Annotated in this window: 49 protein-coding genes and 6 pseudogenes (1 of these 55 cut by a window edge); 22 read left to right on the top strand and 33 right to left on the bottom strand. The window is 56.8% G+C overall.

Features of this window, described 5'->3' with window-relative positions:
* On the top strand, positions 1-509 hold the 3' portion of the coding sequence (locus tag AXG89_RS30220) for an anti-sigma factor (RefSeq protein ID WP_062172785.1). The gene continues 238 nt to the left of window position 1, outside the view; 509 of the gene's 747 nt are visible here — the last part of the coding sequence; the start codon falls outside the window, past its left edge; its stop codon occupies positions 507-509.
* 246 nt (positions 510-755) lie between these two features.
* On the opposite strand, the gene AXG89_RS45005 is transcribed toward AXG89_RS30220, so the two are convergent.
* A complete protein-coding gene (locus AXG89_RS45005) occupies positions 756-878 on the bottom strand; it encodes a hypothetical protein (RefSeq protein ID WP_442861771.1) in 123 nt (40 codons plus the stop codon).
* Positions 879-1,018: 140 nt separating this feature from the next.
* Between AXG89_RS45005 and AXG89_RS42475 the strand changes: the two genes are divergently transcribed.
* Complete coding sequence (locus tag AXG89_RS42475) at positions 1,019-1,171, top strand: hypothetical protein (RefSeq protein WP_162916112.1); 153 nt, start codon at positions 1,019-1,021, stop codon at positions 1,169-1,171.
* Positions 1,172-1,981: 810 nt separating this feature from the next.
* Here AXG89_RS42475 and AXG89_RS30200 read toward each other — a convergent pair.
* A complete protein-coding gene (locus tag AXG89_RS30200) occupies positions 1,982-4,303 on the bottom strand; it encodes a PAS domain-containing hybrid sensor histidine kinase/response regulator (RefSeq protein ID WP_062172790.1) in 2,322 nt (773 codons plus the stop codon).
* 971 nt (positions 4,304-5,274) lie between these two features.
* Here AXG89_RS30200 and AXG89_RS30195 point away from each other — a divergent pair.
* A complete protein-coding gene (locus AXG89_RS30195) occupies positions 5,275-5,598 on the top strand; it encodes a flagellar transcriptional regulator FlhD (protein WP_062172791.1) in 324 nt (107 codons plus the stop codon).
* A 676-nt stretch (positions 5,599-6,274) separates the two neighbouring features.
* Here AXG89_RS30195 and AXG89_RS30190 read toward each other — a convergent pair.
* A complete protein-coding gene (locus AXG89_RS30190) occupies positions 6,275-6,556 on the bottom strand; it encodes a hypothetical protein (protein ID WP_062172792.1) in 282 nt (93 codons plus the stop codon).
* A 22-nt stretch (positions 6,557-6,578) separates the two neighbouring features.
* Entirely contained in the window at positions 6,579-6,725 is a 147-nt protein-coding gene (locus AXG89_RS42470; protein ID WP_162916113.1) for a hypothetical protein, read from the bottom strand.
* A 123-nt stretch (positions 6,726-6,848) separates the two neighbouring features.
* On the opposite strand from AXG89_RS42470, the gene AXG89_RS30180 reads away from it, so the two are divergent.
* A complete protein-coding gene (locus AXG89_RS30180) occupies positions 6,849-7,832 on the top strand; it encodes an IS5 family transposase (RefSeq protein ID WP_062172794.1) in 984 nt (327 codons plus the stop codon).
* Between the two features lie 226 nt (positions 7,833-8,058).
* A complete protein-coding gene (locus AXG89_RS30175) occupies positions 8,059-8,304 on the top strand; it encodes a hypothetical protein (RefSeq protein WP_062172795.1) in 246 nt (81 codons plus the stop codon).
* An 858-nt stretch (positions 8,305-9,162) separates the two neighbouring features.
* On the opposite strand, the gene AXG89_RS30170 is transcribed toward AXG89_RS30175, so the two are convergent.
* Positions 9,163-10,020, bottom strand: coding sequence for a DDE-type integrase/transposase/recombinase (locus tag AXG89_RS30170; protein WP_062172796.1), 858 nt, complete (start codon positions 10,018-10,020; stop codon positions 9,163-9,165).
* Between the two features lie 72 nt (positions 10,021-10,092).
* Between AXG89_RS30170 and AXG89_RS30165 the strand changes: the two genes are divergently transcribed.
* Positions 10,093-11,669, top strand: a protein-coding gene (locus tag AXG89_RS30165) for an IS3 family transposase (protein WP_236873502.1) whose coding sequence is annotated in 2 segments (ribosomal slippage) — positions 10,093-10,552 and positions 10,552-11,669 — 1,578 coding nt in all. Because the reading frame shifts where the segments join, the coding sequence is not laid out codon by codon here.
* A 75-nt stretch (positions 11,670-11,744) separates the two neighbouring features.
* Here AXG89_RS30165 and AXG89_RS30160 read toward each other — a convergent pair.
* A complete protein-coding gene (locus AXG89_RS30160) occupies positions 11,745-12,134 on the bottom strand; it encodes a transposase (protein ID WP_062172801.1) in 390 nt (129 codons plus the stop codon).
* A 302-nt stretch (positions 12,135-12,436) separates the two neighbouring features.
* On the opposite strand from AXG89_RS30160, the gene AXG89_RS30155 reads away from it, so the two are divergent.
* The gene (locus tag AXG89_RS30155; protein ID WP_062172803.1) at positions 12,437-14,779 is read left to right on the top strand and encodes a putative bifunctional diguanylate cyclase/phosphodiesterase; all 2,343 of its coding nucleotides are present in this window, start codon (positions 12,437-12,439) and stop codon (positions 14,777-14,779) included.
* A 620-nt stretch (positions 14,780-15,399) separates the two neighbouring features.
* On the opposite strand, the pseudogene AXG89_RS30145 reads toward AXG89_RS30155, so the two are convergent.
* Positions 15,400-16,412: pseudogene (locus AXG89_RS30145) on the bottom strand (IS110 family transposase).
* A gap of 265 nt (positions 16,413-16,677) precedes the next feature.
* Positions 16,678-17,199 (bottom strand): annotated as a pseudogene (locus AXG89_RS30140) (IS110 family transposase); the annotation flags it as partial.
* An 86-nt stretch (positions 17,200-17,285) separates the two neighbouring features.
* Between AXG89_RS30140 and AXG89_RS30135 the strand changes: the two are divergent.
* The 5 genes from AXG89_RS30135 to AXG89_RS30115 all read left to right on the top strand — a co-directional run bounded on the left by AXG89_RS30135 (position 17,286) and on the right by AXG89_RS30115 (position 22,560).
* Positions 17,286-17,744, top strand: coding sequence for a GGDEF domain-containing protein (locus AXG89_RS30135; protein WP_162916114.1), 459 nt, complete (start codon positions 17,286-17,288; stop codon positions 17,742-17,744).
* A gap of 446 nt (positions 17,745-18,190) precedes the next feature.
* The gene (locus AXG89_RS30130; RefSeq protein ID WP_062174186.1) at positions 18,191-19,066 is read left to right on the top strand and encodes a DUF3034 family protein; all 876 of its coding nucleotides are present in this window, start codon (positions 18,191-18,193) and stop codon (positions 19,064-19,066) included.
* The gene (locus AXG89_RS30125) at positions 19,066-19,503 is read left to right on the top strand and encodes a group I truncated hemoglobin (RefSeq protein ID WP_062172806.1); all 438 of its coding nucleotides are present in this window, start codon (positions 19,066-19,068) and stop codon (positions 19,501-19,503) included. The genes AXG89_RS30130 and AXG89_RS30125 overlap by 1 nt, the downstream gene beginning before the upstream one ends.
* Before the next feature lie 87 nt (positions 19,504-19,590).
* Entirely contained in the window at positions 19,591-20,190 is a 600-nt protein-coding gene (locus AXG89_RS30120) for a methylamine utilization protein (protein WP_062172808.1), read from the top strand.
* Positions 20,191-20,196: 6 nt separating this feature from the next.
* Positions 20,197-22,560, top strand: a complete 2,364-nt coding sequence (locus AXG89_RS30115) for a putative bifunctional diguanylate cyclase/phosphodiesterase (protein WP_082771577.1) — start codon at positions 20,197-20,199, stop codon at positions 22,558-22,560.
* Positions 22,561-23,254: 694 nt separating this feature from the next.
* On the opposite strand, the gene AXG89_RS30110 is transcribed toward AXG89_RS30115, so the two are convergent.
* The 10 genes and pseudogenes from AXG89_RS30110 to AXG89_RS30065 form a co-directional block, all read right to left on the bottom strand.
* A complete protein-coding gene (locus tag AXG89_RS30110) occupies positions 23,255-25,639 on the bottom strand; it encodes a PAS domain-containing protein (RefSeq protein ID WP_062172810.1) in 2,385 nt (794 codons plus the stop codon).
* A gap of 191 nt (positions 25,640-25,830) precedes the next feature.
* Positions 25,831-27,048: pseudogene (locus AXG89_RS30105) on the bottom strand (sensor histidine kinase).
* A 106-nt stretch (positions 27,049-27,154) separates the two neighbouring features.
* Positions 27,155-27,601, bottom strand: coding sequence for a response regulator (locus AXG89_RS30100; RefSeq protein ID WP_062172812.1), 447 nt, complete (start codon positions 27,599-27,601; stop codon positions 27,155-27,157).
* 265 nt (positions 27,602-27,866) lie between these two features.
* On the bottom strand, positions 27,867-28,118 hold the full coding sequence (locus AXG89_RS45000) for a BON domain-containing protein (RefSeq protein ID WP_442861770.1): 252 nt from the start codon (positions 28,116-28,118) through the stop codon (positions 27,867-27,869).
* 95 nt (positions 28,119-28,213) lie between these two features.
* The gene (locus tag AXG89_RS43655) at positions 28,214-28,390 is read right to left on the bottom strand and encodes a BON domain-containing protein (protein ID WP_236873534.1); all 177 of its coding nucleotides are present in this window, start codon (positions 28,388-28,390) and stop codon (positions 28,214-28,216) included.
* Between the two features lie 693 nt (positions 28,391-29,083).
* On the bottom strand, positions 29,084-29,824 hold the full coding sequence (locus AXG89_RS30085; protein WP_082771579.1) for a response regulator: 741 nt from the start codon (positions 29,822-29,824) through the stop codon (positions 29,084-29,086).
* 22 nt (positions 29,825-29,846) lie between these two features.
* On the bottom strand, positions 29,847-30,341 hold the full coding sequence (locus AXG89_RS30080) for a hypothetical protein (RefSeq protein ID WP_062172820.1): 495 nt from the start codon (positions 30,339-30,341) through the stop codon (positions 29,847-29,849).
* A gap of 593 nt (positions 30,342-30,934) precedes the next feature.
* Complete coding sequence (locus tag AXG89_RS30075) at positions 30,935-32,611, bottom strand: methyl-accepting chemotaxis protein (RefSeq protein ID WP_082771580.1); 1,677 nt, start codon at positions 32,609-32,611, stop codon at positions 30,935-30,937.
* 664 nt (positions 32,612-33,275) lie between these two features.
* On the bottom strand, positions 33,276-34,568 hold the full coding sequence (locus AXG89_RS30070; RefSeq protein WP_062172822.1) for an IS701 family transposase: 1,293 nt from the start codon (positions 34,566-34,568) through the stop codon (positions 33,276-33,278).
* Between the two features lie 216 nt (positions 34,569-34,784).
* Positions 34,785-35,885 carry an IS5 family transposase gene (locus AXG89_RS30065; protein WP_062174050.1) on the bottom strand — a complete coding sequence of 367 codons (1,101 nt, stop codon included), beginning with the start codon at positions 35,883-35,885 and terminating at the stop codon, positions 34,785-34,787.
* A gap of 188 nt (positions 35,886-36,073) precedes the next feature.
* Here AXG89_RS30065 and AXG89_RS30060 point away from each other — a divergent pair, with 188 nt between their 5' ends.
* A complete protein-coding gene (locus AXG89_RS30060; RefSeq protein WP_062172824.1) occupies positions 36,074-36,280 on the top strand; it encodes a hypothetical protein in 207 nt (68 codons plus the stop codon).
* A gap of 258 nt (positions 36,281-36,538) precedes the next feature.
* Positions 36,539-37,238 (top strand): annotated as a pseudogene (locus AXG89_RS30055) (IS6 family transposase).
* A gap of 415 nt (positions 37,239-37,653) precedes the next feature.
* Here the strand turns inward: AXG89_RS30055 and AXG89_RS30045 are convergent.
* The 7 genes and pseudogenes from AXG89_RS30045 to tnpA all read right to left on the bottom strand — a co-directional run bounded on the left by AXG89_RS30045 (position 37,654) and on the right by tnpA (position 42,008).
* The gene (locus AXG89_RS30045) at positions 37,654-37,899 is read right to left on the bottom strand and encodes a hypothetical protein (RefSeq protein WP_062172828.1); all 246 of its coding nucleotides are present in this window, start codon (positions 37,897-37,899) and stop codon (positions 37,654-37,656) included.
* Positions 37,900-38,200: 301 nt separating this feature from the next.
* The gene (locus AXG89_RS30040; protein ID WP_062172830.1) at positions 38,201-38,800 is read right to left on the bottom strand and encodes a LutC/YkgG family protein; all 600 of its coding nucleotides are present in this window, start codon (positions 38,798-38,800) and stop codon (positions 38,201-38,203) included.
* Positions 38,797-39,125 (bottom strand): annotated as a pseudogene (locus AXG89_RS30035) (lactate utilisation protein LutB domain-containing protein); the annotation flags it as partial. The pseudogene AXG89_RS30035 and the gene AXG89_RS30040, both read right to left, overlap by 4 nt.
* Before the next feature lie 39 nt (positions 39,126-39,164).
* Complete coding sequence (locus AXG89_RS30030; protein WP_062172834.1) at positions 39,165-39,656, bottom strand: hypothetical protein; 492 nt, start codon at positions 39,654-39,656, stop codon at positions 39,165-39,167.
* A 14-nt stretch (positions 39,657-39,670) separates the two neighbouring features.
* Positions 39,671-41,194: an IS66 family transposase gene (gene tnpC / locus AXG89_RS30025; protein ID WP_062172836.1), complete on the bottom strand. Its 1,524-nt coding sequence runs from the start codon at positions 41,192-41,194 to the stop codon at positions 39,671-39,673.
* Between the two features lie 50 nt (positions 41,195-41,244).
* Positions 41,245-41,592: an IS66 family insertion sequence element accessory protein TnpB gene (gene tnpB / locus AXG89_RS30020; protein ID WP_162916115.1), complete on the bottom strand. Its 348-nt coding sequence runs from the start codon at positions 41,590-41,592 to the stop codon at positions 41,245-41,247.
* Positions 41,586-42,008 carry an IS66 family insertion sequence element accessory protein TnpA gene (gene tnpA, locus AXG89_RS30015; protein WP_062172838.1) on the bottom strand — a complete coding sequence of 141 codons (423 nt, stop codon included), beginning with the start codon at positions 42,006-42,008 and terminating at the stop codon, positions 41,586-41,588. The genes tnpB and tnpA overlap by 7 nt, the downstream gene beginning before the upstream one ends.
* A gap of 391 nt (positions 42,009-42,399) precedes the next feature.
* On the opposite strand from tnpA, the gene AXG89_RS30005 reads away from it, so the two are divergent.
* Positions 42,400-42,615 (top strand): hypothetical protein, encoded by a 216-nt coding sequence (locus AXG89_RS30005; RefSeq protein ID WP_062172840.1) that lies wholly within the window; start codon positions 42,400-42,402, stop codon positions 42,613-42,615.
* A gap of 152 nt (positions 42,616-42,767) precedes the next feature.
* Here AXG89_RS30005 and AXG89_RS30000 read toward each other — a convergent pair whose 3' ends face one another.
* Positions 42,768-43,289, bottom strand: a complete 522-nt coding sequence (locus tag AXG89_RS30000; RefSeq protein WP_062172842.1) for an RES family NAD+ phosphorylase — start codon at positions 43,287-43,289, stop codon at positions 42,768-42,770.
* The gene (locus AXG89_RS29995) at positions 43,286-43,693 is read right to left on the bottom strand and encodes a DUF2384 domain-containing protein (RefSeq protein ID WP_062172844.1); all 408 of its coding nucleotides are present in this window, start codon (positions 43,691-43,693) and stop codon (positions 43,286-43,288) included. Before AXG89_RS29995 ends, AXG89_RS30000 begins: the two co-directional genes overlap by 4 nt.
* A 506-nt stretch (positions 43,694-44,199) precedes the next feature.
* Between AXG89_RS29995 and flgM the strand changes: the two genes are divergently transcribed.
* The 6 genes and pseudogenes from flgM to istB all read left to right on the top strand — a co-directional run bounded on the left by flgM (position 44,200) and on the right by istB (position 50,739).
* The gene (flgM, locus tag AXG89_RS29990; RefSeq protein WP_062172847.1) at positions 44,200-44,505 is read left to right on the top strand and encodes a flagellar biosynthesis anti-sigma factor FlgM; all 306 of its coding nucleotides are present in this window, start codon (positions 44,200-44,202) and stop codon (positions 44,503-44,505) included.
* Between the two features lie 671 nt (positions 44,506-45,176).
* Positions 45,177-46,727: a methyl-accepting chemotaxis protein gene (locus AXG89_RS29985; protein ID WP_062172849.1), complete on the top strand. Its 1,551-nt coding sequence runs from the start codon at positions 45,177-45,179 to the stop codon at positions 46,725-46,727.
* Positions 46,728-46,946: 219 nt separating this feature from the next.
* Complete coding sequence (locus tag AXG89_RS29980) at positions 46,947-47,210, top strand: hypothetical protein (protein ID WP_162916116.1); 264 nt, start codon at positions 46,947-46,949, stop codon at positions 47,208-47,210.
* 304 nt (positions 47,211-47,514) lie between these two features.
* Positions 47,515-48,213, top strand: a pseudogene (locus AXG89_RS29975) (IS4 family transposase); the annotation flags it as partial.
* A 201-nt stretch (positions 48,214-48,414) separates the two neighbouring features.
* A complete protein-coding gene (istA, locus tag AXG89_RS29970) occupies positions 48,415-49,962 on the top strand; it encodes an IS21 family transposase (RefSeq protein ID WP_082771583.1) in 1,548 nt (515 codons plus the stop codon).
* 18 nt (positions 49,963-49,980) lie between these two features.
* Positions 49,981-50,739, top strand: a complete 759-nt coding sequence (gene istB / locus AXG89_RS29965) for an IS21-like element helper ATPase IstB (protein WP_062172854.1) — start codon at positions 49,981-49,983, stop codon at positions 50,737-50,739.
* 157 nt (positions 50,740-50,896) lie between these two features.
* Here istB and AXG89_RS29960 read toward each other — a convergent pair whose 3' ends face one another.
* From AXG89_RS29960 to AXG89_RS29930, 6 genes are all read right to left on the bottom strand, one after another.
* Positions 50,897-51,247: a BON domain-containing protein gene (locus tag AXG89_RS29960; RefSeq protein ID WP_082771584.1), complete on the bottom strand. Its 351-nt coding sequence runs from the start codon at positions 51,245-51,247 to the stop codon at positions 50,897-50,899.
* A 336-nt stretch (positions 51,248-51,583) separates the two neighbouring features.
* Positions 51,584-52,339: an alpha/beta fold hydrolase gene (locus AXG89_RS29950; protein WP_062172859.1), complete on the bottom strand. Its 756-nt coding sequence runs from the start codon at positions 52,337-52,339 to the stop codon at positions 51,584-51,586.
* Between the two features lie 424 nt (positions 52,340-52,763).
* Positions 52,764-53,816 carry an IS630 family transposase gene (locus tag AXG89_RS29945; RefSeq protein ID WP_062172861.1) on the bottom strand — a complete coding sequence of 351 codons (1,053 nt, stop codon included), beginning with the start codon at positions 53,814-53,816 and terminating at the stop codon, positions 52,764-52,766.
* A gap of 391 nt (positions 53,817-54,207) precedes the next feature.
* The gene (locus AXG89_RS44995; RefSeq protein WP_082771585.1) at positions 54,208-54,546 is read right to left on the bottom strand and encodes a DUF3331 domain-containing protein; all 339 of its coding nucleotides are present in this window, start codon (positions 54,544-54,546) and stop codon (positions 54,208-54,210) included.
* A 149-nt stretch (positions 54,547-54,695) separates the two neighbouring features.
* Entirely contained in the window at positions 54,696-55,631 is a 936-nt protein-coding gene (locus tag AXG89_RS29935) for a GlxA family transcriptional regulator (RefSeq protein ID WP_062172863.1), read from the bottom strand.
* A gap of 432 nt (positions 55,632-56,063) precedes the next feature.
* Positions 56,064-57,053 carry a zinc-dependent alcohol dehydrogenase family protein gene (locus tag AXG89_RS29930; protein WP_062172865.1) on the bottom strand — a complete coding sequence of 330 codons (990 nt, stop codon included), beginning with the start codon at positions 57,051-57,053 and terminating at the stop codon, positions 56,064-56,066.
* Between the two features lie 420 nt (positions 57,054-57,473).
* Here AXG89_RS29930 and AXG89_RS42465 point away from each other — a divergent pair, with 420 nt between their 5' ends.
* Entirely contained in the window at positions 57,474-57,623 is a 150-nt protein-coding gene (locus AXG89_RS42465) for a hypothetical protein (RefSeq protein ID WP_162916118.1), read from the top strand.
* Positions 57,624-57,671 lie beyond the last annotated feature (48 nt).

Here is a 57,671-nt window from a genome sequence, read left to right as displayed (position 1 = left end):
TCGTCGAGCATGAGGCTGCTGCGCGCACTACCGTGCCTGCATCCCAAACCAGCCGACTGACCCTCTGGCGCGACCTGATGTTCTGGCGCGGCATGTCAGCCGCAGGTTTCGCTGTTGCCGCAATTTTCGGCTCGCTGCTGCTGATACGGCAGAACACGCCGCCGACAGTACCCAAATACATGGTCGTGCTGGTCGCGCCGCAAGACAAGGCGCCGGGCTGGGTCATTCAGGTGAGCGCAGATCGCGAACTACAACTGATTCCGTTGGGAAGCGTCGAGCTGCCGAGCGATCGCGCGTTGCAGTTCTGGACCAAGGGCGACGGCTGGAGTGCGCCGATATCGCTGGGTATGGTCAAGCAAGGCGCGACTTTGCGCGTCCCGGTGAGCAAGTTGCCATCGGTGCAAAAAAATCAGTTGTTCGAGCTCACGCTGGAGCCGCTTTCGGGTTCTCCAACGGGACGACCGTCCGGGCCTGTGGAGTTTATCGGCAGGGCCGCTCAAATAATGTAGCCTGGAGGAGGTGTTAATTTGACGGCTATGGCGTTGATATCATCGGCAGTAACAATGTGTTCTACCCGCCTACGAAAAAGGACTTTTCAAGTTGAGCCAGCGCGATTCTTTCCGCGCTCGAAACACGGCTTGCAATGCCTAGAAATCCACCTGCAGCCTCGGCAATTGCCCGAGCTCAAGTCGCAGCGTTGCGCCGCTTGCCGTCACCGAAATATTGCGGGAGTCGGACCAAAAACGCTTTAAGGCTTACGTGAGATTTCCGTGGACCTGTAACACGTTAATTGGGACGTTTAGGGTTATATGGTCGTTCACGCCTAGAAGCCGTCGAACGTCCTGAACGGCAGCTTCTCTATGTAAATGCCGGTCCACGCTGCCGCTGAGTGTTATCCAACCGTTTTCCACATAGACCCCGACCGCGTCGGAGGAACGGAGACGTCCCAGGCCAGCCGATTTACGATCGCCGCTGCAATGTCGTCGTCCCTGCGCTTCGCGTCAAAGGCAAGGTGGACTTGGATGTTGTCCGCAACCGCCTCGACACCCTTCAGGCGCAGCGCAGCCGCATCGGAGGGATGTTTTTCCGCAAACGATGCAACGTGCCGGTCAACGTGACGATGCTGGCTGCCGTAACGCCGACATATGCAGCGGTGACGCTCGGTTCCTAGGCAAGTTCGGGTAGAACAGCCTTTTGTAGCTCGCTGTCATTGACTATGAACGCCATGATGTCTCCGGGACCGATCAGGAATGCTTGGAGAATGCAATAAATGATGTTGCTGATGATAGAAGCCGTCGTGCGGTTTCGATAGAGTCGGAAACTACTCAACACATAGCAGCATGCCGCGTGGACGCCAACTAGGGATTGTCGGACGCCGGCGACCAAAGACCGCATCGCCAATGTCTGCATTCGTTGACCCAGGTCAAGCCGAACCTCGTCGGCAAGTCTACACTCTGATCGTTAGAAAGCTCGTTTTCGCGCAAAAGGGGATTGACGTTGAGAGCATTCTTGTATCACGGACCCGGCGGAAGAAGCTCTCCAGAGTGGAAGGCGGGGAAGAGCATACCAAGCCGCCGGACATTTCCCGAGATGTGATCGACCACGCGATATTTCGAAAGGCTTCCGCTCTTTTTGCAGGCGGCTGAGCAAAAGGCAGAAATGTTCGTGACAAAGCGATCAAAGTGTTCGACGGCACCGGTGCTGTCATCCACACCGCCGTTGTAGCATCGATCTCTCGGATACTGGTTGCCGCCCTCGGCATCGGTATCCTTTGCCGTTAGCTGCTGTGGCCGGCTTTTTTATTAATTGCCTCTGCCTCACCCAAAGATGGCGGCATGAAAGAATGTGTTGCTAATTGATGTGAGTAAGCGGGGGATAACTTGTGTATTTAAGGGTTTCGATGGACATGGCTGACCGTACGGAGACGCGGCGGCAGATGACTCGTTTCGCGTTGCGAAAGGCCCTATCGGATTCCGCTGCCTTACGGTTCCAAGTGTGTCGGCGTGACAGCTCGATCGGCGACTGTCCCCAAGATGCGTCGCACTCGATCAAAGTCAACAGGCTTGACTAGGTAATGATCGATTCCAGCCTTCAACCCAAGCTGTCGATCTGTTTCGTGGCCATATCCAGTAATTGCGACAAGAACCGTGTGGTCGAGGCTCGGTTGTTCTCTGATCCGCGATGCAACCTCGTAGCCGTTAAGCCCGGGCAAGCCTATGTCGAGAAGCACTACGTCAGGTCGAAATTCGGAGGCGGCTCGAAGTGCGCTATTGCCATCGTGCTCCGTCCTCACGGCATGCCCGAGCATTCCCACCAGCATCGCCATACTCTCTGCCGTGTCGACGTTGTCATCCACTACGAGAATACGCAATGCGGTCGATGATTCGATACTTGATTCGGTCACCGGCAACGCGAGCTTTGCTGACGATATTGCGATGGGCATGCGTATCACAAATTCCGTCCCTTCGTTCAAGACGCTATGAACGGCGATGATCCCATCGTGCATTTCCACGATACGTTTTACCAACGCAAGGCCGATCCCCAGTCCACCGCGGGAGCGTGCAAGGGACCGTTCTGCTTGTGTGAAGAGTTCGTAAATATGAGGTAGTAATTCCTGAGCTATGCCGACGCCGCTATCTTTTATGCGCACGACGCAATACGTCTCCTCAACCTCGACCGACAATGCTATTGTGCCGCCTTCATCCGTGTATTTGGCCGCGTTTGCTAGAAGGTTGACCATCGCCTGTTCGAGCCGCGATGCATCTCCGTTGATCCATATTAGGTTCTCGCCAAGCGACACCGAGACTATGTGGCGCCGTTGTTCAATCAGCGGTTGAGTTGTCTCGAGGGCTCGACCCAAGATTTCCTGGATGGTCACGCGCTCAATCCTCAAGCGCACCCGTCCGGTCGTAATCCTCGACACTTCGACCAAATCATCGACCAGTCGCGTCAACTGAACGAGTTGCCGCTCGATGATGACGCACGCACGGTCCATTGTTGCGTCTTTGATTTCGTGGTGGCGCAGGAGCCGGACAGCGTTGGTGATAGGAGCAAGGGGGTTGCGGAGCTCATGGCTGAGCATCGCAAGAAACTCATCCTTCTTATGGTGCAATTCTGTAAGCGCTGCTGCCTGCTGCTTCAGAACGTCTTGCATGCGCAATCGATCGCTGATATCACGGATATTGCATTGAGCGATCGGCTGGCCGGCGACCAAGTAAACATTACTGATGAATTCCACCTCGGCCGGCTTTCCTGCAATGGTCTTCAGCGGGAGACTATCGTAACGGACATACCCGTATTGCTGCAGATGCGTGTAGGTGGCCTGACTTGCTTCTTTGTCGGCAAAGAACCCGATTTCCCAGAGCTCTTTCCCGACCAGCGCACCGTGGGAATAACCAAGAAGATCAGCGATGTAGCGATTGGCATCGACGATGACAAGCGTCTGAGCATCAAGAATGAGGATGCCGTCTTTGGCCGTCTCGAACAGTCGTCGATAACGCAATTCAGAGTCTCGTAATGCGCGCTCCGCCGTCTGACGTTCCGAGACGTCTTCAATAATCACTAAAATCAGATCTTCTGTCTGGCCGAACAAGCTGAGAGCCGTGGCACTCACTTGCATCGTGCGTTTGCCTAGGGAGGGAAAGAAATCCTCGACGAGACAGCGTCGGCTCCCCGGCTGGCCTTGTATAAGCCCCTCCAAAACCCCGGCAACATCGATTTTGGCCCACTGACCGTTTCCTAATGCATCTAGCTTGACCCCGAGCGTCTCTGCAGCCGTGACACCGAAGGTATGATAAAAATCAGGGTTTGCTGCATTAATGCTTAGATCAGTATTCAAAACCAAAAGCGGGAAAGGTAGCGAATCGATTACGCTCTGCGCCGCGCTGTGTTTTTCCGCGAAAATAGAATTTTGATTTCTTGACCGGATCTCCTCTGCAAAGACTAAAAGTCCCGTGGCTACCCCTTGAGGCGGGTTCAAATCGATTGCGCTGCCAATCACGTATTTTGACAAGCCGCTCTTGGTCGAAACTGCTCCACCGATCGACCGCGAATTGCATTCTGGTGAAATCTTCCTGGAGATTTCGAACAACCCCACAGGGTCATTTTCCGTTGCAAAAACGTGCTGCAGTGTTCTACCGCGCGCGTCTGCAACACTCCACTCAGTCAGGCTCTCTGCTTGCGCGTTCATCCAAAGCACACGTCCCGTAACGTCAACAGTAATAACCGAATCGAACGGGATTAGGTCGGGATGCCCCGGTCTCCCGAAGTCATAGGCCACCGGCGGCTGACGATCTATGTTCATTCAAAATTCCATAATGTGTTGCCGCGCGGGTGCCATTGACCCGTAGCTCGTTAAAAAACACGGCGATGCAAGTAGCAAAGGATTGACTGCCACGCTATTGTGCTGCGCGTGTAAATGAGGTGGTGTACCAAGCGCGCTCAACGCAGGAACACTAAGGGTGATGCGCCAATTGCTGTTCGAGTCCTAATGGAGAGCAGCGGATGTATGTATTCGGTAGACGCCGTAAAGTTTGATGTGATGTTGCGGCCGACTAATGCATTCTGCATCAAGTTATATTCCCTTTCAAATGTATTCACAAGAAATAATGTGTATCTGATGTGCCCTTGTTTCGAATGAAATGGTGTTTCGATAAAGCGCTGGTTGCAACATTGTTTGCGTGCCTTTTAGTGTCCAAGTTTCAATGCAGATTTATTCCAGAACTCGCAACCGCGGGCCAGGGCCGACTGACGCATCGCTACCTGTACAGGACCCCTGTGTGCTGGCAGTTGACGAAATCATAAGCGGAAGCAATCATCGCCTTTTTCGCTCTATCCGATGACCTGCCGGATTCGAAAGCGTATATCCCTCTAATCTCCTGATTTGCCGAATTTCTGCTATTTAAACCCTTAAAGGTTTTTTACCTATTCGCAGACGCGCCGGTCGCGCGTCCAGACCCACATGGTGCGCTTCCAATGCGACGTCGTATGTGCTTTCAGACGCGACGTGTCGGCGCCGCCGATCGGAATCTTCCGTCGAATACCAAGGCAGGCCGGCTTCAAAAATAAGGCTGATAGCGGTTGCATGGTCACCGCAGGACTTCCGGCAATAAATTCTGTTGAGGCATCTGCTGAATAAAATAAATCGGCAGCGACACCTGCGGAACAACTAGGCGAAAGCCACAATCAGTCCTAGTTACCACATGCGAATTGAGATCGGCAATAAATACTGAAAAAGTAGCACGTTAGGTTAATCGCTGATCCGAGGACAGGGCCATGAACACTACAAATGATTCCGCCAACTCAATCCGGGAAATCAACCTTTCGTACGTTCTGCTTGCGCAGAAAATGCTACGTTTGGACCGTGCGGGAAGCGAGGTGCGACTCGGCGTGACAGGACGTGTGGCGGATATTCTTGTTGACTTGACGATGGCTCAGACTGTAAAGCTCTCTACAGCGCCTCACCTGCTCTGCGCTTTTCGGTTCGATGAACAGTCCATATTATCGTCGCTGCTTCGTGCGGATGAGCAGATCAAAGTTACGCCTGCGGAGTCAAAACTGCCGTTTGCCGTAAGCCGAGGGGCAGCGTTGTCCGTGTGAATAGTTTCGAATGATGTCGAGGCCAACGCGGGGATGTGATGGATGACGAGTTGCCATTGTTTCGTGATGCCGAGCTGAGCGCGCAGGCAGTCGTTCTGCTCAAACCGTCATCTCGATTCGCGTTGCGCAGAGAAAAAGCTTACCGCGAGAGCTCCCGGTTGATTCGCTTGAGCGGGAAGCGGCCGTGCTCGGGTTAGCCAAAGACATTGAGCGGCTGTTAGCAGGCGAGAGCGATCAATCCCAGTGTTAAACGTCGTGGCCGGCAGCCCGGGGCGTGCAATAGAGGCGACAGAGGTCCGGCGTAGTTTGGGCGGGTCGGACCTCGACGCGCGCAGGAACGACAGGCTAGTACTGGGGTGCGACCGTTTTCGGCCTCCATCAAAGCTTTCTCGCCGTCGTCCGCCGGGCCAGCCGGCGGCATCGCCTCATTGTCCGAGGTTGGGGCATTTGCTGCGTTGCACGGGTGTGACCTGCTTACATGATGTGGCGAGCCAGGATGCGTTTTGACGATCCGGCTGCCGCGTCATAAGATGCCGCGAGGGAATGAAGCATTGACAGCGCATGCGCAGAAAAACCTGCGTGGCAGCGATTCAAAGGCTCAGACATATGTGGACACGCCGAGCCTCAAAGGCCCGGCATAGGCACAGAGTTGCCGACTTACACCAGAATGAAACAATCAAAAAGAAGCTGGGATTTTCAAGGCTAAGGCTTCGTCCGCCCCGAGAAGCGCCGCACGGATTTCACCTGCTTTGAATAGCTCTATTGACAGCGACAAAAGTTTTTTACTCGACGGATTCGAATTCGGCAAGCGATCGACATCGAGAAGCAGGCGCTCAACGTCCTCGCGCAGGCCGTCTGAATAACTTCCGGCCGTTGTTTCGGCTTCGGCCAAGCGTGAGAGCGACGCCAAGACAACGCGCAAGTCCGCGGCATGAAGGGGAATAATCGGATTGGTCATAATTTATCGTAGGAGGGCGGTTTCAAACTTGAAGTGCGACATGGGCAATGAGATCTTGCTTGAGTTGAAAGAATACTTCGTAGTGAGACTGGAAGCCGAGGATTTTGCGAGGGCGATGATTGAGGGCATGCTCAATGGCAGTGAGTTCCTGATGCGAGACGTCGCTCATGTCCATACCTTTGGGAGGAATCCGCGGATGACGTCGGGTACCTCGGATGCAAATCCAGCGCCTGCCCGTTAGGGCAATGCTGAAAAAGATCAACGATCTTGGCTGACAATGCGTTTAATTGGAATGAGACAACACACACTAGCGATGGCAGAAGATCAAGGCACGGACTTCGAACTTTACCGTCGGCCGACCAAGCGCGACGTATTCCTTGCGACCATGGAGAAGGTGGTTCCGTGGGAGCAGTTATGCGAGTTGGTCGAGCCTTACTATCCGAAGGGCGTGGGCGGACGTCCTTCGGTTGGACTGGAGCGCATGTTAAGAATGTATTTCGTGCAGCACTGGTTCAATCTTGCGGATGTTGCGTGCGAAGAGGCATTGCTCGATAGCACTGCACTGCGGCGCTTCGTGGGAATCGACCTCGGGCGAGAACGCGTACCGGATGGCACGACGCTATTGAAATTCCGCCGCCTTCTTGAAACTCATGATCTCGGCGCGCAGCTGTTCGTGAAAGTGAGTGAAGTGCTGCAAGGCCAGGGACTAAAGATTGGCACGGGCACGATCGTCGACGCCACGATTATCGGCGCACCGAGTTCCACGAAGAATAAAGACAAGGCGCGCGATCCGGAGATGCATCAAACGAGAAAAGGCCAGCAATGGTATTTCGGAATGAAGTTGCATATCGGCGTGGACAGTCAAACGGGACTGACGCATAGCGCTGTAGTTACAGCGGCAAACGTGCATGACAAGCACGCATTGCCTGATCTGCTCCAAGGGGACGAACAACGTGTGTACGGTGACAGTGCATATGCGAGCCAAAAGGAGCTGATGGCAAGCAAAGCGCCCAAGGCGAAAGACTTTACCAATGACCGCGTAAAAAACCGCCTTGGTGAAGTCGATGAGCTCAAGCGGGCAAAGAATCACAATAAATCAAAGATACGCGCTCGGGTAGAGCATGTATTTGCGGTGGTGAAGCGGCTTTGGGGATTTGGCAAAGTTCGCTATCGCGGACTTGCGAAAAATGCTAATCGGGCTTTCGCTGCTCTGGCGCTGGCGAATCTTTACATGAGTCGCTCGCGACTGAAGGGGCAACTCCGTCCGAAGGTCTAGGAGACCGCCTAAAAATGGGCTTAAGCGCGGTGAAATCCGAACTTAAACGCCTATGAATCGATGCAATTGAGTGACTTTTCATCATCTCACTTAGCAGCGAACTCGAATGTCACAGAACCGCAGGTTCTTCAGCGTAGCCTTAGGTGAGGCCAGGAACTTTCCGTTCGTTTATGGTGTCAGCGCTCGATGCCGGCATCTCCGACAATTGCGCCTGCCCGCGGCCTCAATGTCGGCATTCAAGATAGTCTGCGCGCTCATTGGGCAGCAGGCTCAGGAAGACGCCGGTTTGCTTGAGCCCGAGCATCGCAAGACGCTCGGTTTTCACTACCGGATGATTGGCGCACCGGCATACTGGATCGCGCTCGCCGATCAATTGGTCGAACATGCCAAAGCCGGGATCACACGCGAGGTCACAGCGCTCGGACCTTTCGCCGGACTGCGGGGGAGCACGCGGGCGCTATTGCTCGCGTAGTGAATCGAAAAATGTCACGCAACTGAAGGCCGCAATTGCTACGGGCGCCGTCACCTTGGACGAAGACATCGCAAGCAACGGCTTAACGCGCCGACGTTGGGCCGAACTGCGGACATGGCTGACTCGACAACCGGGCTGAATGTGCATGCCTCCCGCATCGCTTCTTCCGCCTGCTCGCGACACCGGTAGAAGGCGCATCGCTGCTTTCGTGTAAGTAAAGGCGCGCATAGGGTTGGGGACGACGGGCCGGCGTTCAACGATCGATTGACGCGACCCAGGCCGCCTTCAACGTCGCCTTGAGGTCATCCTCACCACGACGACAGTCACGATAACATCCCAAGAAGGGCAGTAAAAGCGAGGGTGTTCTTCGATGTCGAGAAGTCCGCGTCTATCATCGCTCTCAACAAAATTGATAGAGGCGACCCCGCGCGACTGTAGCCGTCTGAGTCCGCTGCGGGTCCGCCGTCGGGGCTTGCCCACGGGGCGCCTAAGAGAAAGCCCGCGAGAGCATTAGTTACGACAGCAACACACGGATTTTGTTTCGGCGTCTGGCGAACCTTGCTTAGTGTCCTGACCTTATATTTTTTGAATTTTCTAGCCAATTCCTTCTCTGCGCAATGCGACGTGTCGCCCGCCAATGTGGCGACGGTGTCCGGCGCGCCCGGCGTTCCACTAAAAATTCGAAAAAAACTGTCGGAACGAATGGGGCCACCTCTGTTGTGCGTTCAACGGTTCAACCGCAGTCGGCAAAGCGAGCGGCCGATGCTCAAGCGTCGTCTGATTAAAGCGGTATTAGTTAGACATCGAATCGACCAGGCAAATGTACCGGCTCCGGTTGTTTGGACACGCTTTTGCAGTTCAGGCGGCCAGCTTAATCAGGTTTTCCTGACGGGCTTCGAGGGGTGATTTGAAGCCCAGCTTTTCAAGACGCCAGTCGCGGTTGTATCGATCCTTGAACGCGACAGCGGCGGCACGATCCTCCTCCAGGTTTTCGAAGATGCGTCCATGAATAGCCTGTTCCTTCATTGTCCGATTGAATCGCTCGGCAACGCCGTTGGTCTGCGGCTCGGCGACGAAGGCGTAGCTCGGCGCGATGCCCCAGAACCTGATCTGGTCGCGAAAGTCGTCCGAGGTGTACTGCGAACCATGATCCATGCGCAGCGACAGCCCGCGACCCGCGTCGGCACCCACGGAGCCAAACTCGCCCAGCAGCCCCTGGGAGATCGGCTCGAGGGCGGCGAAACGGTCACCAATTTTCGCGGCATGAATGCCGGTGCACATGCCGTCGCAGTGATCGACGGCGCAGAATATCCACACCATGCCGTCGTCCACGGTCGCGATGCGCACGCCGTCGGTACCCCACATTTGATTGGGGCGATCAGTTGTAATCCGGCCGTCGTGAAGGTTGGGTTCGCCTCGCGCTTGACGATGCGGCGAGAGCAGACTGTGCTCCCGCATCAGCCGCAACACGCGGGTCCGGGAGACACGGATGTCATGCAGGATGCGCAGCCGTGCCCAGACCTTGCGATGCCCCTCGCCCTTGAAGGGCGAAGCCGCCAGATCGTCACGGATGGCCTTGAGCAGGTCAGCATCGGGCATCTTCGGCTTCGGCCCACGCCTGCGCACAACCATCGGCGTCACGCCGGCGCTCGCTATGGCACGTACGGCGTAGATCGTCGAGCGTGGGAAGTCGAGCACCTGGCAAACCCGTTGCAATCCAAACCCCCTGCGTCACACTAGATGTCGCCTCTGAATTTTCTTAATCCGAAGAACTCAGAGGTGCAGGTTGTGAATGCCAAACAGACGTATTCTGTCGAATTCAGGGAGCAGGCGCTGGCAAAGGTCCTGCAACGCGGCAACCGGTCCGTAGGAACGGTTGCCGCGGAACTGAACATGAACGTATTAACTTTGAGGAAGTGGATCCGCGTGTCTAACGCCGCAAACCGCAACCCGGGGCCAGTCGATGCACGACGCCCGGAAGATTGGTCCTTGGAAGAGCGCCTGCTGGCATTGCAGCAGAGCCATGGACTGAGCGACGAGGCACTAAGCGCGTGGTGCCGTGAACGTGGCTTGTTTGTTCATCATCTGGACCAGTGGCGCGCCCAGTTTTGCTCGGCCGGCACCGCGAGCAGCGCACGTGCAAACGCTCCAGAACTGCGCGAGCTGAAACAGGCCAATGCGCAGCTGCAGCGCGAATTGAAACGCAAGGAAAAGGCTTTAGCGGAGGCGGCCGCGTTGCTGATACTTTCAAAAAAGTACCAGGCGCTGTTCGGGGACGAGGACGAATGAGCTCCCCCGAAGAGCGTGCGACATTGCAGGAGCTGATCGGCAAGGCGACTACAGCCGGGGCTCGTCAGGCACGCGCATGTGCTGTGCTCGGGCTAAGCGCGCGCACCGTGCAGCGCTGGCAAGGCGGCGGTCCTGAAGCAGTGGATGGGCGCGCCTTACGCCATCATGATGCTGTTCACAAGCTGTCGACCGATGAGCGCGCTGAACTGCTGGCGGTGGCCAACTCTGTCGAATTCGCTCATCTGCCACCGAGCCAAATCGTCCCTCGATTGGCCGACCAGGGCCGCTACATCGCCTCAGAATCGACGTTCTACCGGGTGCTGCGTGAAGAGAAACAGCTTGCTCATCGGCGCAGTGAACAACCAGCGCGCGCCCGCAGCAAGCCTCGCGCAGTTTGTGCCGACGAGCCCAATCAATTGTTCAGCTGGGATATCACTTACCTGCCGACGACAGTTCGCGGGCAGTATTTCTATCTCTATCTGTTCATGGACGTATTCAGTCGGATGGTCGTCGGCTGGCAGGTCTACGCTGAAGAGAGCAGCGCCCAGGCCAGCGAGCTTCTGAAGGACCTATGTGCACGTGAAGCGATCAAACCGGGTCAGGTGATTTTGCATTCGGATAACGGCGGCCCAATGAAGGGTGCCACGATGCTCGCCACCCTGCAGGCTCTGGGTGTCATGCCGTCATTGAGTCGACCGGGCGTGAGCAACGACAACCCGTTCTCGGAATCGTTGTTCAAAACACTGAAGTATCGGCCGGCCTATCCTCTGCAGGCGTTCGACACTCTATTTGCCGCGCGCGCTTGGGTCACCGTGTTGGTGCGCTGGTATAACCACGAACATCGTCACAGCGCGATCCGTTTCGTCACGCCTGCCCAACGGCACGCCAACCTCGACCAGCAGATCCTCGATCGCCGCGCGATGCTCTACGAGGCGGCAAAGCAGCGCAACCCGCTACGATGGAAAGGCCCCACTCGAAACTGGAAGCGCGTAAAAACGGTCCATCTGAATCCCGATCAGATAGACAACTTCGAACCCATCAAACGCGACCACCGACAGGAGCAAAAAGCCGCCTAAATCTAATCGTTGAGGCGACATCTAGCTTGAAATCTACCGCAAAGGGCTTGCCGACGCTCACGGAGATCTCGTGGCTCATGTCGATGATCTCCGAGCGCTCAAAGGGCGACGGGCCTGCCGCTCGCGTTCCTTGTTCAAAATCTCGATTGTCATCGTGAGCTCGCCGACGCGCCGGACGGCCTCGTTGAGTCGGGCTTCCAACGGATCGCTAGTGCGTGCCTTCAGGCCTGCCTCCATGCCCGCCAGAGCCTGTTCACGCCAGCATTCAAGCTCGGCGATCGTCACGCCAACTTCGCGCGACACGGCATCGACGGGTTCGCCGCGCAGCAATCGAAGCACCACGCCGCGTTTGCGCCCGGTCGACCAGCGTTTGACTTCGGCGGTGCCAGAGGCGCTTCCAGTCGCGCTACGCGCGCCTTCCAACGACTCTGGCGCAACTGCATTCGCATCAGCTTTCTTCAACATGAACTACTCCAGTTTGGAACACACGTTTTACCCTAAATCTGTGTCCAAAAAAACCGGAGGCGCCGCAAATCGACCAGGCAAAGGACCGTAATCGGTCGCACCGAGAGTCGAGCTGCTACAGCTATGCTTCGGTGAGCTTCAGAAACTCGACATTGGGCCGTTAATAGAGAAATCGGCGTATTTACGTCTCAAGCATTAAATGAAGTGGAATTCAGGTGCGACCGCGAAGCCATGATCCTCGGCACGGACCCACACGCGAACGATTCACGGGAAAACCCGGATGAGCTAGACCAAAGGCGAAAATGGGCTCCAAAAACGAGGAAGTAAAGGCCAACAATGTACCGTTGATATTTAATCGGCTACTCACCGCTGCTGCGCGGGCCGCGGATTGCGAGTTAGGTGTTCTGTATCGTGCGACAACGGAAGGCCTTGTCGTAGCCGCGCATTTGGGGGATGCCGACAACTACTCGTTCGGCTGTGGGTTTACGTTTCTTGACCGAATTCAAGCCAAAGAGTGCCAACCGTTTGTTCTCGAGACTGAGGCAGGTATCGATGGCTGGCCCTCACGCACCGACGAATCGACCTCTGCAGGTGTAGTTGCCCGCTTTGTTGTGGTCGTGCCCCTGGTAGACGCCGACGGTGCCTTTGACGGCCAGCTCATTCTAGGATCGTTAGCCGCGCGGGGAAGGCTGAGCGCTGCTCAACACTTTGTTTTGGGGACGATCGGGGCACAAATAGTGGTAGCCAATCAACAGTCGGCGTCTCAACGAGCGATTGTTGATGCTGCGCAGCCCCAGCAACTGGTGAGCGAGAACGCGCGATCAACCGAGCGGCTGAGACTGCTCGAATCCGCCGTCGTCAATGCACGCGATTCGATACTCATTACGGAAGCTGAACCGATTACGCTACCAGGGCCGCGCATTGTTTATTGCAATCCGGCCTTCACGAGGACCACCGGATACACCGAATCGGACGTCTTGGGTCGTACGCCTCGAATTCTTCATGGGCCTGCCACGGATCGTAAAGCGCTCGCCACGCTCAAAGCGGCATTGCAGGCGTGGCGCCCGATCGAGATTGAACTGCTGAACTACAAAAAGGACGGTACACCTTTCTGGGTCGAGCTGAGTATCGTCCCCGTCGCTGACGAGACAGGGTGGTTCACGCATTGGGTTTCGGTTCAGCGTGATACGAGCGAGCGCAAAGAGGCGCAAATCGCGGCATTGCGAGCGCAGGCAGCGGAAAAGGAACGCGAGGCGTTGGCGGTGTCACTTGCTGAACGACAACTCGCACAGCAAGCGCTCGAGTACGCAGCAACGCATGACGAACTCACCGCGCTTTGTAATCGTGCCTTTGTGATGCAACGGATCGATGCGGCACTCCGGTCCTGCGATAAACTCGTCGGCAGCGAAGGCCGGCAAGATCGCGGCGGCGCTGTTTTTTTCCTGGACCTCGACGGGTTCAAGCTCGTGAATGACAGTTTTGGACACGCGGTCGGCGATGCATTGTTGGTCGAGGTCGCAACACGGCTCGCTCAATGCGTGCGTCCCTCGGACGTGCTCGCGCGTTTAGCGGGAGACGAGTTCGTCATTTTTGTTGAGCGCCGCGAAAGTCGCGACGCCTTGGAAACAATCGCCAGAGGCATCAAGGCTGCGCTTTGCCGTTCTTTCTCGCTTCTTCCTGGGGACCTTGTTCTTTCGTGCAGCATCGGAATCCTTGAACTCTCGGAAGCATATACCAGCGCAAGCGAGGTCCTGCGGGACGCGGACGCCGCCATGTATGCGGCAAAACACAGCGGTAGCGGGAGTTTCGAGTTTTTTCAGCCTTCGATGCATGAGCGGGCGCTCGAGGTTTTATCGCTCCAGGCTGATTTGAGGAAGGCCGCGCAAGCGAACGCATTTGAGGTTTACTACCAGCCCATCTTCGACTCGGCTCTGCACCGCATAATTGGGGTTGAAGCGCTGGTTCGCTGGACCCACGAACGGCGGGGGCAGGTGTCGCCGGCGAAATTCATACCTCTTGCCGAACAGCTCGGGATTGTCGGTGCGATCGATCGGTGGGTGCTTAAAACCGCCGTTGCTCAGGTGGGTATATGGCAGCGCGAATTCCCCGAGCTATCGTTGCATTTAAATGTCAACGTTTCCGCACTTGAGCTTCGTGAACCCTCCTTTCTTCGCAATCTGGTTCACGTCACTGACGCTGCCGGATTTACCCTTTCAGATTTGCAGATTGAAATCACCGAAGGCGTTTTGCTTGATGATTCGCCATCAACGGAGGCGATGTTCGTGGCGCTAAGGAGCAAGGGAGTGCGCATCGCCTTGGATGACTTCGGCACCGGTTATTCTTCTTTGGCGTACTTGGACCGCTACCCGATCGACACGCTGAAAATTGACCGCTCATTCGTGATGCGGATGTTGCAAAAACCCAGGACAATGTCGATCTTGCGAAGCATTGTTTTACTGGCGAAGAATCTTGAACTCGACGTTGTCGCCGAAGGCGTAGAGACGCAAGAGCAAATGGCGGCGCTCGCTTCTATGGGCTGCAATCGTCTTCAGGGGTTCTTGCTGTGCAGGCCGCTTCCGACTGTGGAAATATCTGCCCTGCTCAGAGCGCGCGTAGACGCACGCAGGCCTACGTTCTCGATATGAAAACATTCCTCGCGTGTTCCGGGTGACTTCATGTCCCAACGCATGAGCGCAACTGTTTCAGCGGTGTGCGGTTTGGCTAGGGTCCATTGTGCGTATTTCGGATGAAGGTGACCGGCCGTTTCGGGATCGTGACCGGCGATTACGGCAACGTGACCGGCCGTTTCGGGAACGTGACCGAGCGGACCAGACAGCAGGATTGGCGTTGCGCATGACATCAATCACGCGGGTTATGCTCGCCGGCTTTGGCCGGAGAGACGATGCCCGCGCACCGGATGAACATGCGCATGTATATGAACGCCTCCCGTTTGCGAAGCAGTTTCGAAATCTGACAAGTGGATGGACTGCTGCTGTATATCCGTACATGGACTCCCGCCTATGAGCAAGATCGGTTTGCATTTTGAGGGTCACGACTGCGTCCGTACATTCGGCTTCTGATGTGCTTACTGCCGCACGAGCCATCATGGAAATCTGCGCGCTTGCTCCTCATCGGCCTTCTGGCTTCGTACTGCAGCCGTCGGATATATCAGGATCTGCAAGCGCCGGTCCGACCGGTTCGCCATGCTTGCCGCTTCTTGCGCAATCGCGGAAGAAATGAAACAGTACTCGATATCTGAAGCCTGCTATGCAGCCCTGAAACAGCCGTTGCCCGTCAATATGGCCCAAGCGATGCGCGCCGTCTTGTTCGCCAGGGCGATCGCCGCGATGCTCACGTGACGGCGTTGCATAACGGATTTGATCCACTGGCTGTGACTGTCATTGCGCCGACTCACGAAGTGCATTACCGCGCGGGCACCCTGTACAAGCAAAGTTCTTAGATAAGTGTCGCCGCGCTTTGTGATACCGCCTAATCGCGTTTTGCCTCCACTCGATCTTTGCATCGGCGTTAGCCCCAGCCAGGCTGCGAACTGTCTCCCATTCTTGAACTGCGAGGGATCGCCCACACTGCTCACGAGCGCAGTCGCAATAACCGGCCCAATTCCCGGAACTGTAGCGAGCCGCTGGCAGGCCTCATTGCTTTTGAATATCTCCGCTATCTCGGTGGCAAGTTCGTCGAGCCATTGCTGCAATGCCTTCAGTTGCTCAAGGTACATTGATCCAAGCCGTCTTAGCAAAGTGGTGATGCCGGAATCGGGGTCGTTGACCAGCGCCATCACCCCCTTTTTTAACTGCGGAAGACCAATCGGGAAGATCACACCCTCTTCGGCAAACATGCTTCGGATCTGATTGGACTTGGCAGTACGCTCCAGGACCAGTCGTTGGCGCATGCGATGCACCGATTGCAGCGACTGCTGTTCCGCGCTTTTTATCGCGACAAAGTGGATGCCCGCACGAGTGACTGCTGCACAGATCGCAGCCGCGTCATTCGCATCGTTTTGCCGCCGATGAGGAATGGCTTTACGTACTGCGTTGGTAGCAACCGGACCGTATGACCTAAGGCAGTCAATTCACGAGCCCAAAAATGCGATCCGTGGCAGGCCTCGATGCCAATCAGACCAGATTCGAGTTTTGCGAAGAACTTCAGCACGTCACTTCGGCGAAGCTTTCGCTGAATGACCACTTTCCCGTGGCGATCAACGCCGTGAATCTGAAACACGTTTTTTGCGATGTCTAGACCGATGGTAAGCGTAGGCATTGACGTTCTCCCAGGAGTTGGTGCGGTCAGTGTCGCCCCGGAGGGGGCGGGAGTCCATACCATCAGCCTTGCTACAGCGCTAGGCGCGCACTGTGGGCCTCGATGAAATCCGCTTACTCACGCCTCTTTGATCAAACGAGCTGCAAGCTCGTATGCGCATTCAGGTTTGGCGAGTACCGGTCCGACCTATTTTGTCATCGCTTTCGACTGCCAACGCAACCTTTGATCCTGCCTGGACGAACGCCGTCGTAAGAACGGATAGTGATTAGGCAGGTTCAATACTGACGTGCCCTGGCTCGTACGGCTGGCCGTGACTTAGAACGGCCCAGATTGTCCTCGCCATTTTGTTTGCTATTGCGACCACCACGACGTTTGGCGGTCTCCGCTTCTTAATTTCTTCTAACCACGAGTTAGGCTGCTTGAATCGGTACAGCACACTTCTTGCCCCGTGAATTAATAAAGTTCGCAAGTAAGTATCACCACGTCTGCTAATTCTTCCAAGCGTAACCTTACCCCCGGAACCGTTTTGCTTAGGGACCAGACCGACCCACGCGGCGAATTCACGGCCCGATCGAAACGCACCTACGTCGCCCATCGACGCGATAGCCGCGGTGGCTGTCAAGATGCCAACGCCTGGAATCGCAGTGATTGCTCTAACGTTGTTGTCGTTAAGTGCCGCTTGTTTGAGGCGACGCTCGATCGTGGAAACCTGTTCGTCAATCTTCGATAACGCTGCCCATTGCTCCCGTAGCGTATCGATGAGCGCCGTTGGAAGCCGTTCGGAAACCGGTTGTTCTGCGCGACGTATCGGAAAGGAAAATCAGCAGCGACGAGCTCACGCGTCTTTTGACGACCGATCATCTGACCGGAGCGATGAATCGCGCCCATTTTTTCAAGGTCGCAGAGAAGGAAGTTGCCCGGTCGAAGCGGTCGGGCAAATCGCTTTCGTTTGTAATGATCGATGCGGATCACTTCAAGAAAATCAACGATACAGCAGGGCACCAGGCAGGCGATAAGGTCCTGGAAAGAATTGTCGCGGAGGCGAGGCGTTCCCTTCGCTCTATCGATGTGATTGCGCGCCTCGGAGGGGAGGAGTTTTGCCTGATGCTGCCCGGTACGTCGGCGGATGGCGCGGCGCTGATCGCAGAACGCATCCGCGCGACCATCGAAGCCAGCCGGATCGATACCGCCGTGGGTGAGCAGGTAGTGACCGTCAGTCTTGGTTGCGCGTCCTTATCGCACGCGTTAGCGTCGATGCACGACCTGCTCGCCGCTGCAGACAAGTCACTATATGCGGCAAAGGCGGCAGGCAGGAACCGGGTGGCGGATTGACGTACTGAAGAGCGCTGATGCTGCTCAATGCTTCACACCGAGCGTGCGGAGGTAGAGGCGCGTCAGTGGCTTGGTCGACAGATGCTACGACAGCGGACAGTTTGAGGCATAGCCACAAATATCAAAACGCGCGCTGAGAGAGGCGCAATAACGATCATGGGCGTCATCTGTGCTTAACGCCTAATTTTGGTCTGACATATCGCGCTCAAGCGGCATCTCCTGCGCGCTTCACTTTCTCGCAAACAGCGCACAGCTCGATTCGCTTGATGCGAATCGCCGAAGTCACCCAAATCCGTCGATCACTTTCTGTCTATAGTCACACCCGCCATCATGCCGTACCACTCCTAACAGTTTGACAAAGCCGACTTAAGAGAACGCGATTTGTGCCGTAAAGAGAGACTTACATACAACGGCCGGACGCTTCCGCACGAGGCGCACGTGAAAGCATGGTGTCAAAACGATCAAACTGTCTCGCGTTCGCGGCCTGCGTCGCGTTCGCCGGCCAAGCTCACGCCGATGACGCGACCGGCGGCAAGTTGCTGCTGACCGGCGGCGTGTCCGAATTAGAAGGCGCGGGGGGTGGCGGCCTCACGCCGTGGGCAGTGATCGGCGGCTACGGAACGGCGTCGCAGGTCGGCGGCAGTGCGTATGGAACCTACTTGCGCACCCAAGACTTCGCGCTCGCCACTTATGGCGCCGCGCTCGGCGTCGCGAACCGCGTCGAATTGTCGGTCGCGCGGCAGACCTTCGACACACGCGATGCCGGCGCCGCACTCGGCCTCGGCTCCAGCTTCAAGTTCAACCAGGATATCGCCGGGATGAAGGTGCGGCTCTTCGGCGACGCCGTGCTCGATCAGGACACCTGGATCCCGCAAATGGCGGTCGGCATCCAGTTCAAGCACAACGAGCAGGGCGACATCGTCAAAGCGGTCGGCGCCGACAGCAATTCCGGCACCGATTTCTACCTGTCGGCGACCAAGCTGCTGCTCGCGCAAAGCATCCTGCTGAACGGCACGCTGCGCTTCACGAAGGCCAACCAGTTCGGCCTGCTCGGCTTCGGCGGCGACAAGTCGAACGCCTACCACCCTGAATGGGAACTGTCGGCAGCGTACATGCTGTCGAAGTCCGTCGTGATCGGCGGCGAATACCGCGCCAAGCCCGACAACCTCGGCTTCGCGCGCGAACAGAACGCCTACGATGCGTTCGTCGCGTGGGCGCCCACCAAGCACGTCTCGCTCACCCTCGCATATGTGGCGCTCGGCGACATCGCCACGTTCAGAAATCAGCGCGGCGCTTACCTCTCACTCCAGGCGGGCTTCTAATGCATGCCATCCTCACGCGCGTGTTCGCCGCCTGCGCGATTCTTCTGGCGGCGATGCTCGCCACGCCCGCGCACGCCGACGACGCGGTCTACCGGACCTTCGGCGAGAAGCCCGGCCTCATCGCCATCACCGACGATCTCTACGCCAACCTACTCGCCGACCCGCGCACCGCACCGTACTTCGAGAACGCGCCGATCCGCCGCATCAAGGAAAAGCTCGTCGAGCAGTTCTGCGCGCTGCTTGGCGGACCCTGTACCTATACTGGCCGCACCATGAAGCGTGCGCACGAAGGCCAGAACATTGACCGCGCCGCGTTTGACGCGATGGTCGAAAATCTGCAGAAGGCGATGGACAAGCACGGCGTGCCGTTTCACGCGCAGAACCAGCTTCTCGCGAAACTCGCACCGATGTATCGCGACATCCAGGACCGCGAATAGCGAGCGCTGGCACCGCTCAAGTTTTCTGCTCGCGCTCCGTTAATACGATCGGGGCGTCACACTCGCGCGCTCAACTGGAAGACTTCAATGTTATCGACCAAAATTGTGGCCTTCGGCCTGGCGTTTCTCGCCGCATGCGGCGCGCACGCGGCGACGCTGCGCGTTCAGGTCGTCGACCAGGCGGGCGCGCCGCTGCAGGACGCCATAGTCTACGTGAGCCCGGCGAGTGGCAAGCTGCCCACGACCAAACCCGTAGGCGCGGTGATCGACCAGATCAAGCGGCAGTTTGTGCCGCTCGTATCGGTGGCGCAGACGGGCGCGGCCATTGCGTTCCCGAACAAAGACAACATCGAGCACGACGTCTATTCGTTTTCGCCCGCGAAGAAATTCGAACTCAACCTGTATCACGGCATTCCGGCAGCGCCAGTCGTCTTCGAAAAGCCCGGCCTCGTCGTGATGGGATGCAACATTCACGACGCAATGGTCGCGTACCTGCTGCTTGTCGACACGCCGTATTTCGCCAAGACCGATGCGAGCGGCAACGCGACCATTGACAACGTGCCCGCCGACGCGCTCAAGGTCACCGCGTGGCATTACCGCATGACCACTCCCGACGCTCAGCCGACGCAAAAGCTCGTTGCCGACGCCGGCGTCGCGAAGTTCGCATTGCCGCTCAAGCCGCAATAGGCCGCCATGCGACTTCACAGCCTGCGCGCCCGTATCGCCGTCGTCTTCGTGCTGTTGATGCTCGTCGCGCAGACCGCCGCCTATCTGGTGATCAGCTCTGTCATCACGTCGAACGCGCGCGCGAACGTCAACGACCAGTTGTCTGTGGCGGAGCGCGTCTTCAGGCAGGTGCTGCGTGCGAATGGCGAAAAGCTCACGCAGGCGGCGGGCGTCGTCGCATCGGACTTTGGCTTTCGGCAGGCGGTCGCGAGCCACGACGAGCGTACGGTCGCCTCGGCGCTGCAGAACCACGGCGAGCGCGTCAACGCAGACCTCGTGATGCTTGCGGGCCTCGACGGTAAGCTGATCGCCGACAGCCAGGGCACCCAGAGCGATGGCGCCGCGTTCCCGTTTCCGACCCTGCTGCACTCGGCGCAGCGCGGCGGCGACGCCTGGTCGATCGGCATGATCGACGGACGACCGTACGAGCTCGTCGCTGTGCCGGTGAAGGCACCGGTGACGATCGCGTGGGTCGCGATGGGCTTTCTGATCGACGACACGCTGGCAAGCGACATGGGCAGGCTGACCGCGCTCGACGTCTCCTTCCTCGAGCGCCACGCCGATGGCACCTGGGGCGTGCTCGCCAGTTCGCTGCCGATGTTGGAGCGCCCCGTGATTCGCGCCGGCACAAATTTCACCGACGGCAGCCACGCGGATCGCGTCATCACGCTCAACGCCGGCGGCGACGCGATGGTGGTTCTCCTGCAGCGCTCGATGGAGGACGCACTCGCGCCGTTTCACCGCCTGCACACCACGCTGCTGCTGATTACCCTAGTAGGCGTGCTGGTGTCAATCGTCGGTAGCGTATTGATCGCGCGCAGCGTGACACGGCCGATCGCGGCACTCACGCGCTTCTCGCGCCGCATCGGTCGGGGCGACTACGCTGAGCCGCTCCTGATCCATCGGCACGACGAGATCGGCGAGCTGGCGGCGTCATTCAACCAGATGCAGGTCGGTATCGCCGAGCGCGAACTGCGCATCACCGAGCTCGCCTACATGGACCAGCTGACCGGGCTGCCGAACCGCGCACTCTTCAACGACCGGCTGCAGCAGGCAATCAGCGTCGCGATGCACGCGGAGCATCCGCTCGCGGTGATGATGATGGACCTCGACCGCTTCAAGTACGTGAACGACACGCTCGGCCATCCGATCGGCGACCTGTTGCTGTGCGAGGTGGCGAAACGCCTGCGCGCGTCTCTGCATCGCGGCTCCGACACCGTCGCGCGCCTGGGCGGCGACGAGTTCGCCATCCTTCTGCCGACCGACGACATCGGGGCGGCGAAGCTGATCGCACATCGCCTCCTGAAGGCGCTCGAATCGCCGACCATGATCGAAGGCCAACTGGTGGATATCGGCGCGAGCATCGGCATCGTCACGTATCCGCACAACGGCGTCGACATGAACGCGCTACTGCGGCGCGCGGACATCGCCATGTACACGGCGAAGCGCACTAATTCGGGATTCGCGCTCTACGATGAAAGCCACGACCACAACAGCGCCGAGCGGCTCTCGCTGATGGGCGAACTGCGCCAAGCCGTCGAGCACGACCAGTTGACGCTTCACTACCAACCGAAGGTCGATCTCGCGACCCACACCGTCAAGTACGTGGAGGCGCTCGTGCGCTGGGACCATCCGACGCGCGGCTTCATAGCGCCGGACCAGTTTATCCCGTTCGCCGAGCAGACAGGCTACATCAAGACGGTATCGCGCTGGGTCGCCGACAAGGCGATCCACCAGTGCGCGATCTGGCACGCGCAGGGCATCGACCTGGCAGTGTCGATCAACGTCTCCGCGCGCGAGCTGATCCAGTCGTCGCTGCCTGACACTTTCGCTGCGCTGCTCGCCAAGTACAGCGTGAAACCGGAGTGGATCTGGATCGAGATCACGGAAAGCGCCATCATGGACGACCCGAATCACGCCATCGAGACGCTCGACCGCCTGCACGCGCTCGGGATCCGGCTATCGATCGACGACTTCGGCACGGGCTATTCGTCGTTGTCTTACCTGAAGCGCATGCCCGTCGACGAATTGAAGATCGACAAGTCCTTCGTGCTGGGCATGGCCGAACACAAGGACGACGAGACGATCGTGCGCTCGACAATCGACCTCGGCCACAACATGGGGCTGAAAGTGGTGGCCGAAGGCGTAGAGACCGAAGCGATTATGATGCAGTTGAAGGACCTGCGGTGCGACCTGGTGCAGGGTTATCACCTAAGCCGGCCGCTGCCGCCGGCAAAGCTGGAGGTGTGGCTGGCCGGCTGGGAGACCGAGTGGCGAAACGCGCGCGCAGCGGACGACGACATCAACGAAGCGCTCGCGCCAGCCGTGTAAGCGCATTCGATCAGGGCACCGGAACGTAAAGCCTTTACAAGCCAAATATTTGGCATCGCTCGACATCGAACCCGAACCCGAACGTTTCAGCCCATCTGGATCACCGGGCCAATGCACGCTGAGTCCATTATGCCCCTAACGCCTGCAAAGCTCCAAGCATCGAGGCCAAGTAAGCCGATGCTTAGGGACCAACTCGGGAATGGATACGACGAAGCGTTCGTCCCGCTACTTGCAACGGCGGAAACGGCGATCCGGAGGTGTTCTGCAGGCTGCTCAAGGATCACCAAGGCAAAATTATAGGAAGAAACGGATCTTCAATTCGCAGTGCGATTAGAAAAGGATCTGGATCTTTGGGGATGTACGAACGGCCGCAACGCCACCTTGTTCTGGCAAGACCACATCGTTTGCACTGAGTGACATTGAACCCTCGTTTCGCGGCATTTCTGTGTAAGCTTTAATTTTACATAATTATATACCGCTTTTTGTTATGTTATCCTAACTATTTGCCATTTCTCGGTCTCGGGGTTTTGTTACGAATTCCTCGGGCGTATCCGACCAGCCTATCAGCAAGTCCTACATCAAAGGCAATGGTTGACCGTAATCGCGCCTACAAGCGACGGTCGATTGGATTGAAAGCGGACGCTCCGTCATTGATGGAAGGAATGCGCCTTCGAAAACGCGGTAGATCAGTGCACTACTTGCGATTATCGAAAGAATCATCGCCTGTAAGAAGTTGCTCGATGCGAAGCATATCGAGCGGCTTCGCGAAATGCGCATCGAAGCCCGCATCGAGCGCCCTTTGCACGTCTTCGGGCTGAGCGTAGCCGCTTATCGCAACCAATCTTGTCTTCGCCGGAAGCTTTCGCCGCAGTGCCTGCGCGACCTCATATCCGTTTATATCGGGAAGCCCGATATCGCACAGCACCAATTCATGCTGCTTATTCTCCGCTAGTGCGACCGCGCTGCGTCCGTTGTAACACACGTCAACCGTATGTCCCAACATGTCGGCAATCGCCGCAAGCGAATCGGCAGAGTCGGCATTGTCATCGACAATGAGTACCCGACGTGAGGACGTATTGCCGTCTATTTCGATTGCCGAGAAATCAGGCGCTGTCGATGCTGTAAGCTGTGTAAGCGGCAGTTCGATCGTGAACTGCGCGCCGGCATTTGCAATGTTCTTCGCCGCGACGCTCCCGCCGTGAAGGACGATTACTCCCTTAACGAGCGCGAGCCCGAGGCCGAGTCCGCCTTCCGTTCGCGCCAGATCTTGGCTCGCCTGAGTGAATGGGTCGAAGATGATCGGCAGCACGTCCGGCGCGATGCCCAATCCAGTATCAGTAACTTGAATAAGGGCGCTTCCGGCGCGCTTATGAGCCGTCACCGTTATTCGACCCCCTGTCGGCGTGAACTTCGCCGCATTGCCGAGCAGGTTCCCGAGCACCTGTGACAATCTGGTCTCATCACCTTCCACGAAGAGTCCCTCGCCTTCCACGACGACACAAAGTTCGAGGCCACGTGCTTGGGTCAAAGCGCGAGAGTCCTCCGCAGTGCGCCGGACCAGTGCAGCTAAGTCCACCTCCGCGCGCTGCAGTTCGATCTTGCCTGTCGCAATCCGCGTAACGTCAAGAAGGTCGTCCACGAGGTTGGTCAGATGTGTGACCTGACGGCTTATAACCTCTATTGCGTTTCTCGCTTGTTGCCCGGAAGGGTCGGCCCGGTCAAGAATGTAGAGGGAGTTCCGAATCGGAGCGAGCGGGTTTCGCAACTCGTGAGAAAGCATTGCCAGAAATTCGTCCTTGCGGCGGTTTGAGTCGTGCAAGGCTTGCTCTGCCTGCTTGCGTTCTGTCACATCGCGGGTCGTACCGGCGATGGCTTCCACGTCACCGTGAGGGCCCAGTACAGGCACAAATATATAGTCGTAAATGCGTCGGCCATAGGCGCCCTCGAAGGGGACCTCTCCATGAACGGACTGTTTCGTAGCGACGACCTGTTCGATCTCCCGGTCATGCATCTCAGCATGCCATGGCTCATAACCGAGTTCGAGGCAATTTTTTCCGATCGCCTCGTCCCAAGTTCGGCTCCACATATTGAGCAGTACCTTATTGGCGTAGATGAACCGATGACTCAGGTCGAATACGTAGGCTAGGTCGGGAGAGTTTTCTAAGAACGATTCGTAAAGTCGGCGCCGGCGCTCAGACTCCGCAACGACTTTTTCAAGTTCTTCCTCGTTATGTAATCGTTCGCTGGCAGTTCGAATTCTTTCTGCCACCTCCCTGATAAAAGCCAGTTCCTCAGCGGTCCACTTTCGCGCCTTTTCATGATTGACGAACAACATTGCTACCAGCTCATTTTGCTCGATAATCGGAACATCGACGAACGCCCCTGCATTGCGCCGCTGCAACGCCGCTGATGCTTCCGCAGTACGATAGTCGTGCTCGACATCATTAATAGCGACGAATTTTCCTGCCTTTAAGTCGTCAATGAATGAACCATAATCGCGCAAATGCAGCCTGCCCGCCAAGCTCTCTACGCCCGGGGCGTTCCAATCCCGGATGACATGCAGTGTTTCGGCGACAGGATCAATAGTTCCGTAGCCCACTCTGCTTGCAGTGAGCGTTTCGCCCAGGACTTGGGAGGCCCCGTACATGATCTCTTCCGACGTCGTTGCGCCACGAACGAGATCGGCTAATTTAAGCAGCGCGTTGCGGCGGCTCTCGTCGTACATACGCGTTGTGACATCGCGAAAGTAGATCGCCAATCCGCCCCTGGCCGGATACACATTCACCTCATACCAACGGTCATGATCCGGATAGTAAGAACAAAACGCAACGGTCGTGCGCTCCTGTGCTACTTTCCGGTAGACCCTTTCGAACTCGCTGCCTACGGTGCCGGGATACACGTCCCAAATGCTTTTACCAAGCAACTCGCAGGCCTCGCGTGCCCAAATTGTTTCGGTCTGACGGCTTACATAACAAAACTGCCAATTTGCGTTGAGAGTGAAGAAGCCGTCCGTGATGCTATCGAGAATCGTCTCGGGGTCTCCCAGATCGACCTGATTTTCGGTAAAAGCATTTTGCATTGCGATGTCTCATAAAAAGGGGCGCTGCGGACGAACGTTTTATAAGGACAATTTATACTCGGAATGATAGGGGTTATCGACAATTCATCTCGGCAGAGACCGCCGCCTTTGGCTAAACCTGGTCCAAGTGAACTGCTGAGACGGGTCACTCAATTGCTGACGGTTATGTCGATATGTAGTCGGCGGGACGCTCATCGCGGTTCGGCCGGGGCCAGCGGAAAGCGGATGTCGAATGTGGTCCCCACGCCTTCGCGAGAGATAAAATCGATTTGCCCGCCTAATAATCTGCATAGCTCCTTGACGATCGCGAGACCTAGACCGGTGCCTGGAACATCTTGGCCTGCGGCGCGTTCGAACTCGTCGAACACGCGGTTCGCGTCCTCAGGCGGGATGCCCACGCCGGTATCCGACACGTGGATCGACCAATGCCCCAAGCCCGCCAAGACAAAGCTGAGGTTGATTTCCCCCGACTTCGTGTATTTCGTCGCGTTGGACAAGAGGTTAATGGCAATCTGCTTCAGCTTGAGTCGATTGGAGGTGACGGTAGACAGCGCAGGGTCGAAACTCGCGCGCCACGTGAGCGCTTTTGCCTCGATGGCCGGCTGCGCGAAGGCGACAAGTTCATCAAAGAGATCTCGCAATTCGACTTGTTCGAGCGTGAGCAGAGCGGCGTCGCCAAGCACGACCGAGTATTCGACCATCTGATCAACGAGTTCTTTCATGTCGGCGGCCTGCCGGGTGGCCATCGTCAGCGCCACATCGGCTTTTAAGGGCGCGCGACTGACCAACTGCAGTGCGATTGAAAACGCATTCAGAAAATTGCGCAGATCGTGGACCACGCTGCGCGTGATCTGCATGCGCGATTCGTAGAGATCGCTAACCAGCCGTTGCTTGAGCGTCAGTTCGTGATTCGCGCGCTCGAGCCGGCCTGTTTACTCGTCGATCTTGCGGTCGCGTTCACTGACCACTTCCTTGATCGACGTGAGCGTTACCATGCTGAGTGTTTCGGCAACGAGGCGCCGTGCCCGGCCTTCGTGGTGGCGAGTGAACGTGCTGTCCTGGTCGGCGAATTTTTCCAGTGCGTCCGCGAGCGCCTGATGAAACAAATCGAGTTCACGCACGAGCTCCTCGATCCTATAGCCCTGGCGCCAGCGGACCAATCCGTGGCTTCGCGCATCGCGCTCGATGGCCGGCCCGACACGCTCGAGATCTTCAATGTCGAGTGCGGCGCACAACCCGTCGAGAATTCCCGGCAAGTGATCGGCGAGTTGCTCGTAAGTAAGCTTGTCAGCACCGACAAGGTCGACGTCGCCGAAAACGGCTTTCATCCATTGCTCGGTCAGCCGGACCCGATGCTCGCGAATGAAGTCGGAAAATTTGCGCAGCGGGCGTATAGGCGTGTCGATCATCGGAAGCCACAAGACCAGGTTTGTGTAAAAGCGGATGTCTGAGGTTACGGGCATGGCGAACCGACAGCAATAGTTGCGGTACCGAAACAACATTCTTCTATCAACCCTACCCGATTGGACGCTGGCGTCCGAACGAATCGATTAATGCTATTAGCACCCCCGGCGACTGTCCTTTTTGACAATAGCCATCAAACGACGTGTGCAACAGGTGCCGGAGAACCTCCGCCTCATCGAGCGCGGTGAAAGCGATGATCACGATGCTGCCCGTTCGCAAATCACGCCTTAGCGCATGCGTTGCCTCTAGTCCATTCAGCTCGGGCATTGAAATATCCATGACAATCACATCAGGCACCCAAGCCGTCGCCATTTCGATGGCTTGAGCGCCGCTTAACGAAATTCGGCACTCCATAGGGTCGAGCGAAAGGTATGCAGCAAGTGCTTCCGCCCCATTTAGGTTGTCGTCGACGATTAACACGCGCAGGGGCTCGATATAGGCCGCGATACGACGGTCGGTCCAGGCTCGTGAGAGCGAGTTTTTGGGGTAGGGTTGCATTGAACTTTCGAGACGAGAAGGCATAGGAGCTCAGAAGCTGGTCCGTCGTGAGCACCGTTTGTACCCATATCTATGGGAATCCCCAAAATAGCCCCATCCGAATGTAAATATCCTTACCGCGTATGAGATGACTGAGAAACGATGATGGAGATCGTGGGCCTTGCGAGGCTGAGGCAAGGAGCAAAAACTGCGAAGAAACCTATTTCGGTTGTACTCTTGCGGCGTGCGCACGGACCCGTCAGTCGCAGCGTTGCGCCGCTTGCCGTCACCGAAATATTGCGGGAGTCGGACCAAAACGCTTTAAGGCTTGTGTGAGATTTCTGCGGACCTGAAACTCGTTAATTGGGGCGTTTGGGGTTATATGGTCGGTCATGTCGGTCACGCCTAGAAGCCGGCGAACGTCCTGAACGGCAGCTTCTCTATGAAAATGCCGGTCCACGCTGCCGCTGAGTGTTATCCAATCGTTTTCCACATAGACCCCAACCGCATCCGGAGGAACGGAAACGTCCCAGGCCAGCCGATTTACGATCGCTGCTGCAATGTCGTCGTTCCTGCGCTTCGCGTCGAAGGCAAGGTGGACTTGGATGTTGTCCGCAGCCGCCTCGACACCCTTCAGGCGCAGCGCAGCCGCTTCGGAGGAATGTTTTTCCGCAAACGATGTAACGTGCCGGTCAATGTGACGATGCTGGCTGCCGTAACGCCGACATGTGCAGCGGTGACGCTCGGTTCCCAGGCAAGTTCGGATAGAACGGCCTGTTGTAGCTCGCTGTCATTGACTATAAATGCCATGATGTCTCCGGGACCGATCAGGAATGCTTGAAGAATGCAATAAATGATGTTGCTGATGATAGAAGCCGTCGTGCGGTTCCGATAGAGTCGGAAACTACTCAGCACACAGCAGCAGGCCGCGTGGCGACGCCAACTTGGGATCGTGTCGGACGCCGGCGACTAAAGACCGCATCGCCAATGTCTGCATTCGTTGACCCAGGTCAAGCCGAACCTCGTCTACAAGTCTACACTCTCATCGTTAGAAAGCTAATTTCCGCGCAAAAGGGGATTGACGTTGAGAGCGTTCGTGTATCACGGATCCGGCGGAGAATCTCTCCGGAGTGGTAGGCGGGGAAGAGCATACCAAGCCGCCGGACATGTTCCCGAGAGGTGATCGACCACGCAATCATTTCGAAAGGCTTCTGCTCTTTTTGCCAACGGCGGCTGAGCAACAGGCAAAAATGTTTCATGACAAAGCGATCAAAGTGCTCGCCGGCACCGGTGCTGTCGTCCACACTGTCGTTGTAGCATCGATCTCTCGGATACCGGTTGCCGCCCTCGGCATCGGTATCCTTTGCCGTTAGCTTCTGTGGCCGGCTTTTTTATTAATTGCCTCTGCCTGACCTAAAGATGGCGGCATCAAAGAATGTGTTGCCAATCGATGTGGGTAAGGCAGGGGCTAACTTGTGTATTTCTGGGTTTCGACGGGCATGGCTAAGGCGTACGGAGACGCGGCGGCAGATGACCCGTTTCGCGTTGCGAAGGCCTTATCGGAATTCCGACTGCCCTACGGTTCCAAGTGTGTCGGCGTGACAGCTCGATCGGCGACTGTCCTAGGATGCGTCGCATTCGATCGAAGTCAACAGGCTTGACTAGGTAATGATCGATTCCAGACCTCAACCCAAGCTGTCGATCTGTTTCGTGGCCATATCCAGTAATTGCGACAAGAACCGTGTGGTCGAGACTCGATTGTTCTCTGATGCGCGATGCAACCTCGTAACCGTTGAGCCCGGGCAAGCCTATGTTTAGAAGCAACACGTTAGGCCGAAATTCGGATGCGGCTCGAAGCGCGCTATTGCCATCGTGCTTCGTCCTCACGGTATGCCCGAGCATTCCCACCAGCATCGCCGTACTCTCTGCTGTGTCGACGTTGTCATCCACAACGAGAATACGCAACGCGGTCGATGATTTGATACTTGATTCGGTCACCGGCAACGCTAGCTTTGCTGACAATATTGCGATCGGCAGACGTATCACAAATTCCGTCCCTTCGTTCAAGACGCTATGAACGTCGATGATCCCATCGTGCATTTCCACGATACGTTTTACCAACGCAAGGTCCATCCCCAGTCCACCGCGGGAGCGCGCAAGGGACCGTTCTGCTTGTGTGAAGAGTTCGTAAATATGAGGTAGTAATTCCGGAGCTATGCCGACGCCGCTATCTTTTAGGCGCACGAGAAAGACACGACTGTTCAGATTAATCTAAACCAGAAAGTTCCGAAAATATCGTGTGCAACGTTTTGCGGACACTGGCCTCAAGGGCCTGTACTGACCGGTGAACGCGCGTCAAGTTGCGGGTTAGTTGTTGCAGGGTGAGTTCAACGATTACGACAGTTTCCTCCGTCGTCGCGTCGTCTACACGCTGCAGGTGAGCGCCTATTGTCTCGTTCCCTAATTCAGAAAGATGCAATGCGGCGAGTCCGGCATGGCATTGCAAGTCGCAAACGGCTTTCGATAGATCCATCAGCGTCTTCTTGGGCATAGCAAATGCGGAGCGTTGTTGACCGCCTGCCGCAAACGTACCGCTATTTTCCTCGCCTTCGGCGTCATCGATAATGGCAATCGAGGTTAAGCAACATTGGATGTCCGAGAGGATCCAACTTGCATAAAGCTGAGCTTCTCTACTTTGCTGTTTTGCCAACTTCACGCGACTGAACAGGTTAGATTGAGCTATAAATCGGTCGACAAGCATTGCGACTCCAGCAGTGTTAATAAATTACGCCTTCGCTACCATTGTTTGGAAGGTCAACAGCCGCGAACATCGGTTCAAGGACGCCCAGTGTAGCTAAAATCTATAACAATTCGTTGCGGGGTCACGCCCAGCGCAGATCGCGGCGCACCAAAGAATGAGCGCTTTTTATCGGTCTACGGCACCAGGAAGCCAACCCGAAGAAATTATTTGGTCGGGCAGTTTGCCCATGCAAGCCAAAACAAAATACTTATAAATCGGTGCTCTTGTCGCCCAGCAGTTTGAAAAACGGTTTCGCTGTCACCTCTACCCCTCGCTCTGCTACGCAAACTGCTTTTCGTCTAATGTGCGCGTCGACCGGGTGGTGTACTGCGACGTATCGTCGTATATGTCTGCCCGGAATTTCTGACGTACGATGTTAATGTTCTCCCGGAAACACAAGCGCCGATGGTCAATTCGGCACCTGCAGAAGAGATTGATTCCGGTTCGATGAGGTGGGCGATAGCTCTCTTTCGGTCATCGACACAGGCGTGGGTTTTGCGAAATCGAATGCCGTAGATCTAACTCTTCGCCTTCCCATTTCCTTAATCCGCCGTTCAAAACGTCACCCGCTCTATGCCCTTTGCGCCTTGCCGCAACAAACCAACCGGTTTGAGCGAAGCAGGCGACCGACCTGACTTTGTCGCGTTACCTGCAGCCAGGCGGGGAATATCTGACGCTGTTGTGTCACCGAACGGCCTTGATTCGTCAGGCAACTTGAACACCAACACTGCATTGCGTAGCGAGTTGGCCTGCTCAGTGAGGGCGTGCGCGGCTGCCGAAGCTTCTTCCACGAGCGCAGCGTTTTGTTGCGTTACTTCGTCCATTTGGGTGACGGCGGTATTGACCTGTTCGATGCCCATGTGCTGCTCCTGCGACGCGGAGGAAATTTCGCCGACGATATTCGTGACCCGCTGTACAGATCCTACGATGTCGGAAATGATCTGGCCTGCGCCGGCAACCAGTGCCGAGCCCGCATCAACGCGGCAAGTGGACTGGGCGATCAAGCCTTTGATCTCCTTTGCCGCGGCGGCGCTGCGCTGCGCGAGCATGCGCACTTCGGATGCCACCACGGCAAATCCACGACCTTGTTCGCCGGCGCGTGCCGCCTCTACCGCTGCGTTAAGCGCGAGGATGTTGGTCTGGAAGGCGATCCCGTCTATCACCGCAATGATTTCCGCAACCTTGATCGAACTTTCGGCAATGTTACGCATCGTTTCGACTACCTCTCCCATCACGGCACCGCCGCTGGAGGCCGTGCTCGAGGCGGCGTCCGCGAGCACGGACGCCTGACGAGCGTTTTCGGCGTTCTGACGCACGGCGGCAGTAAGTTCTTCCATGCTTGCCGCTGTTTCTTCCAGCGAAGCTGCCTGTTCTTCGGTGCGCGACGACAGGCTCAAATTGCCTGACGCGATTTCAGCGCTCGCGGTAGCTACGCCTTCAGCGCTCTTACGCACTTTGGAGACCACTTGCGCAAGGCTCGATTGCATGTCCTTCAGCGCGCCGAGCAACTGCGCGATCTCGTCCTTGCCGCTTGAATCGAAGTCGAGCGAGAGATCGCCGGTCGCAACGGCGCGTGCGCAGCCCAACGCGCGGCCAAGCGGACGTGCAACCGAGCGGCTAAAGAGGAAGCCTCCAACCATTGCCAACGCCAGCACGGCGAGCATCAGCGCGACGCTGATAGTGGTGGCATGGTGCGCGTCGATGGCGGCTGTTTCGGCGACTTGCGCACTGTCGGCAGCGATCTTCTTCGCAGCCTGTTCGAGCAGCGCCGCGGGTTCCCGGTCGACGCCTGTCACAGCCATGTCGCCGGCCGACGGATCGAATTCGGCGGCCTTGTATGCTTCGAAACCCTTGCGGTAGCCCACGCCCATCGAAACGTGTGCAGCCGCGAATTTGTCGATCAGCGTGCGGCTGTCGCCTTCGGGCAGCTTCGTTTTCAATTCTGCAGCGAGCGCGTCGACAGTCCTTTCGCGGGTCTTAAATGCGCCCCAGTACTTGTTAAGTTTGGCCGGGTCCTTGCCGCGAAGAAGCGTATCCTTCCATTCCTGCACCTGCAGCTTGAACGCGACAAGCGTGGCCGAAATCATCCGCTCGTTAGCAACATTCTGCTGCACAGTAGTGCCGTACGCGTTAATCGACTGGTTGAGCGCACAGATACCGTAAAGCGCGCCGGCAAACATAAACAACAGTGCGGCACCAAAGGCAAGGGGAATTTTTAGGCTGAGTTTCATTAAGGGGCTCGTAAAACAGGACCGCGCTGTATCACGCGGATCGACCACAGCTTATCGGCAGGAATGAGCGGATCTGAAGTGTTCCGTAGCTTGGCCGTTGCTGGCTCCGCGCCCCCCAGACCGCAAGTGAGGTGCCTTGCATACCAGATCACCGTGACTAGCGAAGTCATGGAGGCTTTTCCCACCCGCTACCTGGATTCCTCGCTCGTCGCGTTCGTTTAAGCGACACATTCTAAGCAGCCTCCTAGGCTGGACTGCCGCGGGGGATATGATTCGGGGAAGAAAAGGCGCCAGAATTCGCGACGTTTTTTTTGTCGCCGTAGGAGCCAACGCCCGGGCGTTCGCCTTCAAGTCATATTCCGTATTTAACGAAGCATAAGTGCCATGATGGGCATGGGTTGGCCCGATTTGTACGAACTTTGAGTCGAACGGTTATGCTACTTGAAATGTTCAGCATATTCCCTAAATTTCAACAACGGTCGTGATTAGCTTCATGCATAGGGCAACCTTAACGACCGGTAGTCCGCGCGGCCTCTACGCGCTCTTTCACGGCTGCTAGTACTACTGTGTCATAAAACAAGGTGGCGCAATACAGCAATACGGACATCTCTGTAGTTGCTTGGAGATGTGGGCAGCAATTCGCCAGCGCAGCGTTGCGATCGAATCAGATACGTGTCGCTGCATGCGCTGGGGAGCCGCGTGGGGTGTAGTCCGCGGGTAAGGCAGGTATGCTGCGGACTTCGGAGTTTTTTTTACTGCCTTGACTCAGGCGCTGTGCGACGAGAAACCCGTAGGCGGCAATGCATAGGGATGCGTGATGATGAAAACCCCGCCACCCACGCCCCTCGAAGTGTCCGAGGCCAAACTCCTGCTTGAGATCCTGATAGTCACGCTCAATGCGCCAACGCATTTTGGCAACGTGAACGAGATGTTGCACAACCGTCTCTTCCGGCAAAGTTGAAAGCCAGTATTTGGTCGGTTCGATTTCGCCAATGGGCCATTCGATAAGCAGCCATTCTTCATCGCGTGGTGTAGCCTGCCAATTATCACGGTGAGAGGTCCGCACGCGCAACGCCGCAAAACGGGAACTTAGTGCGGCACGAGTGCCTTCACGCCACGAAACCGTGTGATAGCAAGATGGATCGAGCGCTAGTGCCAGGTCCTTGACCGCGACTGGATTATGTCCCGGTACCCGGCGTTGCAGGCTTCGAGGTCGGCCAACTTTGCCGGTTGAGGGTACAGCCGGCAGCGGGGCAAGTCCCGGTGGCCACACGCGTGTGCTCGACTGGATGCCCACGGCGTATTGCAAGCCGAGTTCGCCAACGCTGGCACGAAACGCTGCGTCGTTTCCATAACCCGCGTCAGCCAGCACCACTGCGTTCGGCGCACCACTTTGCCTTGCCTCACGCAGTTGCGCGATGGCGATCTGCGGCTTGGTCGCAAACTCAATCTCATCGGGCACACCGGCCTGCTGCCGTCTTGCCGGGTCGTCCGCCCATTCCCGCGGCAAGTAAAGTTGATAAGTGACTGGTAGGCTCGCCTCCTCGGTGGCTACAGACAAGCTCACAGCAACCTGGCAATTATCCGGCTTACCCAACTGCCCGCAGTATTGCCGGGCCACGCCCACCGAATGCTTTCCCTTCTTTGGAAAGCCAGTGTCGTCGATGATCCAGTACAGCCCGTTTGACGGGTCCATGTGCGGCAATACCCAGCGCCGAACCTGTTCCATCAATGCGGCGTCAGACCATTCGGATTTTGAAACGAAATGGTGTAGGGACTGATGACGCGCACTCACGCGATGCGGCTCGAGATGGGCTGCCAGCGGCTCGACACTTTTACGCGCAATCGGCAGCATCAACCCTTGGCAATAGCCCACCAGGCCGGCATGGCGATCACTATGTCCAATTGTGTCGCATAGGTGCTCCAGGTACTCATCGAACGATGTCTCCCAGTCCATCGCTTCCTCTTGTAAAGGATGAAGAAGCTCCTATAATGCCATGAATCTTATGACACAGTAGTACTAGCAGGCTGCTGAAATATCGGTCGTTGATGCGTTCGGGTGCATTACGACGGATGCTGAGGGTCGCACTTTTGAAACGCGGAAGACGTTTGCAGGCATTCCACGTTGCTCGCGGGTTCACGATATCGGTGTTACGCCATTGCTTATTGCCCCTCAGCCCGCAAGTGTGCGCATACGCGTCAAGTTGTAGCCAACCTGCGTCAGCACGAAGAGCTGGTCTACGCGTTCAAGTCCCCGATACATGACCTGGCGAATTCGTCCAACTGTCTTGCCCCATCCGAATACCTGCTCAATGCGCTTACGTTTTTGCTGGCTTACCGCGTAACCCGGCCAGCGCGTAGTTCGCTCGTCAATTGCTGAACCTCCCGGACGTCCATCGTTTTGCGCCACATGCGGCGTGACGCAATTCGCGCGACAGCTGGCGACGAAGCCAGCAGTGTCGTAGTTCTTGTCCGCGCCCACCGTAATGCCGAGCGGCGCAACACTTGCGGCATCGGCGAGCATCATCTCGGCCGCGTCGCGCTCGGCGGTGCCCGTCGCCAGCGTCACCTGTGCGTTGACCACCAGCCCGTGCCGGTTGTCGGTCAGTACATGCCCCATATAACAGAGCATCGCTCCAGTTCCCTTGCTCTTGCGAAACAGGCGCGCCTGCTCGTCAGTCGTGGATTGATGCGTCTCGTTACTGCGTTTCCGTCCGCGCCAATTGTCATTCGGCGCGGGCGGTTCGTCAGGAGGCGTGTCATCATCGTCTGGACTTGCCTTGGGCACAAAGCTCTTGTGCCCGGCCCATGCCTGAATCAACGTACCGTCGACGCTGAAGTGTTCGCCAGAAAGATACCCGCGCTCGCGCGCGGTCTCGACTGTCTCGTTGAAGAGCAATACCAGCACGTCGTGTTCGAGCAACCGGTCGCGGTTCTTGCTGAACGTCGAGTGGTCCCACACGGTCCCGTCCATCGGCAAGCCGACGAACCAGCGGAACAGCATGTTGTAGGAAATCTGTTCTACCAGCATGCGCTCGCTACGAATCGAGTACAGCACCTGCAGCAAAAGAGCGCGCACCAGCTTCTCCGGCGCGATGCTCGGGCGGCCTCCTTTGACGTCCGCCTCATACATCCGCGCGAACACATCGTCCATGCGTTTAAGCGCGTCATTGAGCCACGTGCGAATCGGACGCAACGGATGGTCCTTCGGCACGAAATCATCCAGCTTCAACACTGTGAACATAGATTCGGTAAAGCCATCCGGTCCGCGCATCTGTTCCATCTCGTTCTCATTGATGACATCAGTTCAACGTTTACGCCCACGTTCCGGATGACCGCCACACGAGGTATTTCACCAGCCTGCTAGGCCTGCTTGGCAGGCTTTTCCAACAATCCCTTTCCACGTATAACTCGCGCTTAGAAAGGTAAAATAGCCCATTCTTAGTTCGCGAGGACGTTCGCATGAAAATCTATCCGCCGCTTCATCCGGAGAACGACCCTGAGCGAGCCGCGCGCATAAGTGAGGCGATCGCCGACTTTCGTCCGGAAGATGACATGGAAGAAAGATCACGCCAACTGGCGCTTTCTCTTCTGAAAGCCGGCCATTTAATTGCGGCTGAAGCGGAGTTAACCGCTATCTCCGAGCGCCGCCAAGCTGGGCGGTGTTGAGGCGTTAGCGCAAGCGCTGGGTAACGGCAGGCGACTGGCTGAAACGTGGATATCGTTGCTCGCCCCTGGTTGTCACGATGCAGTGGCTCTAGCGAGAGCCAATACGCTCTCCACGCTGACTTTTGCAGAAAATTTCATCGAAAAATTTAGCACGATCGTCGTGGTAACCGAAGCGGCATGCAGGCGCCGCCAAGGGTTCTGTCGCATTAACGATGGTGCGGTAAAGTTCGGGCTGCACTAACCTAGCCTCGGCACACGATGAAGAAGAGCGCGACACCTCGAACGGACCTTGCTGCTAGCATTGCCAAGGTTTCGAAGCGGCTTCATTATCCGCTAGATTTGATGCTGCTATGCGTACGATGGTATGTTGCCTACTCGCTGAGTCTTCGCGATCTTGAAGAAATGATGGCCGAGCGCGCCATCGGTGTCGATTATTAACGGTGCATCGGTGGGTCATTAAGTTGGTGCCACTGTTGGAAAAGACGTTTCGCAAGCACAAGCGCCCAGTGGGCAAGAGCTGGCGCATGGATGAGACGTATATCAAGGTCAAAGGCTCGTGGAAATACCTGTATCGCGCCGTAGACAAGGCGGGTAACACGATCGACTTTCTGTTCAGAGCCAAGCGGGACAAGGTTGCTGCGAGGCGTTTTTTGAAAAGGCAATCGCTCAGAACGGTTCGCCTGAGAGGGTGACCATCGACAAAAGCGGCTCGAATTTGGCGGCATTGCATGCGGTGAACACCGAGCGTGAGACACCCATCAAGGTTCGTCAAGTCAAGTATTTGAACAACGTCGTCGAGCAGGACCATTGGGCAATCAAAGGTCGAACTCGCAGGATGCTGGGGTTTAAAGACTTCGACTGCGCACCTGTCATTCTGAGCGGCATCGAACTCATGCACATGATCAAGAAAGGGCAGATGAAGTGCGCAAACAAAACGCCGCTTTCTGCCGCCAACTAATTCTACTCTCTTGCTTCATAAGCAATGCATAACAATCGCATTTGCTCGACCAGCTTGCCTTACCGCGAGAACCCGGATTTGCCCGTAGCGAGTCATTGAGAGAAACTCGTTTCTCGTCAGGCACCTAAGCCAACGTCCCGCACGTTATCCACAGGCATTTCAATACAAACTGTGGATAACGCGATGATGCTCATCTCACGCGTGTTTTTGAAGCCGGGCGAAGGCCGCGCCAGACGTATTTCGCGGCGCTTGCACCAAACGAAGCAGCAGCACATCCCGGCTTTCGCAAATTGCTCGGGCAAGCACGATTTACCATCGCATACAAACTCGACGCCCGTTAATCACGAATTATTGATGACCGCGGGGCAGCCGTGAAGCTGTTACATATTCCGACCAATCCATGTGTGCCACCCACCTAATTGTCGAAGTCTTCTAGGGATACTCGATCGCTTGTCTCAGGAATTTCAATCTGCTCTAGAACCTTTGAAATACGCTGTTTGTTCAATTCGAACGCGAGCATGAGTTGTCTCGTCGTTGCGTTTGCCGCGCCCAGATATTCGCAAACTGATTTGATCGGAATGGAGAAAGAACAATAACCCCAGCCGAAGCCGTACGCCGAGAACCAAAGCGACTCATCGTAAGAAATAATCGGCTCGGTCATTCTTATCGATTGGGCACTCATGGTCCGCCTTTTTAGTTCGATGTCAAATCGTCACATAGTTCGCTGCTGTTGCGGGTGCGGCAACACTTCGAAAACGTTCGTACCTTGAGGTGCCGCAATTGGATCAACCTACGAGTACACAAGGCCCTCTTTAAAAGCTCAGTACAGTATTAGTGTACCGTTCGGGTCATGTCGAAAGGGCGTATTTATTTTGACGCCGAATCGGTCCGGATTATCTCCTTGATATAGCGCCGGGGAATACATATACGATGCTGCATAAGCGCTGGAGGAGCGGCAGCGATCAGGGGATTGGTGACCTTGCGAGCAAAAGCACCGAAAGGGAGCGTACGCCTTGCGCGCCGTGGATGAGCACGCCCTCGATGTCGGCCGTGGCTGAGGGCCCGGTCTGAAGTACAGCATAGTTCGCATCCCGCCATTCTGGGTGTTGGTAGGCGTGGTGAATGTTTGGAAGTATGTCCGCCGGGTCGAGCAGCACGATCAGGTGCTGCGGCAGGTACCCAAGGGTGTTCACGGTAAGTTGCTGGTCCGTCAGGCAGATTGATCCAGTTTCAGCGACAGCGAACACGGCGCGGACGACACCATAGTCGACATCAGCGAGGTCGGTTGGTTGTGTGCCTGGCGACAGCGTGCGGTTACCGGCGATCTCCGGGACGTTGGAGCAGATCACCTTAGCGTCCTTGAGCTTGGCTTGTACGGATGCCAAAGGGTCGACAAGGTCGTTCACCAACATCTCCCCGCCCATTTTCGCCAACATGTGACCGAACGCGTCCTGCAGATCGGGCGGCGGATTGCCGTCAAACAACGGCACTGCCGGCTCGGGCCGTTCCAGCTTGGGCATGTGCGCTCGGATAGAAGCGAGTATGACGTCGCGGTTGCTCACGGTTTCGTTCCCCCGTCGTCGCCTGACCGGTTGTGGTGATACCACTGGTGAAAGGTTTGTAACGGCGGCGGGGGCATTTCCCGCTCTCTGCCCCAAGTATTAAGGCGGTTGTAGATCACGAACCGCGGCAGGTGTTTCAGCGCGCTGTCCGCCATCGGCAACACCGCCCGGTACAGCTTGGGGCTTGATAGCAGCAGCCCGGCCGCCTTCATCATCGCCTTCTTCGTAACTGGCAGCTCATGCGTCTCTGACATCACCGTGCGCCAGTCGGCTATCTGTTCATGGATGTTGATTTGTTGATTTTGACCGGACACACGTTGGTGCAAGGTATCCGTCAGCGGAACCCGTTAGGGCGGTTGCGCGGCTAAATGTCGACGATCTTTCGCAGTAGAGAGTACGAAACGCGCCAGTGACCATCAGTGTCATTGACGGCAATCGAGGCGGTCTTCGCATTTAGTCGAACGATGATGCCGACGCGCTCGCTCAGGTGCTTGTCGGTGAAGCCAACCGTGTCACCGATGAAGAATTCCTCACGTTGCGTTCTCGGCGGTGGTTTCGGTTCGACATGAGGCTGAGCATTCGAAGTTCCTGGGATGATCGCTGCGTAGAGTACGCCCCAACGGCGTCGAGTTGCGCTGTCCTGAACCACGGCCTGTGTCTGGCGAAGTTCAACTATGGTGCCTTGCGCGGGCGGTCCAAGCGGGTTGTCGCCGACGTAGTTGACGGCCATCCCCAGGTGCAGGCGTTGACGTATTTCGAGAATACGTCGAGGGTCATCAAGCATTTTGCCGATAGCTAGATAGAGGCGATATAGCTCGGCGCTGGGCGCCTGCCGAAGCGAGTCGAGAATGTCCATGGTGTAGAGGTGTTTTAACGGGCGAGCGGCAACAGTTCGTGCACGCGATTGACGGGATACGATGGCAGTTTCTCAAGCGTTCGTTCGAGCCACGCATAGGGTTCGATACCGTTAAGGCGAGCCGTCCCGATGAGGGAATACATGGTTGCCGCCGCCCGGGCGCCTCGTGGAGAACCTGCGAACATCCAATTCGATCTTCCGACGGCAATGGGCCTGATCTGGCGTTCCAGAGCATTGTTGTCTGGCAATAGGACGCCGTTTTCCGTGTACCGGATCAGCGCCTCCCAATGCCGTAACGCATAACCGAATGCCTTGGCAAGCGGCGCTCGTGGGACCAAACCGATGCTGTTCGCCTCGAGCCACTGAAGAAACTGTGCAAGCACCGGCAAGGCTTCGGTTTGCCGTGCCGCGAGCTTGATGTCTGGTGTCTGGTCTTTGACCCGTGATTCAATCGCATATAGCTTGGCGATCCACTGAAGGGCTTGCGCTGCGAGCCCCGGCTCCTTCTGATCCTTAGCAATTTCGAAGAACCGTCGACGGCAATGGGCCCAACATCCAACCTCGATAACATCGCCGCGCGCGTATAGCGCACCATGGCCGCTATACGCGTCAGCCTGCAGATACCCTTTGTATCCGTTTAGGTACAGCAGCGGATGTGCTCCAGCACGCGACTCGGCGAACTCGAACACGACTGCCGGCGGATGGTCGACCCACAAGCCGTTCTCGTTGCGCTGGCCCGCGCCCAGATAACCCCATAATCGTGCTGTGCGCGTTGATGGGTGCCCTCGCTCAAGCAGAGGTAGCGTCGTGTCATCCACGTGCATGCGCGGCGCCTTCAACTGGTGAGCGCGCAAGCTAGGCAGCAGTACCGAGAGTAGCTCGGCCGATGCCAGCTTCCATTCGCACAACGTAGCTCGCGGCAAGTACACGCCACGGCGCGCGTAGCGCATTTCCTGTCGATTCAACGGCAAATGATCGACATAGGTGTTGACCAGGACGTTGGCGAGCAGGCTGGCGCTTGCATTGCTCTTAGGCAACGGCGAGGGCTGAGCGCTTGCGGTCACGATGGTCGATTCGCTGTCCTTCTTCGCCACGTATTTGAAGCGGATGTGCTCAATGACGGTCAGCTTGGACGGCTCGTAATGCAGCGTCTCGCTACGCTCTTCGCCAATGCGTTCGAGCGTATCGAACGCCATCTTCTGTTCGTCGCTCAGATCGTATTCGATGCGTGTACGTGGCAGGTCCTTGGGTAGCGCCGGACGCCCTTTACGGGTGTGACTCTCTACAGGAACGGCGTCTACTGCTGGCGGTGCCGGGATATCCGTGGCGGCGTCAAACAGCTCGGCTTGGCCTGCCAGGCGCTCGGAGCTTACGCCAAAGCGCGCACGGTTCAACTGCGCAATCTGATGCTGGAGGATTTCCAACTGCTCCCACAACACCCGTGCAAGCCGATTCTGTTCGAGCGCGAACGCTTGCAGCGCATCGGGCTCGACGGGAAGATCCGCGACAGTGACGGCGTTGGGTGGCATGTGTTCCATGATGCCTAACTCAGGCCACGTTTACAAGCTCGGCGCTGCGCTGGAGCACCTCACGTCACGCGCGTTACTGCCACGGTGCGGTGCGGCTCTCGCGCCGGAATCTCGATGCCTTCAAGCCATGCGTTGAGCTCGGCGAGCGTGAAGCCGCGCTGGGCGAGCAATGAGGGTGCCGGGAAACGGCCTCTTTCGAGACGCTTATACCAAAGCGCGAAGCCGGTCCGGTCCCAATAGAGAATCTTCACTTTGGAGCGGTCTCGCGCTACGAAGACGAACAGGTTGCCCGATTCAGGCTTCTGAGCAAGTAGCGGCTCGACGAGATAAGACAGCCCATCGATCGCCTTGCGCATATCGACCGGGTCGCGACAGATGTAAGCGCGAACGTCCGAGGCAATCAGCACCGGCCACCTCCGAGCTGGCCAAGCACAAAGCGCACGATGCGCTCGGCGTGAACGCCGCTCAGTTCGATACGAACGCCAGCGAGCGATAGCGTCACACCGTCACGCGACGGCGACACATCAGCCGCTTGCGTTGCAACAAGCGGCCTTGAGGAAGCCAGTTCACCATCCAGATTGGAAACGATGAATGCCGCATCCGCAGTAATCGCGAGCGGCTGCTTAATCTCTTTGATGTGGGTCGAAAGCTTCTTGCGCCACAGGCTGAAGGTGCTGACCGCCAAACCCTGTTCCCGGCAAAACCGCCGAGCGCCCACACCACTCGCCTTCCAGGTGGTAACCATTTCGCCCCAGAACGCTTCCCCTTGCCGTGGGCGACGTGTACCCATCGCCGTTGCAGCCTTAATGATCTCGTCTTCCATCGCATTGCCCTCGTTCTCACGAAAGCATCACCTTCACATTCGGGACGTCGCATTCAAGACGGGATCCGCTGACGCTTACGGTGCAAGAGCCGTTCAGCGTGGAGGAGAACACGATCTTGCTGTATTTGCGCGCACTAAAGGTTGGGTCCAGGATGACGCCGATCGGCCCAGCATAGGTGGCGCCGTAGCTGAGGCCGCCCGAGCGGCGGGACCCGCGCGCTGTTCCGAGCGGTGATCGTGCGGTACGACGTGTCCGGCACCCGAATACGTCACCAGAAACTGCTGACACAAATTTCTCGATGTAACGCACGGAAACCGATCGGTAAACCAATGCATTCTGTGAGTGGTTAGGATCGTCTCGTTGCCCTGCATTGCATGGAGGATATATCGAATGCTGAGTCATCACGAACTTGCAACACTCATGTCGCTCGGCGGTGGCGACAGATTTCTCGATCCTTTCGATCTGGATGTCCAGGCGCTCAGGCGGTACCGACTCGTCGAAGTGGCCGAGCAAAAAATATCGCGGAATTCGTTAGAAGCTACCGTGCAATTGACGCGCTACGGTCGCCAGTTCCTCGAACGAATGAGGCTCGTCTCGCGCGCCTGAGTGGGTTGTTAGACGCTGGCATGGCAACGGTTTAATCGGGCAGGGGTGCGTTGGTATTTGAAACTGCCGCAGGCCTCTCGACGTTAAGGTATCTACCCTCTACTCATATGAGGCTAGGGCGCACGATGGACGGTTCTGATGCTGTACGAAGTTCAACCCCACGACGACTGATTTTTCGGCAGTGCATTGTGCGGATCGAAAACGTCGAGACGATCTGTTGCGTCCAAATTCTCTGTGTACAGAACGAGATTCTTGCCGTTAGGTGTTAGTCGTGATTTGAAGAGGATGCCTTTGGCGCCGCTCGAGACGACCTCATCGCCGATGATCCAACTTGGTGGCTCGATCCGTTCATTGAACCAGCAGTGGCGCCAATCGCAATAAAAATCCTCCCACAAAGGAGACCACTTGCCACTCTCGTATCCGCCGGTGAAATCGACAATAGGGGCGGCCGTGAGGCTGTAGCTAACCAGCGTCCCTGGTGGCATCAAGGACGAGAGTTGCTGATACTCTCTGACGGCAGTGTCGTGATCCAATCCCAGATAAAGCGCGTTGAGTCCGACACGATTCGCGCGACCGCCATGCGTTCCTGCTCCAGCGCCGCTCATCGGCGCGACTGCCCACTTTGGGACGAGCATCCGATATACGGTCACGTCGGACAGGTTCGCAAAAATCATCCCGCCGCGCCCGCTTCGAGGGATGCAACAAAACGGATGATATCGTCGGCCCGACCTTCGGACACCAATTGTTCGGCGGTTTTATAGTCGAACACCGGGAGGGGTTCGTTTCGGTACCAAAAAAGCGCCCTCGAGACGTCGCCTGCAAGATCAGTCGCGGCGCGGATCACCCTTAGGGCGTCACGAAGAAACCGTTGTACGCTTTCGGACGCAGGTTGCCTGCTGATCGTATTGCGGTGCACGTGCGCTTGCTGCGCCAGGGTTTGCAAGTCAATATGCAAAGCCTCGCCGAATCGACGGGCCGACACAATTGGTGCGGGGTCGTCTGGGTCACGCAACGACGCCATAAATCGATCAAAGCCGATGTCTGCGCCGGGAACAGTTGCATCTGCATTTAAGTTCATAGCATCGCCTTGTGCACTAATTATGCACAAGACTAGCACAACATCCGGTGTTTCGTTGCTTCAGAAAACAAGCGACGCGCATGTGACGGCCTTGAACCAGAAAACCAAGTAGGATTGTCTACGCGCGGCTTGTGGACTTTTGGAGTCGAGACACCACCGTACAGTGCGCGATTCTTTGGTTTGCTCGGCATTCGTTGATGGCGAGCAGAGGTCGAACCGGACTATACCAAACACGCAGCTGCCCTTCAAATTGCAGTCAAGCGCTCATCTCGACACGAAGCAAAAAATGCCGAACCGAGAGTGAACTCCAGTAAAATTATACCTTTTACAAGGCTAACTGGCCTAATGTGGGATTGCTCACACTTTGTTTCAATTTGTTGCATTTAGCTGGGAAGCCCGCCAGGTGTGAGTTCGTGGCGGGTTAGGGTGAGGCCGCGCGTTTCAACATGGTTAAGACTTCGAACCAGAGTCCGTTAAAGGATTTAACAGATTAAGGAGCGCACACCATGAAGATCAACTCCAGCGACGTCCCTGCAGCACTTCAGACCAACCCACTGCGCATGGCCGCCAAGAGCAAGGTGCAAAGCGCGGGCGCGGTGCAGCAAGCCATCGCAGCCGATGCAACAAGCTCGTCGGTGAGCTTGTCGTCCTTATCGGATATGAGCGCGACGGGCGCGTCGGACATCGACACGGCAAAGGTCGAATCGATCAAGGCCGCACTTCGCGACGGCACCTATAGGATCGAGTCGGGCAATATCGCTAGCGGTATGCTGAGCAGCGCTAGCGAACTGATGAAGACGCAGTCGCGTTGATGGAAGCTCGTCTGAGCGAGCGATTTCCGTTGTTAAGCGAGGGCGTTCGCCAGGGATGTCGTTTTCATGCTCGTTGGGATGTTTGAGCAAATCCAAGGCTGCTAATACCAATTATCAGCCTTGGACAAATACCGAATCTACTGTTTGCATGAGTGTTTTGAGGGAAAAGCATGCACGATCCCGTTCAAGATGCGGCATGCAGGCGATGTCGGCGTCGGGAACGCCCAAGGGGCCACAAATCTCTTAATGGTTACATAAGCTCTTGCGCCCGGCCGACGGGCGCGAGTGTGGGCTTTCGCCATTTCTCCGGGAACACGAAGATGGGGAGGGTGGAGTCGGACAACCCGAGGCAGTGTTAGCGCAATATTTGGCCGCGTCGCGCACGGGCGACCTCGGCACGCCCCCGGTCGCCCGCTTTGAATAAAACTGTCGGTCAAAGCTAAACGGCAATGGTCTGGGTGCCAGACGAACGGCTGTAGGAACCATTCCCCGGGCTGGCCGAAAGACGAAAACATCAAGTGCGAGTGCTCCCTTTGATTAATCTTCAAGCCCACTGCAAAACCGCCGTTAACACGCCAAACGCTTCGTAAAAGTAATCGTCATCGTAACCGCGCGGCCGTCCATCGACATAAAGCGGCTACATTCTTTTTACTAACACGGGGACTAGGTCAATGCAACGGTGGAAACTAAGCGCGCGACTGTGGATAGCACTGGCGATCATGTGCGCGGGGGTACTCGCCATAGGAACATGGGGCGCCTTCAAGACTCGCGACACGCTGATCACACTGCGCCAGGCGGAACTGCGCACAGTGGTGGGAACAGCCTATTCAATCGTCGAACGATACGGCGCGCTTGCGGAATCAGGCAAGATCTCGCTCGCCGATGCCAAGCACAACGCCGCCGAAGATTTGCGCGTCATGCGCTATCAGGGCGCAGGGGGCTATCTCGTGATCCTTGACCCGCATGCCACGGTCTTAATGCATGCGGTTCGGCCGGAAATGGAAGGCAAGGACATGAGCAACTTCAAGGACCCCGACGGACATCGGGTCTTCCAGGAAGGCGCCGATCTGGCCGAGCAGCAAGGCGAGGGGTTCATGGGACTGAAGTTTCCCAAACCCGTCACCAACGAAATCGCACCGAAGACGAACTACGTAAGGCTATACAAACCTTGGCACTGGACCCTGGTTACGGGCGTATTCACCGATGACATTGATCACGCGTTCTACAGTACCCTTGCGCAATACGTGGGCGCGGCCGTCGCGCTGTGTCTGGTCGTGTCGATTCTTATGGGCGTAATCATCCGCGGCATACAGAAGCAACTGGGCGGCGAGCCGGACTACGCGGCGCACGTCGCCACGCGCATCGCGGATGGCGATCTCAATGTCCAGGTGAACACACATCCCGGTGATACGTCCAGCATGCTCGCCGCAATGAAACGCATGCAGGCGCAGCTATCGGTCGCCATCTCGCAGATTCGTGTGGGTGCCACGGCGATCACGGCAGCATCCAAGGAAATAGCCGCGGGCAATGCGGACCTGTCCCGCCGCACTGAAGACCAAGCCAGCGCGCTCGGCGAAACGGCGTCGAGCATGGAGCAGCTCACCGCGACGGTCAAGCAGAACGCAAGCAACGCGAAGCAGGCCAGCACGCTCGCGCTCGATGCATCGCAAACAGCCGCGCGCGGCGGCGACGTAGTCAGTCAGGTAGTCGATACGATGAATGGCATTTCACTGTCGTCGGGCAAGATCGGCGACATCATCGGCGTGATCGAAGGAATCGCGTTCCAGACGAATATCCTGGCATTGAACGCAGCGGTTGAAGCGGCTCGGGCAGGCGAAGAAGGGCGGGGCTTCGCGGTCGTCGCGGGCGAAGTGCGCAGTCTTGCGCAACGCAGCGCGGCAGCGGCGAAAGAGATCAAGACGCTTATCGATGAATCCAGCGCGAAGGTGGTCGATGGCTCGCAACTGGTTGAGCGCGCCGGCGTCACGATGGCCGACGTGGTCCGGCATATCAAGCAGGTTGCGCTCATCATGGCCGAGATCAGCGAAGCCTCGTCGGAGCAGAGCGCGGGCATCGAACAGGTGAACATTGCGGTGGCAAGCATGGACCAGACGACGCAGCAGAACGCCGCGCTGGTCGAGGAAGCGAGCGCCTCCGCCGACGTCCTGCGCACCCAGACGGCGCAGCTTGAAACTGCGATCGCGGTATTTTCGGTGCATTGAACGCACGTAGTGCTGCGAAACGTAGCCGGCGTGATGCTGGCTGCTTCGCTAAGCAAGCCTTGTCGGCAACAAGTCTCTGAAAACGATCGAACATGCGGTTTTTGTCTTTGTTCGACTATGTCGCTTTTTTGGCCTCTTTTGAATTTCGAGTGAGCGGGTTTGCGGGTCAAGGGACGGGATCGAACTCTGCCCGGAATGCCGATGGAGGAGTTTCAGACCGTGGCACGTTGGTTCCATCGACGCCATGTGTACGAACACAACGGCGGCGAAGTTGACGAACGCTACTTGAAGGAAAGCGGCGACACGACAGTCCGGTTGAAGCAACACATTCACGAAACGCAAGAAGAAGCGCACGCGTTGATTGGTTCGATGGTCAAGATGGCCCGCAATGTGCACCGGGGCTTCCACGAGTTCGTGGAGCCAGTAGACGAACCAATCAAAGCGTTGAAGGACAAGGAAGCCCGCATGGCAGCGTATCGGTAAGTGAATAGTCAGGCCTTGCGGAGGCATAATAAAGCGTAAACGGCCTGCTGTTCGAGGACTGCTGGACACGGCTGTAGGGGCGAAGGCTTTGCGAGCCGATATTGAAGCCGAAGAACTGCTGCGTGCGGTTGCAAATCTATGTCGGAGCCGGGTGACGAAAAGCTTGCCTACGCCCGCAAGATGGTAGATCTGCTCGTGGACGGCCTGCGCCCCGGAGGGAGTCCGTGCACGGAAAGTCAGACAGGAAAATCGGCCCTTCGCTGACCAAAAAGTATTCCCGTGATTGGACAAAGCCGGTCATTGGCCGGAGGGAGACAAGCTGTGGGAGCGCACGACCCGTGGCGAAGCCATCGGGCAGATCACCTTCACGATGGCCTCGCGTCATGGCGTCAAGGCGCGCACGGTGCGCCAGCATCTGTGGATGCAGCGTGTGGAGTTACCCGCAGGCCGAGGCAAGTGCGTCGCGGCCACCTGTCTGGTCGCACGCGAGTTCGACGCTCCTGCGGGCGTCAAGCCGATCGAATGGGACTTGCTGACCAACCGCGGGGCGACTACGTTGGAGGGGGCGATCGGATTGATCGACTGGTATCGAGCGCGCTGGGAAATCGAGATGTTGTGCAACATCTTGATGAATGCTTGCCGCGTCGAGGCGCTTCAGTTCGGTTCGATCAAACAACTCGAGCGCGCACTGGCGCTGTTCCTGGTAGAAGCTTGGCGCGTGGCCTATCTGATGCGCCTGGGACGCACTTGCCCCGATCTGGATGCGCATCTGTTCTTTGATCCCGACAAAATTCGCAGTGCCTACCTGCTCACGAAAGTGCGCCGCCCGGCCCAGCCGAAGCTCAACGAAGTCTTGCGATTGATCGCACGCCTGGGCGGATTCCTCGGGCGCAAGGGCGACGGCGAACCCGGTGCGAAAACCATCTGGCTCGGACTCAGAGAAGTTCATATCGCCGCAAAAACATTGCGCTTGTTACGCGACGACCGCGACAGTTGTGTATAACGCGATACATTGTACGGTCTCTCCCCGACAATCGATTAGACTGAATATTCCACGCCAAAGTGAACACGAATTCCACGGCAAAGTTAATGCCGATTCCACGGCAAAAAGAACAGGGTTTCCACGCCATCGCGAACAAGAATTCAGGGTGGCGGCGACGCGGGTCAACGGTGGCACGATCGACAGTTTTGTCGGGAGTGCCGAATGGCAAATGTCAGGTTGACCATGCGCAAAATCAGGGAAGTGCTGCGGTTGCATTTCGAGTGTGACCGCAATCGAAGGGAGATCGCCGACGCGGTCGGTGCCTCGACGACGACGGTGTGGCATTACCTGCGCCGCACGCGGCTGGCAGGGCTGAGCTGGCCGCTGCCATCGGAACTGCTGACAGACGACGTGGCGCTCGAGGCAAGGCTGTATCCGCCGCCGGCGCGGCGCGAGCCAACGCGCGGCATGCCGGACTGGCCGACCGTGCATCGCGAGATCGGCAGGAAAGGCGTCACGCTCGATCTGCTGTGGCAGGAATATAAGGCTCAGCATCCGGACGGCTGCGGCTACAGTTGGTTCTGCAAGGCTTACCAGGAATGGGCGCAGCGGCTTCCGGTCACGATGCGGCAAACGCACGTGCCGGGCCAGAAGCTGTTCGTCGACTATAGCGGCAAGAAGCTCGGCATCATCAACCCGGACACCGGAGAAATCCGCGAGGCCGAGCTGTTCGTCGCTGCGCTCGGCGTGTCCGGGCTTACGTTTGCGGAGCTCACCTGGACTCAGCAGCTTCCAGACTGGATCGGCTCGCACGTGCGCGCCTTCGCGTTCTATGACGGCCTGGTCGAGATTCTGGTGCCCGACAAATTAAAATCGGGCGTCCACAAGCCGGGGTTTTACGATCCGGATATCAATCCAACCTACCAGGAAATGGCCAGGCATTACTCCGTGGCTGTGATCCCGGCTCGCAGTAAAAAACCGAGGGACAAGCCGAAAGCAGAGCTGTCGGTCCTCCTGGTGCAGAGATGGGTCCTCGCCCGCCTGCGCAACCAACGCTTCTTCAGCCTGGGCGAGGCCAACCGGGCGGTCGCCGCGTTGCTGGGCGATCTGAACAACCGGCCCTTCAAGAAGCTGCCTGGCTCACGCCGTAGCGTCTTCGACGAAATCGATCGCCCAGCACTCAGGCCGTTGCCCGAGCAGCCCTATCAGTACGCGGAGTGGAAGGTCGCGCGTATCGGGCCGGACTATCACGTCGAGCTTGATCAGCACTATTACTCGGTGCCGTATCGCTACGCGCGCGAGCAGGTCGACGTGCGCCACACGACCAACACCGTCGAGATCTTCCATCGCGGTCAACGCATTGCCGCTCACGGCAAAAGCGCTCGCCGTCGCTACCACACCACGATCGACACACACATGCCGCCGGAACACCTGGCGGTCGCCAAGGGCTGGGATCCGGAGCGGCTGCGCAACTGGGCCGCCGACATCGGCCCGCATACGGCGGCCGTCATCCAGCACCTGCTGGGTGCCCGCAAGCACCCCCAGCAGTCGTATCGCACCTGCCTGGGTGTACTGCGCATGGGCAAGGACTACGGGCGCGACCGGCTCGAAGCTGCCTGCCGCCGCGCTATCGATCTGAAAGCGCCGAACTACAAGTTCATTGATTCGACGCTGAAGAACGGCCTGGACCGAGAGCCCGAATCCAATACCAGGCAGGCCGACCTACCGCTTGTGCATGCCAATGTGCGCGGGCCTTCGTACTACCACTGAAACTGAAAGGGAGTCTATATGCTGCATCATCCCACTGTCGACAAACTGCACGCGCTGCACCTGTCCGGCATGGCAGCGGCGCTTGCCGAACAACAGTCCCAGGACGGAATTGACCGGCTGGGCTTTGAAGAACGTCTGGGGCTGCTGGTCGAGCGTGAATCCAGTGAACGTGACTCGCGACAAACGGCGGCCCGGCTGCGCCGGGCCAGACTGAAGATGCCCGACGCGTCGCCCGAGGACATCGACTATCGCACCGCCCGCGGCCTGGACCGGGCGCTCACCGCCCGACTGCTGACCGGTGAGTGGCTTCGGGAAAGGCAGAACCTCATCCTGGTTGCCCCGACTGGGCTCGGCAAGAGTTGGTTGGGTTGCGCCTTCGCCATCCAGGCGTGCCGGCAAGGGTTCTCCGCCTACTATCTGCGCGTGCCGAAACTGAACGAGGAACTGGCGATCGCACATGGCAGCGGGCGCTACGCGCGATGGCTCGCACAACTCGCCAAGACGGATCTCGTGATTCTCGACGATCTGGCAATGGCGCCGCTGACCGATTCCGCGCGGCGCGATCTGCTTGAGGTTCTTGACGACCGTTACGGGCACCGTTCCACGCTCGCTACCTCCCAGATTCCGGTGGACCACTGGCATGACGCGATCGGCGAACCCACCGTCGCCGACGCGATCCTTGACCGGCTGGTGCACAACGCTCATCGCATCACGCTCGAGGGCGAATCGCTGCGCAAGACGCGCAGCCGATTGACCGCGAAGCCGCAGTCCGAGTAAAAAGGTAAAGGTCCCGCGTCGCTACGCTCCGTTTGTTCGCGATGGCGTGGAATCCTTGTTCGCTTTGCCGTGGAATTACGATTCACTTTGCCCTGGAATGGCTGTTCTCTTTGCGTGGAATACGCAATTAGACCGTGGCGATGACGTGCAAACAAGTTTAGTGGCCCGCTTCTTTCGCCGTGAGCGAATTCGTGACCGACTTTACACCCGGCGTCGCAGCAGCGATTTCGGTTGCCTTTTTTATTTGTCCGTCGTCCGGTGCGTTACCATCAAGTGTCACGATTCCCTTTCGCGAAACTACGCGCACATCAGAACTATCGAAATTTTTCTCATTATCGAAAGCCTTCTGAACAGCCTCCTCAAGCTTAAAATCTGCTTTGATCACAGCCGTCTTCCGTGCGAACGCACTTTGTTGGGCGAAGGATACGCCAGCTGTGCTCATGGCGCCAATGCCTATAAGCGTGGCCGTAGCTAGGACAGTTGCTCTATGTGAAAAGGTGGTTTTCATATCGGAGAATATCCTCAATTATCGAGAGTTTTTCTAGTTTGTCCGAGACATCTAGAAACCGGCAAGAAGTCGCGTTCATCCTATCTTGACTTAGCATTCGTTTGCTTTTCCGACATCGAAATTGGAGAGGAAACGTTTTTAGTCGCCTGTACGGTCCTTTCGAAGTACGCGCAGTTGATGAGTGAGAGGAGTCTGCGATGTTCGGCCACCCGAAAATTCGCGGCTTTCAACATCGTTGCCCACTTGATAACTTTCCACACGATCATTGTGTAGCTCCTCTCAACAGCACAGAGTCGAGTACAAAAAACTAGCCACAGCGAGTCTTTGCTGGTCACATCATTCTGCATTTGCCGCAGCCTCGATTATCTTTGCCACAGCGCGCGGCTGGGACATGTAGACAACATGGCTGGAATCGATCTCGGTCGTAATCGAATGTGAGCGCTTATACATTGCACGTTCCAAATCGGGATTGATAGCCCGATCCTGAGTCGCAACAATCGCGTAACTGGGCTTATCTTTCCACGCCGGCGCTGAAATCGCCTCGGTGATCGCTTTCACCGAAGGCGGCACCTGGGAGACTGCCATTAGGTCTGTTTGCGCGTGCGGCAAATCAGCAGCGAAGTCGTCGTGAAATTTGTCGACAGGAATGAAAAGAAAACCATCCTTCGAAGGTGCTATATCGTTGGAAGCTGCAGGCTTGCTTGCAAGAAGTTGTCCGGCGCTTTCGCCAACATCGGGCTGAAGCGCAGCCACATACACCAAGCTTTTCACGTGCGTGTTATTGCCCGCTTCCGTAATGATCGCGCCACCATAGCTGTGTCCTACGAGCACGGCGGGTCCGTCGAGTTGGTCCAGGATTCGATCAGTCGCGGCGACATCGTCGCCGAGTGAGGTTTCAGGCGGCTGAACGATAGCGACGTGATAGCCGTCTTTGCGCAGGATATCGGCCACTTTGTTCCAGCCCGATCCATCGACGAAAGCTCCGTGAACCAAGACGACATTCTTGACGGCATCCGCAGGCGTTGCTTGTGCGTTAGTCAATCCAAGCATAACGAAAATGGAGGCGGCGGTTCGGGTGAGACTCTTGACCATTGTCTTTCCTGTGTTGTAAATGATGATTAACGTGAACTTGTCTTATGGTGGACGATCGTATTTTCATACGATGCTAGGCGTTGGTACGAAAGTCGGTCACTAGTGATCAATATGAACGAGCGGTGCCGAAGCTTGCGGCCCGTAAAAACGTGTTGACAGAAGGACAAAAAAATCAAACGGCCATGAAAACTTTGAAAAACCAATGTAAAGCGATCGAAGGTCTGCGAAGCAGTCGGTAGGACACCTGCTGACGGCACGAATTCTATCTGAGACGCCAAGCAGCGGAACGACGCCAAACCCTCATTTTGAGTCATCCGCATCGATGCGTTTGGGTATAGCTCTTTTAGGCATGCCTGATAGCACGTGCTGTTATGTGAAAAGCGATTATTCAACGCGTCTTTTGGTTAGTCTCTAGTCCACTGCGTCATTGACTTGGCACCGGTCGAATTGGACGAGAAGGATCGTCATATTTCCATTTGATTGGTTTCTGGTTTTGATTGTGCTCGCGAATATGACGCATCAGTTTGCGATCTAGATCCTTCACCGAAGTGAAGACGCCGCGAGCGATCACATCACGCTGAATGCGTGAGAACCAGTTTTCCACCTGGTTAAGCCACGAAGAGTAAGTCGGCGTGAAGTGCAAGCGTACGTTGCGATGCGCGGTGAGAAAGTCGACCACCCGCTGCGTCTTGTGGCTGCTTACGTTATCGCAGATCACGTGGATTTCCCGACGTTTGGGCTGGCTGGCGACGACGTCAGTCAGAAAGGCCACAAACTGCTCGCTGGTGTGGCGCGACGCCGTCTTGCCCAGCACCTCGCCGGTCGCCGTATTGAACGCGGCGAACAGGCTGAGTGTCCCGTTGCGTTTGTATTCGAAGCCATGGCTCTCGGCGCGTCCCGGCGACAGCGGCAGCATCCGGTCCTTACGCTCAAGTGCCTGGATCGCGGTCTTTTCATCCACGCAGAACACCGCCGCGTGCGCCGGCGGGTTCAGATACAGCCCGATCACGTCGGCCGCCTTGGTCTCGAAGTCCGGGTCGTTGGAGACCATGTGTCGTTCCAAGCGCTGCGGCTTGATGCCGTGTTTACGCCAGATGCGCTGCACGGCCGAGACCGACACGTCGCCCAGTTCTGCTGCGAGCTTGTAGCTGCTCCAGTGTGTCGAACCGTCGGATGGTTTGTGCTTGAGGGTGCGGCTGAGTACCCGCGCTTCCAACTTGGCAGGCGGCTGCACAGGAGCGCGCCCGGGGTGGCGAGCGTACATGCCGGCCAGTCGCTCGTTGAGGAAGCGCCCCGACCAACGTGCGATGAAACGTGAGTCGCAGCCCAGTGCGCTCATGATCCCGTCGCGCGATTCACCGTCCTCGAGCATCAAGATCAGTTTTGCACGTCGCACGTCCGCCGCGCGCACCGTTCGGCTGCGTGCTGCTGAAAGTAATTGCGCACGTTCGGTATCAGTCAGATTCATTTTTCCCATGCGTAAATTCCAACGTAGATGGGGTGCCAAGTCAATGACGCATTGGACTAGGGGTTGGAATCGGAATCGGGATCGGGTTCGAGTTTGGTGCAGAGTTTCGTTACGAAGTCGGCTGAAGGATCGTTTAGGTTTCGTCGATTTAGGGTGTCTCAAGCCGCGGCGTAAACCAGTCCCGCGAATTTACGTTAGCAACCTTTCCAAAAGGATGCGTGCAGTCATAGAAGAATCACTAACTTGCTTTCACTGATGTTTCTGCCGGGAATGACGGCATGCTTGTTTGGTCGACTATCTGTAACGCCATCGAAGCGCAAAAATACCTGTGACGTCAGAGACTGCAGTCTTGTGCTTTTACCTCAACAACTGATGAGTCAACGATAACAAGCGATCATCACTAGAGAATCGCGGGCGCAACCAACGGAATTGCATGCTCTTGCTCGATCTGTTCCGCTCGTATCATCGCTCCCGCATTTTTAGGCGTCAAGCGATAGCTTCGGGGCCGATACACCCGCTCTCCCGGAGAAATAATAAGCCCGCTCAACGCACAAGTTCCACCCCTAGGCGCACGAGTAACTCGCCATATCTGATCTCGATACCGGCATGACCCAGGATCGCACCAATCTATGATTGCTGTGCTGTTCGTGGGGCGTTCGAGTACTTTCACTAGAGCCTGCGGTCCGCGGTTCGCTGTTGCGACAGCGCAGCTTTCGCTGAGATGCCATCCCCGATCCATCGCACGTATCTGTTGCTGCACAGCGCAATCATTCGATCTGATATGCAGACCCCGGACAATGCTTGCCCAAGCTGACAATTCTAGTGGGAGTTTCAATGTCGAATCCTGTCAATCAAGGGTCTTGATCAAGTATCGGCGCGCCGCTCGATTCACTGGCCCTTGCGCGAACGACTTCTGAGAACCTGGGGTGCAAAGCCAAACGAGCGGACGAAAGAACGCCGCATTCTTTCGCTATCACCAAAGCCAGTGTCCCGAACAATTTTTTGAATGGTCGTCGTGCTGTGTTCTACAAGGTGGCGGGCGACCTCTAGTCGCATTTTTTCAATTGCCTTCGCGGGCGACTCCCCCGTGGTAGCACGAAAAAGTCGTGAAAATTGCCTTGGGCTGAGCTTCGCAGCGTCGGCAAGGGAAGCTACCGTTAATGGTTTCCCAAGGTTTTGTCTAGCATATCGAAGCGATTCCTCGATACGATCGGAGCCAGAGTAGAGATCCGGACCAATAGTGATCTGTGGTTGATTGCCCGACCGCCGGTGATCCAGGACCATTACTTTTGCCACCGATTTCGCCAACTCTTGTCCAAGATCCTGTTCAACCATGGACAAAGCGAGATCCATACCGGACGTGACGCCCGCTGAGGTCCAGATTTGGCCGTCTCGCGTAAATATTCTTTCAGGCACTACCTTCGCGTTGGGAAAACGCCGCGACAACTCAGCGGCCATGGCCCAATGCGTTGTGGCTTGTCTGCCATCGAGCAGGCCAGCTTCTCCAAGCGTGAACGCGCCTACGCATGTCGAAGCGATTCGGCGTGACGAAATTAACGAGTCCTTCAGGAACGCCAGGGTAGCCGGGGTCGCTGGCTGAAAATCGATGGCCGCGCTAACAATGATTGTGTCAAACGGGCCGTCGCCGAATCGATTTGTGAGCATATCGGTGCCAAATGATGTTCGTACCCGTCCATCTTCAGATAAGAGGCACACATCATAGTGCTGTTGACCCATCATGGCATTCGCGAACTCGAATACCGACAACACGCTCAGGCTAAGCACCTGTAAGTTCGCGGTTACTACTAAAGCAATTCGCTGCATTGAATCCTCATCGGTTCGATTGGGCCGTATCTTACAAACCTAAAATCCGAGACGGAGGACGATAACCCCTCTTTTTGAGTCAAAACAAGATTGTTCTTTGCGTTATTCAGCAGACGGTTGTAGCCCGCATACCCATCCTTTCTTAAATAGACTCGAGTTTTGTCAGTGTCATTCGCCGTTATGTAAGCATTTCAACCACGCGTGATTCGCATACGCGCAGCTTTATCTTCAACGAGGGTGCCATGAAAACCGGCTACACCGACTCTGAGTTCGCTAAGGAAAGAGACGGCCTAAGCTCCTGATCCGTTGGGGTCATCCGTCCAAAACAAGCCAGGCGCATACAGCAACACCGTGAACTCGGCGATTGTTTGTTGCCTCGTGCGGCGAAATCGCATCCGTTCCGTAGATCCAGAACAGGCGCAAGCAAGGGGCTTAGACAGTAACAATCAATCGGCCCATGTGTTGATTTCGTTCCAACGTGCGATGCGCCTCAACAATATTGTCGAACTCGAAACGTTGTGCAATGACCGTCTTCAGTTTGCCGGATGTGAGGCCATCGATAATGAATTCTACTGCCTCCTTTTGCAACAAAGGCGTCGTGGTCGTGTCGAACAGGTTGTATCCATGAATCGTAATCCGCTTCGCAAGCACCGAAAGCATCGGAAGCGGCGTAACCTCTTCGCTAAGGGCGCCGTAGACTAGGATCGTGCCCCTGGGAGCGGTCGCTTCAACCAGCTTTGCGAAGTTCGGACCGCCAACCGGATCGAACACTAGTTCCGCACCCTTTCCTTCGGTGATGCGAGCCACTTCCTGAACCAAGTCCTGTTCACCCGTTACGATTACATGCGCCGCGCCAACCTCTATCAATGCGTCTCGCTTGTCGCGCGTGCGGGTGAGCGCAACCGGCCTAGCGCCAAGTGCATTTGCGACTTGAATCGCACCGATTCCGACGCCGCTGGAAGCCGCTGGAATCAATACGGTTTGTCCGGCGGACAGGCGATTGTTTTCGGTGAACGCCGCATACGGTGTGATGAATACGTTCCAAATTGCCACTGCATCTTCGAAGGCAATCGGCGCCGTGTGCTTGACGACCGCGTGCGCCGGGGCGAGGACCAGTTCCCCATACATGCCGTAGTCGTTCATCGAAAAGGATGGAACGGTACTGACGACGTTACCAGGCTCCACATGCGTGACATTCGTTCCTACCGCATCGACTACTCCAGATATCTCGTAGCCCAGGCGTGCAGGAAGGATAACGGGCTCGACATAGACGCCGGCGCGCCACATGGCCTCGGCCCGATTGAGGCCAATAGCTTTGACTTGGATACGCACTTCGTCGGCGCCCGGCACCGCGACAGGAACATCATGTATCTCGAGAACCTCGGGTCCACCAAAACGGGAAAAACTGACCACGCGTGACAAACGTACACCTCGATAAGTAGCAAATTGGGCAGACGCTGATCGCCGCTGAACAACACGTTGGTCGTCCAAGGCGCAGCTTGCGGCTCGATAGTGACCGAATTCGATAGGAAGATAAATCGATGTCATCGCCAACACTTGCCTGTATTTACCAACAATTGGCGATCACTATGCGCGTCGACCGTAGGTATCTAGCGAAGCACTGCCAATGGGAACTAGATATTTGTTCCTGAAATGGACGAAGACCCGTGTATTCGACGTGGTCTGCTGGCTTTGCGGCCAATCGCACCCGAAGTGCCGCGGCTGTCGAGAAACGGTCTCAATACAGAGACAAGCGAGCCATGTGTGAGTTGCACGCACCGCGAAATCGGGAACTCACGCTACGCCAAGCCCTTGCTTTAGCAGGGCTCCGGAGAGGCTCTAATGAACGCGCCGATCACCGGCGTCATGACCGTGCCGACCACCGGCATGTTGACGCGTAGCGATCTTTGTGGCGTCGAGGTTGTCATCGCCAGTTCTGTTTCTACGGCTCCGATTTCCTCTGCAATGAACATTGCATCGCCTCGCAAATAGTTCCTCTTCGAGGGGGCGAAATGCTGCAAGTGTTTCGATGAAAGGACT

It is taken from the genome of Burkholderia sp. PAMC 26561, assembly GCF_001557535.2.
GTDB lineage: Bacteria > Pseudomonadota > Gammaproteobacteria > Burkholderiales > Burkholderiaceae > Caballeronia.
This window is presented reverse-complemented; position numbering and strand designations above follow the sequence as displayed.

Bases quoted from the DNA above. Each gene is read 5' to 3' on its own strand.
- AXG89_RS30200 (WP_062172790.1), bottom strand. From the start codon at position 4,303: ATGAACATAGATCGTCAGCCGCCGGTGGCCTATGACTTCGGGAGACCG.
- AXG89_RS30195 (WP_062172791.1), top strand. From the start codon at position 5,275: ATGAACACTACAAATGATTCCGCCAACTCAATCCGGGAAATCAACCTT.
- AXG89_RS30190 (WP_062172792.1), bottom strand. From the start codon at position 6,556: ATGACCAATCCGATTATTCCCCTTCATGCCGCGGACTTGCGCGTTGTC.
- AXG89_RS42470 (WP_162916113.1), bottom strand. From the start codon at position 6,725: ATGAGCGACGTCTCGCATCAGGAACTCACTGCCATTGAGCATGCCCTC.
- AXG89_RS30180 (WP_062172794.1), top strand. From the start codon at position 6,849: ATGAGACAACACACACTAGCGATGGCAGAAGATCAAGGCACGGACTTC.
- AXG89_RS30175 (WP_062172795.1), top strand. From the start codon at position 8,059: ATGTCGGCATTCAAGATAGTCTGCGCGCTCATTGGGCAGCAGGCTCAG.
- AXG89_RS30160 (WP_062172801.1), bottom strand. From the start codon at position 12,134: ATGTTGAAGAAAGCTGATGCGAATGCAGTTGCGCCAGAGTCGTTGGAA.
- AXG89_RS30155 (WP_062172803.1), top strand. From the start codon at position 12,437: ATGGGCTCCAAAAACGAGGAAGTAAAGGCCAACAATGTACCGTTGATA.
- AXG89_RS30135 (WP_162916114.1), top strand. From the start codon at position 17,286: ATGAATCGCGCCCATTTTTTCAAGGTCGCAGAGAAGGAAGTTGCCCGG.
- AXG89_RS30130 (WP_062174186.1), top strand. From the start codon at position 18,191: ATGGTGTCAAAACGATCAAACTGTCTCGCGTTCGCGGCCTGCGTCGCG.
- AXG89_RS30125 (WP_062172806.1), top strand. From the start codon at position 19,066: ATGCATGCCATCCTCACGCGCGTGTTCGCCGCCTGCGCGATTCTTCTG.
- AXG89_RS30120 (WP_062172808.1), top strand. From the start codon at position 19,591: ATGTTATCGACCAAAATTGTGGCCTTCGGCCTGGCGTTTCTCGCCGCA.
- AXG89_RS30115 (WP_082771577.1), top strand. From the start codon at position 20,197: ATGCGACTTCACAGCCTGCGCGCCCGTATCGCCGTCGTCTTCGTGCTG.
- AXG89_RS30110 (WP_062172810.1), bottom strand. From the start codon at position 25,639: ATGCAAAATGCTTTTACCGAAAATCAGGTCGATCTGGGAGACCCCGAG.
- AXG89_RS30100 (WP_062172812.1), bottom strand. From the start codon at position 27,601: ATGCAACCCTACCCCAAAAACTCGCTCTCACGAGCCTGGACCGACCGT.
- AXG89_RS43655 (WP_236873534.1), bottom strand. From the start codon at position 28,390: ATGGCATTTATAGTCAATGACAGCGAGCTACAACAGGCCGTTCTATCC.
- AXG89_RS30080 (WP_062172820.1), bottom strand. From the start codon at position 30,341: ATGCTTGTCGACCGATTTATAGCTCAATCTAACCTGTTCAGTCGCGTG.
- AXG89_RS30075 (WP_082771580.1), bottom strand. From the start codon at position 32,611: ATGAAACTCAGCCTAAAAATTCCCCTTGCCTTTGGTGCCGCACTGTTG.
- AXG89_RS30070 (WP_062172822.1), bottom strand. From the start codon at position 34,568: ATGGACTGGGAGACATCGTTCGATGAGTACCTGGAGCACCTATGCGAC.
- AXG89_RS30065 (WP_062174050.1), bottom strand. From the start codon at position 35,885: ATGCGCGGACCGGATGGCTTTACCGAATCTATGTTCACAGTGTTGAAG.
- AXG89_RS30060 (WP_062172824.1), top strand. From the start codon at position 36,074: ATGAAAATCTATCCGCCGCTTCATCCGGAGAACGACCCTGAGCGAGCC.
- AXG89_RS30045 (WP_062172828.1), bottom strand. From the start codon at position 37,899: ATGACCGAGCCGATTATTTCTTACGATGAGTCGCTTTGGTTCTCGGCG.
- AXG89_RS30030 (WP_062172834.1), bottom strand. From the start codon at position 39,656: ATGGACATTCTCGACTCGCTTCGGCAGGCGCCCAGCGCCGAGCTATAT.
- tnpC (WP_062172836.1), bottom strand. From the start codon at position 41,194: ATGGAACACATGCCACCCAACGCCGTCACTGTCGCGGATCTTCCCGTC.
- tnpA (WP_062172838.1), bottom strand. From the start codon at position 42,008: ATGGAAGACGAGATCATTAAGGCTGCAACGGCGATGGGTACACGTCGC.
- AXG89_RS30005 (WP_062172840.1), top strand. From the start codon at position 42,400: ATGCTGAGTCATCACGAACTTGCAACACTCATGTCGCTCGGCGGTGGC.
- AXG89_RS30000 (WP_062172842.1), bottom strand. From the start codon at position 43,289: ATGATTTTTGCGAACCTGTCCGACGTGACCGTATATCGGATGCTCGTC.
- AXG89_RS29995 (WP_062172844.1), bottom strand. From the start codon at position 43,693: ATGAACTTAAATGCAGATGCAACTGTTCCCGGCGCAGACATCGGCTTT.
- flgM (WP_062172847.1), top strand. From the start codon at position 44,200: ATGAAGATCAACTCCAGCGACGTCCCTGCAGCACTTCAGACCAACCCA.
- AXG89_RS29985 (WP_062172849.1), top strand. From the start codon at position 45,177: ATGCAACGGTGGAAACTAAGCGCGCGACTGTGGATAGCACTGGCGATC.
- istA (WP_082771583.1), top strand. From the start codon at position 48,415: ATGGCAAATGTCAGGTTGACCATGCGCAAAATCAGGGAAGTGCTGCGG.
- istB (WP_062172854.1), top strand. From the start codon at position 49,981: ATGCTGCATCATCCCACTGTCGACAAACTGCACGCGCTGCACCTGTCC.
- AXG89_RS29960 (WP_082771584.1), bottom strand. From the start codon at position 51,247: ATGAAAACCACCTTTTCACATAGAGCAACTGTCCTAGCTACGGCCACG.
- AXG89_RS29950 (WP_062172859.1), bottom strand. From the start codon at position 52,339: ATGGTCAAGAGTCTCACCCGAACCGCCGCCTCCATTTTCGTTATGCTT.
- AXG89_RS29945 (WP_062172861.1), bottom strand. From the start codon at position 53,816: ATGGGAAAAATGAATCTGACTGATACCGAACGTGCGCAATTACTTTCA.
- AXG89_RS44995 (WP_082771585.1), bottom strand. From the start codon at position 54,546: ATGGATCGGGGATGGCATCTCAGCGAAAGCTGCGCTGTCGCAACAGCG.
- AXG89_RS29935 (WP_062172863.1), bottom strand. From the start codon at position 55,631: ATGCAGCGAATTGCTTTAGTAGTAACCGCGAACTTACAGGTGCTTAGC.
- AXG89_RS42465 (WP_162916118.1), top strand. From the start codon at position 57,474: ATGAACGCGCCGATCACCGGCGTCATGACCGTGCCGACCACCGGCATG.